This window comes from Paenibacillus rhizolycopersici (assembly GCF_014947195.2).
Lineage (GTDB): Bacteria > Bacillota > Bacilli > Paenibacillales > Paenibacillaceae > Fontibacillus > Fontibacillus rhizolycopersici.
On sequence record NZ_JADCNN020000024.1, the window covers coordinates 1 to 55,965 of the forward strand.

Below are 55,965 nucleotides of genomic sequence, written 5' to 3' on the forward strand. Positions count from 1 at the left end.
CTTTCGTTCATCGCTGCGTTTCAGCGGCGACTTTTATAATATATCACAGTCGGCAAGCTTTTTGCAAGAGGTTCTACCAAACTTTTTTCTTACCAATGTCTTCCTGCCTTCTGCAGCTTGTCCCCCAAAACTGGGACGAATGCTAATTTACCATAAGGACGGTCCCGCCGTCAACCCCAAACTTGGCCTATTCTCTAGCTTGCGGGAAACGAGCGCGGCGGGCGTATTTCGATAATTCCTTGGAGGGTGCAAATCGGGCATACATACGGAAGATCGTTTTGTACCGATTGGCGATGGCATGCCGGATATCCTGATCCAGCCGGGTATCGCTCATATCCAATAGCATCTCATCTAGCTCTTTTCGCAGCACATAGTCGAGTTCTTTGCATTCTTTGTCGCTAAACAACATTCCCAGCACGCGCAACACTCCTTATTCAGCCATTGTTATAAGGTATAGGTCCTTCTAAAGACGCTTTAATGTTATGCTCACTTTTTGGGAAAATTATGAATGTTGGGCCAAATAAAAGGTTAACGTACTCTCAATGACCGCGGCGATCAGCAGCATTCCAACGATCCAGATCGCTCCCCGGCCGGCAGAGATCAAAAAGCCCCTCCAGTCGACTGTACATTCAGAAGCGTCTCTGGAGCCGATCTCCCCCAAGCTTTTAAGAATCAGATATCCGAATTGCATCCCGAAGCCGGCTGCGATCAGAATGGCGGGGATTTCGATGACGCCATGAGGAAGCAATCCCCGTACGATCAGATTCAAAACATTTCCTCCATCAGCCCCAGCTGCCGTCACCACAAACCCCAGTACCAAGCCGTTCATCAGCAGGAAGAAAGCCGGCAATATCCCGAAAATGGCCCCCAGCAAAATGACCATAATACTTTTTACCGCATTATTGAAGAAAATAAACAGAAAAAAGTTCAGTTCAGGATGATCGGACTGCGCCAAACTCCGGCTAATCTCGCCAAGCCGCTCGATGTCAGGCATAACCCAACGGGTGATCAGATCCACATTTCCTGCTCCCAGCGCCACTCCTGCTGCAAAAATGAGAATCGAAAGAAGCATTGCCCTCTTATATTTGCGTAAATCACTTCCAAATCCACGGATCGAAAACATCGCATCAGGTCTCCTTCAAATATGTAATCGACGTAAAGCGTCATAAAGCTTTGGAACAAGCATACATTGGTACAAGCGGATCAGTTCAAGATCATTCATTCTGATGACGAGAGGGGCTTACTGTTCATGAACAACTTCTTCTATGTCCTTAACGGGAAGAAAATCAAACGCTTTTTCTTTGTTTTCGCCGCGGCCCTCTTTGCTGCCGGCGTCATTTACGTGGAACAAGGGCAGGTTACGGTGTTTTCCGAGGAAAGCGCCCCGTCGGCCATTTATAGCGTGTCCACGAACAAAAAAGTCATAGCCCTCACCTTCGATATCAGTTGGGGCGATACGCGGGCCGAGCCGATTCTCAAAGTGTTAAAGGAGAAGAACGTGCAAAAAGCGACCTTCTTCCTATCTTCCCCCTGGAGCAAGACCCATCCGGAAATCGTTAAGGCGATTCAGCAGCAAGGCTTTGAAATCGGAAGCCACGGGCATAAACACACGAATTACAGCAGCCTGAGCGATGAGGAAATATCCCGGCAAATTTCCACAGCCCACACGATTCTGACCGAAGTGACCGGCCAAGCTCCCAAGCTGCTGCGGCTTCCCAACGGCGACTTCGACAAGCGCGTGCTAAAGATCGCCGCAAATCAAGGCTATAAGGTCATTCAGTGGGATACCGACTCCCAGGATTGGATGAATAAAGGCGTGCAGACCATCGTCGATCGCGTCGTAAAAAAAGCTCATCCGGGAGACATCGTTCTCCTGCATGCCAGCGATTCGGTCAAGCAGACGCAGGAGGCGCTGCCGATTATCATTGACGAGCTGCGCAAGCAAGGCTATGAATTCGTAACCGTAACGGATCTGCTACAGGAAGCCAGCGTGCAGGGCAATGAAGTTCGCGACCAAGCCTGGCTTCAGGAGCAATTGGAATACGCCGCCGGGTGGTAATTGGCAGCAAAAAAGCCCAGTCTAGGCTGGGCTTTTTTGGGTTTTCGAATTTCCCGAACTCAGAACTCGCTGTAAAATCAAAATTTGATAAGCATTGCAAGCGATTAAAGGCGCAACAATCCAAGCAGTCGCGGAATTAACGCCAATTTTCAATACGCCAACGGTCTCAACAATCGTTACGGCAATCATGAAGAACAGTGTGGGAATCCAGGCGGTTGCATTCGTCAACTTCGCCTTATAAAAGGCGGTACCGGCAGCCACAATAAGAAGAATGATGCCTAATACGAGGTCGAATACCCCCTCTTGTTCGCCGCCTACAAAAATCCGGAAGAACATCAGCTCCAGCAGCGCCAAGGCGGTCAAAACCAACTGTATGTATTGCCACGTTCTTTTGGAAAAAACGCCATTCCCCATATAATTGATCATTAAATATGCGAAAAAGCCCATCTGGGAATATACGCTTACCATGACGCCGACGCCCAACAAGATCCCGACATTCACCAAAATATCAGTTAGGCCCTTGTATTGCAGCGTATCCGTCCATTGCAACAGCAAACCGACGATTAGCGATCCCGCCGCCCCAACGGCCAAGGTGGTCCCAAATAAATAAAGCCATTTTTTTAAGTTCAAGCCCCTTACACCTCCACTAACGAAATATTTTACCAACGATCCCGGTAAAAAACCATTGTTTTTAAGCTTTTCGTTGGGATATTTCCGTTTTTAAGCCGCATACTAACTTCAGCAATGATGATAAGGAGGAAGGGAACCATGAAATGGCGGGGTACCCGTTGGATTTTATGCTTCTTATGCACATTTACTCTTCCGCTAGCCGCTTGCGGTTCTGAACAAAGCTCCTCCTCCTCTTCCCAAGGTGGAGGATATAAGGAAACGAAATCCATGGTCATCGATATCCTTAAGACAGATGAAGGTAAAAAGGCCATTTATGAGGCGCTAAGCACTCCCCCAAGCAGCAGTGAAAGCGGCAGCAGCGGCGGTGAGAGTGGCGGCGGCTCCGAATCGGGCTCCGATTCCGGGTCCGGCTCGGGCGGTTCCGGTGGAAGCGGTGGAAGCGGCGGCGGAACGTTTGGGGTAAAAATGATTCTTCCGTCCCAAACTTCCAACGAAGTCCGCATGGCGGTCAAGGAAACCATCACCTCACCGGAATATAAGAAGGAAATCGAGAAGATCATGACCGATCCGCAGTTTGCCGGAGACTTTGCTAAAGCGGTTAACTCGCAAAGCAAGGAGCTCCATATGCAATTGATCAAGGATCCGACGTATCAAAAATCCGTCAGCGATATTCTGAAATCGCCGGAAGTCATGAAGATGTTCCTTGATTTAACCAAAACGCCGGATTATCGCAAGCAATCGATGACCGTGATGCAGGAAGCAATGCAAAGTCCCTTGTTCAAGATGGAAGTCCTTGAGCTGTTAAAGACCGTCGTTCAAGAGCAACTGCAACCGAAGGTAGAAAAAGAGCCGAAACAAAATGAAGGTGGCGGTTCTAGCGATGACGGCGGAGAAGGCGGCCAAAGTAAAGATGGCGGCAATAGTGGTGGCGGCGGAGGTTCCTAACCTGAAGCCCATCACAAAAAAAGACTGGCCCGTAATGGGTCAGTCTTTTTCGCATATAAGGGTAATGCGCTGAGCCAGTTCATCGTACAGCCGGCCGACGGAGGAGTCTGATTTATACACGGATGGAGAAAAATCCGGTTCCGACGGATGGTTGTCCGGCGCTCCGAGTGGAATTTGCGCCAGCAGTTCCGTATGCAGAGACTCCGCCAATCGAGCGCCCCCGCCGCGGCCGAAGATATAATCCTTATCGCCGCATTTGGAGCATTCGTAGTAGGCCATATTTTCGACGACGCCCAGCACTTCATGCTCGGTACGCAGGGCCATCGTCCCTGCCCGAGCGGCGACGAATGCTGCCGTAGCATGCGGCGTCGTTACGATGATCTCCCGGCTCTGCGGAATCATCTGGTGTACATCCAGGGCAATGTCGCCCGTGCCCGGCGGGAAATCAAGCAGCAAATAATCCAGCTCACCCCACCGGACGTCGCTGAAGAATTGCCGGAGCATCTTGCCAAGCATCGGTCCGCGCCATATCACGGGGTTATTGTCCTGGATAAAGAAGCCCATCGACATCACTTTGACCCCAAACCGTTCGACCGGTACAATTTCACCATCCTCGATAAGCGGCGCTTCCTCAATCCCCATCATGTCAGGGACGCTAAAGCCGTAAATGTCGGCGTCTATCAATCCGACCTTCTTGCCTTGCCGCGCCAGAGCCACTGCCAAATTGACCGTGACCGTCGATTTGCCAACCCCGCCCTTGCCGCTGGCTATGGCTATAAATTGAACGCCGGACCTCGGATCAAGAATCGGCAGCTGTTCCAATCCGGCCCCATGACCTTTTAGTTCTTCCCGCTCGCTTTGAGCCGGTTCAGATGGATGGCGGGCCGAGCTGAATGCGGCCTCCCTCTCCTGTTCCGATGCTTCACGGAAACGGAGATGAACCTCCCCCACGCCTGCTTCGGATAAGCGAAAGCGGATGTCTCTTTCTGCTTCGGCCTGCGCTTCGCTGCCTTTCTCAAAGCCGACAACCGTTAACGATACGCGGCCTTCCTTGATCATGATGTCGCGAATCCACTGCAATTCCACCAGGCTGAGACCCGTGGTTGGTTCGGCTACAGGGCGCAATGCCGCCTGAAGCTGCTCCTTCGTTATCACTGACAGCACCTCGACTTCATCAGATAATTAACTTAGCTGGTCCATTATGAGGTATATTATATCATTACCTGACATCGTCTGCCGGGGTTTGTACTTTTTCGCCGGAATAATATCGCAGGATCCCCTGATAAATTGAGGCGGCTACTTTTCGCTGGTACGTTTCGCTGCCGAGCAATTCCGCTTCCCCCGGATTGGACAAGAAACCAACCTCCACCAGCACGGAAGGAATATGTACCGCTTCAAGCAGATACACCTTCTTGTCCGAACGATTGGCGACCCGATCGGTGTTTTCAAGATTCCGCCTTAACTCTTCTTGTACGAGGGCGGCCAAATTAGCGCTATCTTCGTGATTGGGGTAGTAGAAAGTTTGCGCGCCCCTCCAGCGCGGCGAAGGGATGCTGTTCATGTGGATGCTCACAAGCAGATCGGCCTGCCGCTCCTCGATGAAGCGGACGCGGGTTTTCAAATCCTCTGTCTTCCGTTTGCTGTAGCCCTTCGTGTCCCCTCCCGCCAGGTCTTTGTCCTCCTCGCGCGTCATAACGACAACCGCACCGGCCTGCTGCAAATAGTCGCGCAGGTATAAGGAGACCGCTAAATTGATATCTTTCTCAATCAGCCCCTGTTTGCTGCTGGCTCCGCCGTCCGGCCCGCCGTGGCCCGCATCCAGAGCGATAATCTGACCCGCCAACGGCAGACTCCAGTAATTCCATGCTTTCTGCGACGGCACGTGGTAGAAAGCCATCCCGAGGATCATGGCAGCAAGGCCGACGCCGATCAGCGCTATTTTGATGTGGTTCAGGGAAATCCATAACGTCACCTTATCTCGATCGCGCATAAAAAAAGCCACCTTTCTCCTTCATGACATTACTCATGATATGGGACAAGGTGGACAAATATGACTCTTGGAGGCCCTTTAGGCGGTTTGAACTTGCACTTAAAGCCAGATGCGCGTTTAGTTGTGGACCTGCTGCTTCATCCCGTCAATCAGGACCTCGGCAACCTCGGGCCGGGTAAATTCAGGCGGCGGGCAGATCCCATCACGCAGCAATCCGCGAACCTTCGTACCGGATAAGGTCAAATGATCTTCTTTCGGATGCGGGCAAGTTTTGCTGGAAGCCATATTCCCGCACTTCGTGCAGAAGAAGCTATGTTCAAAGAATAGGGGAGAGATCCCCAACTCCTCGGGAGTGAAATTCGAGAAAATTTCCTGTGCCTCATACGTGCCATAGTAATCGCCAACACCCGCATGATCTCGGCCAACGATAAAATGGGTGCACCCGTAGTTTTTGCGTACCATTGCATGAAAAATCGCTTCACGCGGTCCGGCATAGCGCATTGCTGCAGGGAAAACGCCCAGAAACGTACGGTCTGCGGGGTAATAGTTATCTAGTAGGGTCAAATAGCTCTTCATCCGGACATCCGCAGGTACGTCATCCGATTTGGTTTCACCCACTAGCGGATTAAGAAATAAGGCATCCACGATTTCCATTGCACTTTTCTGGATATATTCGTGAGCCCGATGAACCGGATTCCGAGTCTGAAAACCAACGACGGTCTTCCACCCCTTCTCGGCAAAAATACGACGCGTCTCGGCTGGATCGAAATAAAACTCCTTGAAGCGTACCGGTTCTGGACGATTTAACACCTGAACAGAGCCACCGACATAGTATGGGGAGCGCTCAAGCAGTTTCTTAACCCCAGGATGCTCGGAATCATCGGTTTTGAATACTTTCCGCGCTTCCTCCGCCTGATCAACATGATATACGCTGCCAATTTCCAAAAGACCGTAGATGACCCCGTCCTGTTCCCCAACCAAGGCAACCTGCTCTCCGATCTCTAGGCCTTCCGCCTGCTCACGGGCGACGGAGAGGGTGATCGGGATGCTCCAGACCGTTCCGTTCGCTAGCCGCATGCGGTCGACAACGGATCGATAATCTTCTTCGTTCATAAATCCAGTTAATGGCGAAAAAGCACCTACCCCAATGAGGTCGAGGTCGGATATGGCCCAGTTACTGATCGGAATAGCCGGAAGTCCCTTAGCTGTCTCCAAGAGATGATCCCGTTGCTCTCCAGTAACCAGTCGATGTACTAAGCTTCCGCCATGTGGTAATATTGTCGTCACCCGTATCTCCTCCACTTTTGAAATCTTCCGAATCCGTCCGTTTTATTTATGCAGGCCACATTCCGTCTTCTCCGTACCGGACCAGCGTCCCGCACGAGGGTCTTCGCCAGGCATTACCTGACGCGTACAATATTCACAGCCAATGCTGGGATAATTGCGGTCATGCAAAGGATTATAAATGAGCTCATGTTCACGAATATAATTCCATACGTCATCGGATGTCCAATGCGCGATTGGATTAAACTTGACCAGTCCGAACTTGGCATCGTATTCGATTTTCTTCGCATTCGCTCGAGTTGGGGCCTGATCGCGGCGAATCCCTGTAATCCAGGCCTCATAGCGCCCCAAAACCCGTGTCAGCGGTTCAACCTTACGTACATTACAGCAGGCGTTTGGATCCGACTTCCACAGTTCCTCCCCATACTGGGCCGCCTGTTCCTCCGGCGTCAGTCTCGGCGATACCCGAACGAATTCCAGCCCGTATTTGGCAGCAATCGCATCCCTTGTCTCATAAGTTTCTTTAAAATGAAAGTCCGTGTCCAAGTAAAAAATGTCGGTGGATGGGCTGATTTGTTGCAGCATATCCACCAGAACGACATCCTCAGCGCCAAAGCTGCAGGCAAAGGTGATATTCGGAAACGTTTCAACCGCCCAGGCGATGATTTCTTGGGGTGTGGATGACTCGAACTCGTCGGCCTTGGCCGCAATCAACTGCTCTTTTTCCAATAGATTCACTTTCCTCAGACCTCCCGCATTAAGCTAAACATGGTAAATCAAAACATTATTCCAACTAATCTGATTAGAATTATATTTTTAAGTATATGTCATTCGTCTTATAAGTCAATACTAAAAAAACCAAAATGAAAAAAAGACCTAACCTCTCCATAGAGAAGCCAGGTCACTAGTTATCCTATTAGTCGTCCTATCCAATTATTCTTCGATTTTGATCGCTTTTAACTCCGTGTCGCCGACTTCGGCCATGTCGTCCAATGCGTATTCTACAAGCGCAGAAAAGTTATTGGAGGATGTAGTTGCTCCAGCAATGGCGTCAACGTCGCCGATCAATTGCTTCTCGACAAGTTGTTTCTCAAGCTCTTCGGTGTATTTCGCTGGATAGGTTCCCGATTTAGGTTCCATAGCGGCTTTATAATCTGCGTCTTCGGTTTTCAGCTTGCCTTCCTCATTCACGTAGTCAAAAGCAACGGAATCGACCTTGTGGTCCTTGATGGTCAGCTCTAGCTGCGGTTTCCAGCCATGGTCGTCAAACGCATCGGCCTCAACCTTGTAGGTGCCATCTTCGTACAGATTAACGATCGCATCACTGGTATCACCCGTCTTGGCATGTTCCAAAGCGGCAGCAGCCAGCTCGTTGAAGTTTCTGGAAGAGTGCGTAGCACCCGTCACGGCATCTACCTTCGCTGCATCTTGAACCTCAATCAGTTTGCCTCCGAGTTGATCGAAGGCTTCCCGCGGTGTCATTTTATTAGCTGCTTTAAATGCACTCGTGTAGTTCTCGTCGTTGGTGCGCAAATCGCCGTTTTCATTCGTATAATCGTAGTAAGCCTTCTCGATCTTGCCGTCCTTCACGGTAACCTCGACATACGCCGTCCAATTCCGGACGTCCTTGCGGTCATAGATCCCTTTGTACGTACCATCTTGATACGTACCGGTGGCCGCCGAGTTATTCGTTGTCGCAGCGGCGTTATTCGAGCCATTGTTGCTTGTCGTTGCATTATTAGCGGCTTCTTTGCTATTTCCTCCGCACGCCGTTAATGCCAGGGCAAGAATAAGGACGGTCCCAACGATTTTCATGCTTTTCTTCAAAATAATTACCCCCACTATCTTGTTGTCATTTCCAAGAAGATGGTAACATGGTTGACAGGTAATGTATGTGAATTATTGCACATTGTTACATCGAGCGCTGATAGCATAAAAAAGCCCTTCTCCGCGTAACGGAAAAGGGCTTTTCGAATGCAAAGTAAAGATTAACGTTTCGAGAACTGAGGAGCACGGCGAGCTGCTTTGAGGCCGTATTTCTTACGTTCTTTCATCCGTGGGTCACGAGTCAGGAATCCTGCTTTCTTCAATGCAGGACGGAATTCCGGATCTGCCTTAAGCAGAGCGCGGGAAATCCCGTGGCGGATTGCGCCGGCTTGACCGGAGATCCCGCCACCATGAGCGATGACGATTACGTCGTAGTTACCGAGCGTTTCCGTCAAAGTCAACGGTTGTTTTACGATCAGCTTCAGCGTTTCCAGACCAAAATATTCGTTGATGTCGCGTTTATTGATGACAATGCGTCCTTCACCCGGTACAAGGCGAACACGTGCTACCGAATGTTTACGACGACCTGTCCCATAGTATTGTACTTGTGCCATGAAACTGTCCTCCCTTTTAATTATCCGCGAAGTTCGTAAACTTCAGGTTTTTGTGCCGCATGTGGATGCTCTGTGCCAGCGTAAGCTTTCAGTCTCAGCTTCATTTTCTCGCCTTGGCGAGTTTTAGGCAGCATGCCGTGAACGGCGGACTCGATTACACGTTCAGGTTTCGTTCTCAGCATATCTTTGGCAACGGTCACTTTCAAACCGCCCGGATGCAGGGAATGACGATAGTACTTTTTGTTATCCATCTTTTTGCCAGTCAAGGCAATTTTCTCCGCGTTAATGACGATAACAAAGTCACCGCCGTCAACATGTGGAGTGAATTGTGGTTTGTGTTTACCGCGGATAAGAGCAGCAGCTTCGCTAGCCAAGCGGCCCAGCGTTTTGCCTTCGGCATCGATAATGTGCCATTTGCGCTCTACTTCGGCTGGCTTCGCCATATAAGTGGTACGCATGTAAAGATCCTCCTTCAAGTTCGTCCGAAATGGTTCATCCTGCTGAAAACGATCTTGCTCTTCGGGTCGCTTGACCTCTCCAGCAGATTTATCTTCGATCGTTTCGTTCATGTTTAGCAAGCTTAAAATCTGATTTGAGCGGTTTTCTCGATTGGGGGCTGTGGGATAGCCATCAAGAAAACACAACTTTTATTTTACAGGAAGCGCAATTAATACGCAAGTCTTTTTTCAGAATATCCCCCAATAATCCGGGAACCTGATCAATCGAACAAATCTCCAAAGATATCCAGCGCCGACTTCTTCTTCTTGGGCTTATAGTGTCCCTGCTGAGGGTATCCTGAAGACGACTTGGGCTTCTCATAATGTCCCGAGTTGCGGTGATCCTCGTATCGATCCTCCCGGTGCTCGTACCACTCGTTAAAAGCCGGTCGGATATCCCGAATTTCGCTCATCAGCTTCTCTAGCTCTCCACGGTCAAGCCATACGCCTTTGCAATCCGGACATACATCGATCAGAACGCCGTCTTTCTCCACTTCTCTCATACGCACATCGTTACATACTGGACATTTCAAGGTAAAACCCTCCTTAGATTCATCGAACTATCTTACTTTTTAAATAAGTTACGGATAGCCGTCTCTAAGGTTTCAGTCTTCACACCTTCACCCCGATATTTCGTCATATTCGACACTCCAGAGCATAAGTCCCTTGCTTTCGGCCGTTGGGCCTGCGGCTTTCCGGTCCTTCGCCTCTAGAATCGTCTTCATGGATACCGGCGTGCGTTTGCCTTCGCCTATTTCAAGTAACGTCCCTACGATGATTCTTACCATATGCTGCAGGAACCCGTTGCCGGTTACGTATAAATGGAGGATTCCCTGGCCCGTTGTGCCTGCTACATTCGCTGATGAATCCACTATCATCCGGGCATCATAAATGGTACGAACATGACTGGCCTTCGTGGAGTGACGCGAAGCAAACGAGGTGTAATCATGGGTTCCAAGCAAGAAAGGCAGACTCTGCTGCATCGCCTCGATGTTCAACTTGCCTGGATGGTGAAACTGATAATTCCGTTGAAATACATCCGTGATTCGGTTGGCATTGATGGTATAGCGGTAGGTCTTACGTTTGGCCGAGCGCCGGGAATGAAAATCCAACGGGACTTCCCGAGCTGTTAATACGCGTATATCGGAAGGGAGCCGCCCGTTTAGCGCCAAACACCAGCGTTCCACAGGAATTTGCGAAGCGGTGTGAAAATGGAACGGTTGTTGCCGGGCATGTACCCCAGCATCCGTTCGCCCGGAACCATGGATCTTCAATTGTTCTCCCGTCAACTGACGGATGGCTTCCTCGATATGATCCTGAACCGTGTTTCCACCCGGCTGGGTTTGAAAACCGAAATAGTTCGTTCCGTCATAGCTGACGGTCATCAGCAAGTTGCGCATCGGTCCCTTCCTTTCTTGTTTGAATCCCAATAAAAAAACTCTCCGAAAGCTTAGCCATAAGGCGAGCCGACAGAGAGTTTTACACGCTAGTTAGGGGATCCCCTGAATTATGCGCGGTCTACCAGTTCCAGGTAAACCATAGGTGCAGCGTCGCCGCGGCGAGGTCCCAGCTTCAGGATACGAGTGTATCCGCCTGGACGGCTGGAATAACGTGTTGCCAGTTCGTTGAACAGCTTTTGGATTGCATCCTGCTCGCCATCGATCGATTCGCGGCGAACATAAGCTGCCACTTGACGACGGGCGTGCAGGTCACCACGTTTTGCTTTGGTGATCAGTTTCTCAGCGATCGAACGAACTTCTTTCGCTTTCGCCTCCGTCGTTTGGATGCGTTCGTATAAGAACAGGTCGGTTACCAGGTCACGGAACAATGCTTTACGCGCGCTGGAATCGCGGCCCAACTTTTGGTATGCCATGAGTTTTCCCTCCTTCGCTAGAACGATTTAAGCTAACTTATTCTTCAGTACGCAATCCCAAACCAAGCTCTTCAAGCTTCTCTTGAACTTCCTCCAAAGATTTACGACCCAGGTTACGCACCTTCATCATATCTTCTTCGGTTTTCGTCGTCAGCTCTTGTACCGTATTAATGCCGGCACGTTTGAGGCAGTTATAGGAACGAACGGAGAGATCAAGCTCTTCAATCGTCATTTCAAGCACTTTTTCTTTCTTGTCTTCTTCCTTTTCGACCATGATTTCCGCGTCTTTCGCTTCGTCCGTTAAACCAACGAACAAGAAGAGATGCTCGGTCAAAATTTTGGCGCCGAGGCTAACCGCTTCTTCAGGTCTGATACTGCCATCGGTCCATACTTCAAGCGTAAGCTTGTCGTAGTTGGTCACTTGGCCAACCCGGGTGTTCTCCACCACGTAATTGACCCGTGTAATCGGGGTATAGATCGAATCGACGGGAATGACACCGATCGGTTGATCATCTCGTTTATTTCGATCTGCCTGAACGTAACCACGACCACGGCCTGCGTAAACGCGCATGTGGAGTCTCGAACCCGGTTCAAGCGTAGCAATATGCAAGTCCGGATTCAAAATTTCCACGTCGCTGTCCGCACGGATATCTCCTGCCGTTACGACTCCTTCGCCTTCTGCATCGATTTCGAGGATTTTTTCCTCATCCGAATGAATTTTCAGCGAGAGAGCCTTCAGGTTCAGAATGATCTCCGTAACGTCTTCCATAACGCCCGGTACGGTCGCGAATTCATGCAGAACTCCATCGATTTGGACCGAGGTTACCGCAGCACCCGGCAGAGAAGAGAGCAAAATCCGGCGAAGCGAGTTGCCCAGTGTGGTGCCATACCCACGTTCAAGTGGTTCTACTACAAATTTCCCATAGGTGCCTTCATCGTTAACTTCTACGGTCTCGATTTTTGGCTTTTCGATTTCTATCACGAAAGTACCCCTCCTTCAAAACGTCGTTCCTTTGAATCTGCCTATTTTGCTGAAGTTTGAAACGTAGTATGCCTAAACAACCATTGTTCCCAATTGACGCTGTTGTTATACCACGGCTTCAGCGCGGCTTCATTAAACGCGGCGGCGTTTTGGAGGACGGCAGCCGTTATGAGGAATTGGAGTAACGTCTTTGATCATGTTGACTTCAAGGCCTGCCGCTTGCAAGGAGCGGATAGCGGCCTCACGGCCAGCACCAGGGCCTTTAACCATAACCTCAACACTCTTCATGCCATGTTCCATCGCAGCTTTGGCAGCAGATTCAGCAGCCATTTGCGCGGCAAACGGAGTCGACTTACGGGAACCTTTAAATCCGAGGCCGCCGGAGCTGGCCCAGGAAATCGCATTACCATGCGGATCCGTAATGGTTACAATCGTATTATTGAAGGTGGAGCGAATATGAGCCACACCAGATTCAATATTTTTCCGGTCACGACGTTTTGTACGTACGACTTTTTTTGGTTTAGCCATTGTCTGTTATCCCCCCTTCTTATTTCTTCTTGTTCGCTACAGTACGACGAGGACCCTTACGAGTACGGGCATTCGTTTTCGTACGTTGTCCACGAACCGGCAAGCCGCGACGATGACGCACTCCGCGGTAGCAGCCAATCTCGATCAAACGTTTAATATTTAAGGAAATTTCACGACGCAGGTCGCCTTCAACCTTGACCGTTTTGTCGATCGTTTCGCGTAGTTTGCTAACCTCATCTTCCGTCAAATCACGAACACGAGTGTCCGGATTGATGCCTGTTGTGCTCAGGATTTTCTGGGAAGTCGTTTTACCGATTCCGAAAATGTAAGTTAAGGCGATCTCAACGCGTTTATCACGTGGCAAATCCACACCAGCTATACGTGCCATTTTACGCTACACCCCCTTCAATTAACCTTGTTTTTGTTTGTGTTTCGGATTTTCGCAAATCACCATGACATTGCCTTTGCGACGAATGACTTTGCATTTTTCGCAAATCGGCTTTACAGAAGGTCTTACCTTCATGCTGATTACCTCCTAAAAGTTTTACAGAAGTAAAACTGGGATCGAAAGCATACGCTTTGTTTTGCGAAGCAAAACTCGAATCGCAGGCATTCTAATCATAAACTACTCTCTGAAACAACTCAACCTGAATATTGTACCACAACTTTACCGTAATTGGTATAGTCTATTTGCGGTAAGTGATCCGGCCTTTCGACAAATCATAAGGCGAAAGCTGAACGACCACTTTGTCCCCCGTCAAAATGCGGATAAAGTGCATCCGCAGCTTACCGGAAACGTGGGCGAGAATTTGATGCCCATTCTCCAGCTCCACTTTGAATGTAGCATTCGGCAATGGTTCAATGACCACGCCTTCGACTTCAATGACATCTTCTTTAGCCACAGTCAGTCTCCTTTCTCTTCAGCCATAGAATCGGCGGAGTTCTGATAAACAAGAACTGCATGCCGCAGTTTCCCGTTTGTCACCCGTCCGCTTTCCTGCAAACTATGAACAACCTCGCTGCTAACTATGGGCAGTAGCTCAAGATGCTGGGCGTTTTTACGTTTGGGTTCATCAAACTTGCGTTTGTTTCCATCCGCGATCCAGACGAATCTGTTGTCTAGAATCCCGACAATCACATAAATCGCCCCGGCATCTCTGCCTTTGAGAACTTTCACCAACTGACCGACCTGCGGCTCCGAGCGTTCTTTCACGTTCATCACCTACGCATTCAGCTTCGTGAAAATTTCCATTCCGTCCGGCGTTACAGCTACCGTGTGCTCAAAATGAGCGCAGAGGGAACCGTCGACCGTGACCACTGTCCAGTTGTCTTCCAGCGTTTTTACATATCGCTTCCCCATGTTAACCATCGGTTCGATCGCCAGGACCATCCCGGGCTTAAGCCGGGGACCCCGGTCAGGCAAACCATAATTCGGAATTTGCGGTTCTTCGTGCAAGCTCGCGCCAATGCCGTGACCGACATATTCCCGAACGACGGAAAAACCGGCAGCTTCGATAAATTGCTGAATCGCATGCGAGATCGTGAACAATCGAACATCCGGTTTAACGAGCTCAAGGCCCGCATACAGAGATCCTTCGGTAACTTCCAAGAGCTTCTTGGCTTCCTCCGAAATTTCGCCCACCGGATAAGTCCACGCCGAGTCCCCATGGAAACCACGATACTCCGCGCCGATATCTAAAGTGATGATATCGCCTTCGTTCAATTTGCGTTTGCCGGGAAATCCGTGTACCAATTCTTCGTTGACCGAAGCGCAAATGCTGTAAGGAAAACCGTTGTAACCTTTAAAGGACGGCACGGCGCCCTGACTGCGAATGTATTTATCGGCGAGTTGATCGAGTTCCCCCGTCGTAATTCCAGGCTCAATCGATTCCGCCATGAGCCTGTGCGTTTCCGCTACGATCCGCCCAGCTTCTCGCATAAAGCCTAGTTCCGTTTCGGATTTACAAATGATCATTACACCTAACCTCGCAGTAGTGACACGATTTCTTTCGAAACCGCATCGATTTCCTGTTCACCATCTACCTGACGCAACAGGCCTTTATCTTCGTAGAACTTCAGAAGCGGTGCGGTTTTGTTGATATATTCGTCCAAACGAGTGCCTACGCTCTCCTCGTTATCATCCGAGCGTTGGAACAACTCGCCGCCGCATTTATCACAAACACCCTCCTGCCCCGGAGGATTAAAGATCACATGATAAGTAGCACCGCAGGATTTGCAAATCCGGCGTCCGGTCAACCGCGCCAGCAGCTTGTTCCGGTCCACTTTCAGGTTGATGACGTGGTCCAGCTTGCGACCCAGGCCTTCAAGCAGCTCTTCCAGCGATTCCGCTTGCGAAAGGGTTCTTGGAAAACCATCCAATAAAAAACCTTTTTCGCAATCGGGCTGCTGCAAGCGTTCGCGAACAATCCCCACTGTCACATCATCAGGTACCAGAAGTCCCTGATCCATATATTCCTTCGCTTTCATCCCCACAGGTGTTCCCTGTTTGATTGCCAGGCGAAATGCGTCGCCAGTAGAGATATGAGGAATACCGAATTCGTTAACAATGACCTCGGCTTGTGTTCCTTTTCCTGCTCCGGGAGGCCCCATGAATAGTAGGTTCATGTTTCTCACTCCCTCCAAGACTTCTCTACAACAAGAAATAGCGCAGTTAGGTGCCAGGCAAGGGCGTTTGCACGTCCCTGTTCCTGGTACCTACCGACTATTTATTGATGAAACCTTTATAGTGACGTTTGATCAATTGGCCTTCGATGGTCTTCATCGTATCCAGCGCAACGCCGATAACGATTAGAATCGAAGTACCGCCAATCAGAACCGTACGCGGCAGTCCTGCCAAAGCCCCCAAAGCCATAGGAAGGATGGAGATTGCGGCTAGGAAAATAGCGCCGGTCATCGTCAGACGGGTCAATACCCGAGTAAGATAGGTTTCCGTCGTTTTACCCGGACGGATCCCTGGAATATATCCACCGTTTTTCTTCATGTTCTCAGCCATCTGCTGCGGATTCATCTGTACGAACGTATAGAAGAACGTGAAGCCGACGATCATGACCACATAAAGCACCATCCCGAGCGGACGGTTGGTAGACAAGTTGTTGCTGATCCATTGCGCCCAAGTGTGCGTCGACCAGAAGCTGGCGATAACCACTGGGAATTGCAGCAAGGAAACGGCGAAAATGACCGGAATCACGCCGGCAGCATTGATTTTGAGCGGAATATGGGTATTCTGCCCGCCATACATTTTATTGCCGACTACGCGTTTAGCGTATTGTACCGGAATTTTCCGAATCGCTTGTTGGATGTAAATGACGCCGATCACGATCAATACGCAGACGAGGATAATCGCAATGGACTTCACCACGTTGATAAACGCTTGACCTTCAACAATAAACTCGGATTGAGCAATTGTCGTGATATGCGATGGGATCGTTGCGACAATCCCGGCGAAGATGATGAGCGAAATCCCGTTGCCGATCCCTCTTTCGGTAATCTGCTCACCTAACCACATCAGGAACGATGTACCTGCCGTTAACACGATTGCAATGACCAGATAGTCACCAAACGTTGCGTTTGGCACCATTTCCGTACCATACAACCGGTTAAAGCCAATCGATGTGGCGAAAGCCTGAATCACGGCCAAAATGACAGTACCGTAACGAGTCACTTGAGCCATTTTTTTCTTGCCGTGTTCCCCTTGTTTGGCCCATTCCGCAAATTTCGGAATGACGTCCATCGACAAGAGTTGCACGATGATGGAAGCCGTGATATAAGGCATAATCCCGAGGGCGAAAATAGAGAAGTTCTTCAGGGCGCCGCCCGAGAAGGTGTTCAAGAACCCTAACAAGTCGCTGCCTGCCGTGTTCGTCGCCTCGAAGACGTCTTTATTAACGCCCGGAACCGGAACGAAAGAACCGATCCGGTAAATGAGGAAAATAAACAACGTAAACAAAATGCGGTTGCGAAGGTCTTGAACATGCCATATGTTCTTAATGGTTTTAAACATTAGATCACCTCGGTTTTACCGCCGGCAGCCTCGATTTTCTCTACCGCAGATTGGGAGAACTTATTCGCTTTAACTGTCAACTTGACAGTAACTTCACCGTTGCCGAGAATCTTGATGCCGCTTTTCGCGTCTTTCACGATTCCTTGTTCAAACAACAGTTCAGGAGTCACTTCCGTATCCGCCGCAAAGTTGTTCAAATCTTCGATGTTAACAATCGCATACTCTTTCCGCGTCGGATTGATGAACCCGCGTTTTGGCAAGCGACGATACAGCGGGTTTTGACCGCCTTCGAAGCCTGGACGCACACCACCGCCAGAACGAGCGTTTTGACCTTTGTGACCGCGAGTAGATGTTTTACCCATGCCGCTACCTGTACCGCGGCCGACGCGTTTGCGTTCTTGGCGGGAGCCAGGAGCTGGGGAAAGCTCATGTAACTTCATCGTTCGTTGCACCTCCTTATTTATTGTTGGCACTTAAAAACTTACGATATCCTTAGGCTTCGATTTCTTTAACCGATACCAGATGGCTCACTTGATTAACCATGCCACGAATGGCTGGGTTATCGTTGTGAACAACGGATTGGTTGATTTTGCGAAGACCCAATGTTTTCACGGTAGTACGTTGGTTCTCCGGACGACCGATCAAACTACGCACGAGGGTAATTTGCAGTTTAGCCATGAGATTCCCTCCTTAACCGAGAAGTTCTTCGACGGTTTTACCGCGCAATTTCGCAACATCCTCAGCGCGTTTCAGACGGGACAAGCCCTCCAAAGTCGCGTTGACCATGTTGATGGAATTCGAAGAACCCAAGGATTTAGTTAAAATGTCGCCTACGCCTGCCAGCTCGAGAACCGCACGAACCGGACCGCCAGCGATAACCCCGGTACCTTCGGACGCCGGTTTCAGAAGAACGCGGCCAGCTCCGAAATGCCCGATTACTTGGTGAGGGATCGTTGTGCCTACGAGCGGAACATGCACAAGGTTTTTCTTCGCATCTTCGATGCCTTTGCGGATCGCGTCAGGCACTTCGCCTGCTTTACCGATCCCGGCGCCAACCCAACCTTTGCCGTCGCCGACAACCACGAGCGCGCTGAAGCTAAAACGGCGTCCGCCTTTAACTACTTTAGCTACGCGGTTAATGTTTACAACTCTTTCTGTCAGTTCTAAAGTGTTCGGATCTACACGCAAGTCGTTAACCTCCTTTTAGTGATTATTTTTAGAATTCCAGGCCTGCTTCGCGGGCTGCGTCAGCCAGTGCCTGAATCCGTCCATGGTACAAGTATCCTCCGCGGTCAAACACAATGTTTTTGACCCCTTTTTCTTGAGCGCGTTTAGCGATCAATTCGCCAACTTTGCGAGCGGACTCCACGTTGCCTCCGTTGCCGATCGAACTGCTCAGCTCTTTATCAACCGTCGATGCGCTAGCCAGCGTTACGCCTGCTACGTCGTCGATCAATTGTACGTAGATATGTTTGGAAGAACGGTATACGTTCAGTCTTGGACGAGCTGCCGTTCCTTGGACTTTTCTACGCACACGCAGATGTCTTTTCAGACGTGCTTTATTCTTATCACCTTTTGTAATCATGACTTCCATTTCACTCCCTTCGGTTTACCACTATCGGACATTTCATTTCAAGACGCCAGAAGGACAGGCGCGTTAAGAAGAAACTTATTTCTTCTTACCGGCTTTACCTTCCTTACGAATGATGCGTTCACCTTCATACTTGATCCCTTTGCCTTTGTATGGCTCAGGTGCGCGGACGGAACGAATTTTAGCAGCGTATTCGCCTACGCGCTCTTTATTGATCCCTTTAACGATGATCTTCGTATTCGAAGGTACTTCAAATTCGATGCCCGCTTCCGGGGTGATTTCCACCGGGTGGGAGTAGCCTACGTTCAAAACCAGTTTGTTGCCGGACAAGCTTGCGCGATAACCGACACCAACCAGCTCGAGCGTTTTGGAGAAGCCTTCCGTTACCCCGTTGACCATGTTGCTCACGACGGAGCGAGTCGTGCCATGCAGAGAACGATGCAGCTTATTATCAGAAGGACGTTCAACGGTAATCACGTTGCTGTCAACCGATACCTTGATGTCCTTATGAAGCTCACGAGTCAAAGTGCCTTTTGGCCCTTTTACCGTAATGACGCTATTATCAAGTGTGATATCCACACCACTTGGTACTGTAATTGGTTTGCGACCAATACGAGACATTTATTGCACCTCCTTGTTATAAGACGTTAATTACCAAACGTAGCAGACAACTTCGCCGCCGGCTTTGGACTGGCGAGCTTCCTTGTCAGTCATGACACCTTTGGAAGTGGAGATAATCGCGATACCCAAGCCGCCGAGGACACGAGGAACTTCGTTACTTTTCGTGTACACGCGAAGGCCTGGTTTACTGATTCTCTTAAGTCCAGAGATGACGCGTTCGTTGTTCGGGCCGTATTTCAGGAAAATACGGATGATCCCTTGTTTGTTATCATCGATATATTCAGCGTCACGGATGAAACCTTCACGCTTCAGGATTTCAGCGATTTGTTTCTTGATCGTGGACGCAGGCAGTTCAACCGTCTCGTGACGCACCGTATTGGCGTTACGAATACGAGTAAGCATATCTGCAATTGGATCTGACATAGTCATACGTGTAAACCTCCTTCCCGTTGTTGATTAATTACCAGCTTGCTTTTTTCACGCCAGGAATCTGGCCTTTATAAGCTAATTCACGGAAGCAAATTCTGCAAATCTTGTACTTTTGCAATACCGAATGTGGGCGACCACAACGTTCACAACGGGTATAAGCCCGAACTTTGAATTTAGGTGTACGTTGTTGTTTAACTTTCATCGAAGTTTTAGCCACTTAGCCTGACACCTCCTAAATAGTTTCGGAGAAAATGGACTTTTACTTAGCAAACGGCATGCCGAGTTGCGTCAAGAGCTCGCGGGATTCTTCGTCGGTTTTCGCCGTCGTTACGATGACGATATCCATACCACGCACTTTATCCACTTGATCGTATTCGATCTCTGGGAAAATCAGTTGCTCTTTCAGGCCCAGCGTATAGTTGCCGCGACCGTCGAATGCTTTCGTCGATACGCCGTGGAAGTCACGGACACGCGGAAGCGTTACATTAAACAGTTTGTCGAGGAAATGGTACATGCGGTCACCGCGAAGGGTTACTTTCACGCCGATCGGCATGTTCTCACGCAGTTTGAAACCGGCGATGGATTTCTTCGCACGGGTGATAACCGGCTTTTGACCAGCGATCAACTGCATATCGTTTACTGCGGAATCAAGCACTTTGGAGTTCGCTACAGCGTCACCAACACCCATGTTGATAACGACTTTCTCGATCTTCGGTACTTGCATTACCGTTGTATAGTTGAATTTTTGAACCAAAGCAGGTGTTACTTCGTTCAAAAAGCGTTCTTTCATTCTTGCTGCCATGAATCATGGACCTCCTTTCTTAACGTTACTGGATTAGTCGATTACTTCTCCGGATCTCTTCGCTACGCGAACCTTCTTGCCGTTGTCCAATACTTTGTAACCGATACGGGTTACCTTTCCGCTCTTCGGATCAACATGCATTACGTTCGAAACGTGAATCGGAGCTTCTTTCTCGATAATGCCGCCTTGTGGATTCAGTTGATTTGGTTTTTGATGTTTCTTAACCATGTTCACGCCTTCCACAAGAACGCGGTTTTCGCGAGGATAAGCGGCGATGACGCGGCCTTTTTTGCCTTTGTCTTTACCGGAAATCACGATGACCGTGTCGTCCTTTTTGACGTGCAGCTTATTGTTATGAGATTCAAGAATCTTCTTCAGTCTAGGCACTTGGTTTACACCTCCTGTTAAATCGGGCTCCCCGTTTGTTTATGGGGTGATCTTAGATAACTTCCGGAGCCAAGGAAACGATCTTCATAAAGTCTTTGTCGCGAAGTTCGCGAGCGACAGGTCCGAAGATACGCGTTCCGCGTGGGCTCTTATCTTCTTTAACAACAACCGCTGCGTTCTCATCGAATGCAATGTAGGAACCGTCTTTACGACGAACCGAACGTTTCGTACGAACGACAACCGCTCTGACTACATCACCTTTTTTGACAACGCCGCCTGGTGTTGCTTGTTTGACGGAACAAACGATCAGATCTCCGATTTGTGCTGTACGACGACCCGTACCACCCAAAACGCGGATACACATCAGTTCCTTCGCGCCGGAGTTGTCAGCAACCTGCAAACGTGTAAATGGTTGAATCATGGATATTTCCTCCTTTCGGTCTAAGCTACCGTGCTATTAAATGATAACCGCTTCTTCAACGACTTCAACGAGTCTCCAGCGTTTGTCTTTGGACAACGGACGAGTTTCGGCGATTTTGACGGTATCTCCGATTTTCGCGGTGTTGTTCTCGTCATGCGCTTTAAACTTCTTCGTATATTTAATACGTTTGTGGTACAAATCATGCTTTTTGTAGGTTTCTACAGCAACAACGATCGTTTTGTCCATCTTGTCGCTGACGACTTTACCAATTTGCACTTTACGGCTGTTACGTTCGCTCATGGTTAGCCTCCTTCCTGGACTTAGGCGCTTCGCTTACGCATTTAGCGCTTCTTAACTGATAATCCCAAGTTCTCTTTCACGGATAACGGTTTTAGCACGAGCTATTTCCTTACGCACATCGCGGATCCGAGTCGGGTTATCGAGTTGGCCGGTAGCCAACTGAAAACGGAGGTTAAAGAGTTCTTCTTTAAAACCTGCGATTTTTTGTTCGATTTCAGCAGTGGTTAAGTTGCGAAGTTCATTAGCTTTCATTTGCTTCACCACCCAATTCTTCACGTTTCACAAACTTCGTTTTGATCGGCAGTTTGTGGGCGGCAAGACGCATCGCTTCGCGTGCAATTTCCTCCGATACACCGGCAAGCTCAAACATGATTTTGCCCGGTTTCACAACTGCGACCCATTTTTCTACGTTACCTTTACCGCTACCCATCCGGACTTCAAGAGGCTTTTGAGTAATCGGCTTGTCAGGGAAAATCTTAATCCATACTTTACCGCCACGTTTGATGTAACGAGTCATCGCGATACGCGCTGCTTCGATCTGACGGTTCGTGATCCAAGTCGGCTCCAAAGCTTGCAGGCCGTATTCGCCGAAGTTAAGTTCGGTGCCGCCTTTTGCTTGGCCTCTCATATTACCGCGTTGTTGTTTGCGGTGTTTTACGCGTTTAGGTACCAACATGATTAGTTGCCTCCTTCCTGAGCAGCTTGTTGTTTCTTAGCCGTAGGAAGAACCTCTCCACGATAAATCCATACTTTTACGCCGATGCGGCCATAAGTTGTATGCGCTTCTGCCGTACCGTAATCGATGTCGGCGCGGAGCGTATGAAGTGGAACAGTTCCTTCACTGTAGCCTTCCGTACGAGCAATTTCAGCACCGCCGAGACGACCGCTGACTGCCGTTTTAATCCCTTTAGCTCCTGAACGCATCGTTCTTTGAATCGCTTGTTTCAGCGCACGACGGAAAGAAACGCGACGTTCCAATTGTTGTGCGATGCTTTCAGCAACCAAGATTGCGTCAAGATCGGGGTGTTTGATTTCGGAAATGTTAATGTGAACTTTTTTACCGCCTGCGATTTTCGTAATTGCTCCGCGCAGGTTTTCTACTTCCGAACCGCCTTTACCGATAACCATACCCGGCTTGGCTGTGTGAATCGTAACGTTCACACGATTTGCCGCTCTCTCGATCTCAATCCGAGATACCGCGGAGTCTTTCAGTTTATTTTTCAGGTGCTCACGAATTTTTACGTCTTCCAGCAAGAGATCACCAAAATCTTTGCCTGCGTACCATTTGGATTCCCAATCACGGATAATCCCTACTCGTAATCCGACCGGATTTACCTTTTGGCCCACACGTTTTCCCTCCTTATTTTTCGGATACCACCAAAGTAATGTGGCTGGTGCGTTTGTTGATCCGGCTAGCACGTCCCATTGCCCGTGGACGGAAACGTTTCATCGTCGGACCTTGGTTTACGTAAGCTTGCGTAATCACCAATTTATTTACATCCATAGAATAGTTATGTTCAGCATTGGCAATCGCCGAGTTCAAAAGCTTCTCAACGATCGGGGACGCCGCCTTTGGCGTATGGCGGAGAATCGCGATCGCGTCGCCAACTTGCTTACCGCGGATCAGGTCGATAACGAGCTGAGCTTTGCGGGGAGCAATACGAATCGATCTTGCATGTGCTTTAGCTTCCATGTAGTATTACCTCCTCTCAAACGAAGAACTTATCGTTATTAACGTCTCGTTTTCTTATCGTCATCCGTATGACCTTTGTAGGTCCGGGTTGGAGCAAATTCGCCCAGTTTATGTCCGACCATATCCTCGGTCACATACACCGGTACGTGCTTGCGGCCATCATAAACACCAAACGTTTGACCAATGAATTGCGGATAGATCGTGGAGCGACGGGACCAAGTTTTGATCACGACCTTCTTGCTCGAAGCGCTCGCTTCCTCGACTTTCTTAAGCAGGTAACCGTCGATAAAAGGTCCCTTTTTCAGACTGCGACTCATTCATTTATCCTCCCTTCACAATGCGCTGCATGTTACGCTCGTTCAAGCCGCGAAGTGATCCGCGATATGCGGATTACTTCGTGCGACCACGAACAATATATTTATCAGATGCTTTGCCTTTTTTACGAGTTTTGTAACCCAGGGTCGGTTTGCCCCAAGGAGACAACGGAGATTTACGGCCGATTGGAGCGCGACCTTCACCACCACCGTGAGGGTGATCGTTCGGGTTCATGACGACACCGCGCACTTCCGGACGTTGTCCGAGCCAGCGGTTGCGTCCTGCTTTACCGATTTTCACGAGCTCATGGTCACCGTTACCCACGGAACCGATCGTTGCACGGCAAACTTTCAAGACTTTACGTACTTCGCCAGAAGACAGGCGGATCGTAACGTATTTCTCTTCTTTACCGAGCAATTGAGCTTCTGTACCAGCAGCACGAACGAGTTGTCCGCCTTTGCCTGGTTTCAGCTCGATGTTGTGGATTACAGTACCTACCGGGATGTTCTCCAGCGGCATAGCGTTACCGATTTTGATGTCGGAGCCTACGCCAGATTCGATCACGTCGCCCACTTTCAAACCTTTAGGAGCGATGATGTAGCGTTTTTCGCCATCGGCATAATGGATCAAAGCGATGTTCGAAGTCCGGTTTGGATCGTATTCGATCGTAGCAACGCGGCCTGGAATTCCATCTTTGTTCCGTTTGAAGTCGATGATGCGGTATTTACGTTTATGCCCGCCGCCGTGGTGACGAACAGTAATTTTACCTTGGTTGTTGCGGCCAGCCGTTTTGCTCAGCGGCGCAAGCAAAGATTTCTCCGGTTGATCCGTCGTAATTTCTTCGAAGGTCGACACGCTCATGGCGCGTCTTGCCGGGGATGTCGGTTTGTACTTTTTGATTGGCACTAGATTTCCCTCCTTACTTTAAACGATTTTATACCGATTCAAAGAATTGAAGCGGCTTGCTGTCCGCAGTCAATGTAACAAAAGCTTTCTTCCACTCAGGAGTGTATCCGGAGTAGCGTCCGTAACGTTTCAACTTCCCGGGAACACGCAGGGTGTTAACGTTCTTAACCTTCACACCGAAAATCGACTCAATTGCTTGTTTGACTTCGGTTTTGTTGGCACGCAGATCTACTTCGAAGACATATTTCAAGTCGTTCATGTATTCCGTAGAACGTTCCGTAATCACCGGGCGTTTGATAATATCGCGAGGATCTTTCATTACGCGAGCACCTCCTCTACCTTCTGAACTGCTTCCTTCGTAATGATCAGTTTGTCGTGCGTCAGCACGTCAAGAACATTAATGCCGTCTGCCGCTACGAATTTAACACCTGGGATATTGCGTGCGGAAAGCGCCAGATTGTCGTCATAGCTAGGCGCTACGATCAAAGCTTTGCGTTCCACTTTCAGGTTGTTCAAAATCGCCGCGAATTCTTTCGTTTTAGGAGCGTTCATCGCAAGTGTATCCAATACGATGATGTCCTGATCGATCACTTTCGACGAGAGCGCCGATTTGATCGCCAAACGACGAACTTTCTTAGGCAGTTTGTAGGAATAGCTGCGCGGAGTTGGTCCGAATACCACGCCGCCGCCTTTCCATTGAGGAGCGCGAATGGAGCCTTGACGAGCCCGCCCTGTACCTTTTTGTTTCCAAGGTTTACGACCGCCGCCACGAACTTCGGAGCGTCCTTTAACTTTATGCGTACCAAAACGCAGAGAAGCGCGCTGCATGACTACAGCTTCATGAAGGACATGCGCGTTCGGTTCAATTCCGAATACGGCGTCATTCAATTCCACTTCGCCTACTTGGCTACCGCTAATATTGAAAAGTGCTACTTTTGGCATTTGTTGTTCCTCCTTTCTTGAGGGCTAATTATTTCTTAATGGTTTGTTTGATTTTAACGAAGCTGTTTTTAGGACCTGGAATCGAGCCTTTAACAAGCAGTACGTTGCGTTCTGCATCCACGCGCACGATTTCGAGGTTTTGGATCGTTACGGTTTCGCTGCCCATATGTCCTGGAAGGTGTTTGCCTTTAGGAACACGGTTCGCTTGGATGGAACCCATCGAACCTGGTCTGCGATGGTAACGGGAACCGTGAGCCATCGGGCCGCGGCTTTGTCCCCAGCGTTTGATTACGCCTTGGAACCCTTTACCTTTCGAAATACCTGTTACGTCAACAAATTCGCCTTCAGCAAAAATATCGACTTTGACCTCTTGGCCAACCTCGTATCCTGCCAAATCAACACCGCGAATCTCGCGAACGTAGCGCTTAGGCGTTGCGCCTGCTTTCTTCGCATGCCCAACTTCCGGTTTGTTCGCTCTCGCTTCCTTCTTATCGGCATAACCGATTTGGATCGCTTCATAGCCGTCATTCTCCAGATCTTTCTTCTGCAGAACCACGTTAGAACTCGCCTCAATAACCGTTACAGGAACTACGTTCCCTTCCGGAGTAAACACTTGAGTCATTCCAAGTTTTTTCCCTAAGATACCTTTCATGTTGACACCTCTTTTCCTTTCCTGGTTACCTTACATATAGTAGGTATTACAATTTGATTTCGATATCTACACCGGACGGCAGGTCCAAGCGCATCAAGGCATCCACAGTTTGTGGAGTCGGGTTCACAATGTCGATCAGACGTTTGTGCGTCCGTTGTTCGAATTGTTCCCGGGAATCCTTGTACTTGTGTACCGCACGGAGAATAGTAATCACTTGTTTCTCAGTTGGCAGCGGAATCGGCCCGGATACGCCAGCACCCGAACGTTTTGCCGTTTCAACGATTTTCTCTGCGGATTGATCAAGAATTCTGTGGTCGTAAGCTTTCAAACGAATACGAATTTTTTGCTTTGCCATTTTAGTCCCTCCTTCTATCGCCCAATTTAGTATCGGACATACTCCGTGAAAATTTTCTGGCACCCCTCCCATGGCAAAGGGGCCGGGTGTGTCAGTAACCTCTCACATCATCGCAACGTCACAGAACAACATTCACTATTATATAGAAAAGATAGGCGAAATGCAAGCATAATATCTGAAGTTTTTGTTTTCCATAAAATAAAAGGAGCTGCTCTCCGAAACCGGAGTGCAGCTCCTTCTTTCAGGCTGATTAAGCCTTATTATTTGCTGATGTTAACAACGGCACCGGATCCAACTGTACGGCCGCCTTCACGAATGGAGAAGCGAGTTCCTTCTTCGATCGCGATTGGGGAGATCAGTTGAACGGTAACTTCGATGTTATCGCCAGGCATAACCATTTCAGTACCTTCTGGCAGGTTGATGATGCCAGTTACGTCCGTAGTACGGAAGTAGAACTGAGGACGGTAGCCGGAGAAGAACGGCTTATGGCGTCCGCCTTCTTCTTTAGTCAATACGTATACTTGAGCGCTGAACTCAGTATGCGGATTAACGGAAGCTGGTTTAGCCAATACTTGACCGCGTTCGATTTGGTTACGGTCAACACCGCGGAGCAATGCGCCGATGTTGTCGCCCGCTTGAGCGGAATCGAGCAATTTACGGAACATTTCAACGCCAGTAACGACGGATTTTTTCGTTTCTTCGTGGATACCCACGATTTCGATTTCGTCGCCGACTTTAACCGTACCGCGTTCAACACGACCCGTAGCAACTGTACCACGGCCAGTGATCGAAAATACGTCCTCGACAGGCATCAGGAACGGTTTGTCAACTGGACGTTCTGGCAACGGAATGTACTCGTCGATGATTTCGAACATTTCAACGATTTTCTTAGCCCAATCGCCTTCTGGGTTTTGCAGAGCTTCACGAGCGGAACCACGGATGATTGGAGTGTCGTCGCCTGGGAACTCATATTCGTTCAACAGGTCACGAACTTCCATCTCAACCAATTCGAGCAACTCTTCGTCTTCAACCATGTCGCATTTGTTCAGGAACACGACGATGTAAGGAACGCCTACGTTACGGGACAACAGGATGTGCTCGCGAGTTTGCGGCATTGGGCCGTCAGCTGCGGATACAACCAAGATTGCGCCGTCCATTTGAGCTGCGCCGGTGATCATGTTTTTAACATAGTCGGCGTGTCCTGGGCAGTCAACGTGTGCGTAGTGACGGTTGTTGGTTTCATACTCAACGTGTGCCGTCGAGATTGTGATACCGCGTTCGCGCTCTTCTGGAGCTTTGTCGATTTGGTCGAATGCTACAGCAGCACCGCCATATGTTTTGGACAATACAGTCGTGATGGCTGCAGTCAGAGTTGTTTTACCATGGTCGACGTGACCAATCGTACCGATATTAACGTGCGGTTTTGTACGTTCGTATTTAGCCTTTGCCATTTTAAACAGTTCCTCCTTAAAATATGGATTGTTATGTGTGACCGATCGGAAGAACGGGTCTCCCGACCAGCAAATACATTAAATTACTCTCCGCCTTTGTTCTTGGATACGATTTCTTCGGAGATACTTCTTGGAACTTCTTCATAGTGAGAAAGTTCCATCGAGAATACGCCGCGTCCTTGCGTACCGGAACGAAGAGTTGTCGAGTAACCGAACATTTCGGAGAGAGGCACTTTCGCACGGATAATTTGCGCTCCACCGCGAGAGTCCATACCTTCGATACGGCCACGGCGAGAGTTCAGCATACCCATAACGTCACCCATGTACTCCTCAGGTACCGTTACTTCGACTTTCATGATCGGTTCAAGCAGAACCGGTTGACACTTCTCTTTAGCCGCTTTCAGGGCCATAGAGCCGGCGATTTTAAACGCCATTTCACTGGAGTCGACATCATGGTAAGAACCGTCTACGATCGTGGCTTTAACGTCTACAAGCGGGAAGCCTGCGAGTACGCCATTCTTCATAGCTTCTTCAATACCTTGTTGTGCCGGAGCGATATACTCTCTAGGAACGGAACCACCGACGATCTTACTCTCGAATTGGTTACCAGTACCTGGTTCCAGCGGTTCGAATTCAACCCATACGTGACCGTATTGACCGCGGCCACCGGACTGACGAACGAATTTACCTTCGACGCGTGCAGGAGCTTTGAACGTTTCACGATAAGCAACTTGTGGTTTACCTACGTTCGTCTCAACTTTGAATTCGCGGCGCATCCGGTCGATGATGATATCAAGGTGAAGCTCACCCATACCAGCAAGGATCGTTTGTCCCGTTTCTTCATCCGTATGAGCACGAAGCGTTGGGTCTTCCTCCGTCAGTTTACCGAGAGCAACGCCCATTTTATCCTGGTCAGCTTTCGTCTTAGGTTCAACGGCGATTTCGATAACCGGATCAGGGAAGTTCATCGATTCAAGAATAACCGGTGCCTTCTCATCACACAGTGTATCACCTGTCCCCGTATCTTTCAAACCAACAGCTGCCGCGATATCACCGGAGTAAACTTCGGAGATCTCTTGACGGCTATTGGCGTGCATTTGCAGGATACGTCCGATCCGTTCGCGTTTGCCTTTCGTTGCATTCAACACATAGGAACCGGATTGCAAAATACCGGAGTATACGCGGAAGAACGTCAGCTTACCCACATAAGGGTCGGTCATGATTTTAAATGCAAGCGCCGAGAACGGCTCTTCATCGGAAGAGTGACGTTCCACTTCCGTACCGTCTTCCAAGTGACCTTGGATGCTTGGTACGTCAATTGGAGCTGGCAAGTAATCGATAACGGCATCCAGCATCAGCTGAACCCCTTTGTTACGGTAGGAAGATCCACAGATAACCGGGAAGATTTTCACTTCGACAACACCCTTACGGAGCGCTGCTTTCAGTTCTTCAACGGTGATTTCCTCACCTTCGAGGTATTTCATCGTCAAGTCTTCGTCCAGCTCAGCAACCTTCTCAACTAGTTCCGCACGAAGCTCTTCAACTTGTGCTACGAATTCAGAAGGAATTTCTGTTTCTTCGATATCCTGACCCAAATCATCTTTATACATAAACGCTTTTTGCGCAACGATATCGATAATCCCGACAAAGTCGTTTTCCGCACCGATCGGCAGTTGGATTGCAACTGCATTCGCTTGCAGACGCTCGCGCATATCTTTGACAACGTTCAGGTAATCAGCACCGATGATATCCATTTTGTTGACGTAAGCGATCCGCGGAACACCATAACGGTCAGCTTGTCTCCAAACGGTTTCAGACTGCGGTTCAACGCCTTCTTTAGCACTGAACACACCTACAGCCCCGTCCAATACACGCAGGGAACGTTCGACTTCAACGGTGAAGTCGACGTGTCCCGGGGTATCGATGATATTTACGCGGTGACCTTTCCATTGAGCGGTCGTCGCAGCGGACGTAATCGTGATTCCGCGCTCTTGTTCTTGTTCCATCCAGTCCATCGTAGCAGCACCCTCGTGAACTTCCCCGATTTTGTGCGTACGGCCTGTGTAGAACAAGATCCGTTCCGTCGTGGTTGTCTTACCGGCGTCAATATGCGCCATAATCCCGATATTACGTGTATTTTTCAAGGAGAACTCTCTTGCCATGAATCTGTCTCCCTTCAAAATATAAATTTTGAAATACGGGCGTTATCCTACCAACGGTAGTGCGCGAACGCTTTGTTCGCTTCCGCCATCTTGTGCGTATCTTCGCGTTTCTTCACGGAAGCGCCTGTGTTGTTGGATGCATCGATAATCTCAGCAGCCAAACGTTCTTCCATCGTTTTCTCACCGCGGTTGCGGGAGTAGTTAACGAGCCAACGTAATCCCAAGGATGTACGTCTCTCTGGTTTAACCTCGATAGGAACCTGGTAGTTCGCACCGCCGACACGACGAGCTTTAACTTCCAGTACAGGCATGATATTTTTGATCGCTGCTTCAAACACTTCCATAGGGTCATTCCCCGTGCGTTCTTGAATGAGGTTGAACGCATTGTACAGAATGCTTTGAGCAACGCCGCGTTTACCGTCAAGCATGATGCGGTTGATCAAGCGAGTAACCAATTTGCTGTTATACACTGGATCTGGCAACACGTCTCTCTTCGTAACTGGACCTTTGCGTGGCATAGTTTGTTATCCCCCTTTCAACAATAATTCAAACCTTTAGTAGTTGTTTAAAAACCGCCTTTTGATCACGAAGTACATCATGATGTAGATTCGACGTCGAATCTTGAATTCAGCCGGGACTTCCGTTGCTCACGTAGATCTATCTATGCTCCGCTACTCAGTCCCTAGCTTCATCCAACCTTCTCGGTGCTGAAAAGCCGGTTTTTGAACTTCCATTTAAATTCCAAGCGATCTTAGGATTTCTTCGCTTTCGGACGTTTCGCGCCGTATTTGGAACGAGCTTGCATCCGATTGTTAACCCCAGCGGTGTCCAAAGCTCCGCGTACGATATGGTAACGTACACCCGGAAGGTCTTTGACCCGGCCGCCACGAATCAGCACTACGCTGTGCTCTTGCAGGTTGTGACCGATCCCTGGAATGTAAGCCGTCACCTCTACACGGTTCGTCAAACGAACACGGGCATATTTACGAAGTGCGGAGTTCGGTTTCTTCGGAGTCATCGTACCCACACGAGTGCAGACACCGCGTTTTTGCGGAGAACTCAAATCCGTAGCCTCACGTTTCAGAGCGTTAAACCCTCTTTGCAACGCTGGCGATTTGGATTTGTACACCTTATCTTGGCGTCCTTTACGTACTAATTGGTTAATTGTTGGCATGTTGTTGCCACCCCCTTCCTCAGAATTCATTTCACTTTACAAACCTCTTGATTAAGCCCACAGACCCAGGCGGTTCATAAAAGAACAAAGGAAATGTTTTTGCCAAGGAGTCACCCTCATTAGCAAAAACATTTTCGATCAACTATGACTTTACAATCGCAGCCATCGCCGCTCCCACTTCAATCCCGCAAGCCTTGCCGAGATTAGCCATCGTATCCACATATGTGACTTTGACGGCGTGTTGGTTGCACAAAGCGACGACCCTTGATGTAAGACGCGGATCTGCATTCTCAGCAACGTAAACTTCCTCGGCCCGTCCAAGCTCAACCATTCGCATGGTTTGCTTGCTGCCGATCTTAACCGGTGCGTCCCGTAGTCCTTTATCATTAGACATCATGACGTCCTCCAAAGCACAGGGTTTATCCTTACTCACGCACTATGATATAGTATCACTCCGCTATAGCCGATGTCAAGAAAATTTCGATCTAATCTTGACACGTGGTACTAAATCACCAGCATTCGCAGCATAGACTCATGCAATTTGAACTCGCAGAATAAGTCTAGTCTCACTTTTTTCTAAAAAATCTATTATAAAAAATAATTCCGATGCAAACGGCACAACCTAAAAGAAGTAATTGTATGAGTACCAATGAAGAAATTATTATGGCATCTTTTATACCCATTAGTCTTTACCTCCTTCCTTTTTTGGTTTATTATACTATTTAAAGGTAGATATATCCATTTAAATTGTATCTACCAAATAAAAATCAGAAGGAGTTGATTTGTAATGAAGAAAGGAAAGCTCTTAATTGCTTCTCTTGTAATCGCAGTAGGGTATTTACTCATGTTTCAAAGTACCTATGCACAGTCCAGTTCTGATACTAAGCAGGTATCACCACAAGAAATCGATGCTTTTGATCAAGATCTCGTTAAGGAAAAACTTCGTGAATTGTTTCCTACGACCGAGGTTACCAAATTTTCCAAGAATGATGGTAGAGTTGTAGTTCCTTTAAATGTTAACGAGCCGCTCGTGTTAAATTTTGACGATGGTAGTTCAATCACGTATCAAGTGAAAACAGTAAAAAAGAACGCTGCATCATATACATTTGATTACGAAGTGAACAAAATCTACGAGTATAGCCCGTTTAATTACGCAGACATTTCCATTAGAACAGAGAACGCGACTTATGATGGTAATAGACACATAACACCAAGTCCTGATCCAAATGATACTTATCAGTGGATAAATAGTACAATATTAGCTGAAGTTGAGGTTGGAAGCACGACTGCCAAAGGAGTAGTATCTGGCGGATCAACCATACTTGAAGCTAAAGGAACAGGGAAAATCAAATGGCAAATCCCTATTATCGGTGGAACAACTCAAACAAGTTATGCATTTGGACTTGGCGTTGATCCACTAATTGGTTTCAGCTTACCTTATTTGATTGAATATTAAGTTGTGACGATTGTTGCCTATAGCAGAAACACTATTATATTCACAAATAACCTTACTCTGGATTTTCCAGAGCAAGGTTATTTTTTTGTTAATTAGAGTAAAATTTCACAGAGTTCCAAGCATCACTAAATCTATTTAAAATGCCAAAGCGGCCCAGCAGGATTGTTAGACTGTTTGGGCCGCTTTGTGCTATTCATCACACCGAACTCAACTACTCTACGGAAACAGGCTCTAGGCTTTCTTCTGCCGTCTCGTCTTGCTCCGGTTCTTCAAATTGAATGCTGCGATAACGATTCATGCCGGTACCGGCCGGAATCAATTTACCGATGATAACATTCTCTTTCAGACCAAGCAACTTATCGACTTTACCTTTGATGGCTGCGTCGGTAAGCACCCGTGTCGTTTCCTGGAAGGAAGCGGCGGATAGGAAGGAGTCGGTTTCCAGCGACGCTTTCGTAATCCCGAGCAGAACCGGTTTGGCAACCGCTGGCTCTTTCCCAGAGAGGATCGCGTCTTTGTTGGCGACTTCGTACTCGTGCAGGTCTACGAAAGAGCCTGGCAAGAGCGGCGTATCGCCGGCATCGACGATCCGGATCTTACGCAGCATTTGGCGAATCATGACCTCAACGTGCTTATCGTTGATTTCTACGCCTTGGTTCCGGTATACGCGTTGTACTTCCTGCAGAATGTAGTTCTGTACGCCGCGTATCCCTTTGATGCGCAAAATTTCTTTCGGGTCGATCGAACCATCCGTCAACTCATCGCCAGCTTCGATTTCATCGCCTTCGCTGACGCGCAAACGAGAACCGTAAGTGACGGAGTAAACCTTCGTTTCTGCTTCGCCTTGAACCTCGATTTCGCGACGGTCCTTGGCTTCGCGGATCTCCTTGATCACGCCGTCGATCTCACTGATCGTTGCTTGACCTTTCGGATTCCGAGCTTCGAACAACTCCTGAATCCGCGGAAGACCTTGGGTAATATCATCACCCGCAACGCCCCCGGTATGGAACGTACGCATGGTGAGCTGTGTCCCTGGTTCGCCGATCGATTGAGCTGCGATGATCCCGACAGCTTCCCCGATTTCCACGTGTTTCCCGGTGGCCAGGTTGCGTCCATAACACTTCTTGCACACGCCATGACGGGCACGGCAGCTGAGTACGGAACGAATTTGCAGCTTAGCAATGCCTGCATTCACGATTTCATGCGCTTTATCGGAGTCGATCAATTCATTGCGATGAATGATGATCTCCCCTGTTTTCGGATGCTTGATCGTCTCGAATGAGTAACGGCCTTCAATCCGGTCGTACAGGTCCTCGATGACTTCTTTACCGTCCTGAATCACGCTGACGGTAAAGCCTTTATCCGTACCGCAATCTTCTTCGCGAACGATAACGTCCTGGGCCACGTCGACAAGCCGGCGTGTCAAATAACCGGAGTCGGCAGTCCGCAGCGCGGTATCGGCCAAACCTTTCCGCGCACCGTGCGTCGACAAGAAATACTCGAGGACGGTCAGGCCTTCGCGGAAATTCGATTTAATTGGGAGCTCGATGATCCGACCGGCCGGGTTGGCCATCAGACCCCGCATACCGCCCAACTGGGTGATCTGCGATTTGTTACCGCGTGCCTTGGAGTCAACCATGAGCATGATGGAATTGTAGCGATCCATCGATTTCATGAGCACTTCGGTAATTTGATCCTTACATTTAGACCAGATATCAATAACGCGGTCATACCGTTCTTCGTTGGTGATCAAACCGCGACGGTATTGGTTCGTTACAACACGGACTTTCTCATCGGAATCACGCAGGATTTCCTGCTTCTCCTGAGGCACGATAACGTCCGCCACCGCGATACTTACACCCGCACGAGTCGAGTAAGTAAAACCGGTTTGCTTGATTCTGTCCAGTATGACGGAGGTTTCCGTCGTATGGTAGATTTCGAAGCAGCGGCCGATAATTTCGCCGAGGTATTCCTTGCCGACACCGCCTGCTAGCGGAGCAGCCATGATACGTTCCAGAACATTGGCGCCTTTATCATGGATAAAGTAATGATCCGGCGTTCCTTGGAACAAGTTCACCCGAGTTGCTTCGTTGATATATGGGAAACTAGCCGGGAAAATCTCATTGAAAATGATTTTACCCACGGTCGTGATCAGCAAAGCATTTTGCTGTGCTTCCGTAAAGCTGGTTTTGCCCAACGCTTTAGTTGGAATCGCTACCCGCGCATGCAGAGAAGCCGTTCCGCGTTGATAAGCCGATACCGCTTCGTTAATCGAAGACAGAATCATGCCGGCGCCTTTGGCTTCCTTGTTATCCATCGTCAGATAGTAGGAGCCGAGGACCATGTCCTGCGAAGGCGTAACGACAGGTTTACCGTCTTTCGGGTTCAAAATGTTGCCCGATGCCAGCATCAAGATACGAGCTTCCGCTTGAGCTTCCGCAGACAACGGCACGTGAACAGCCATTTGGTCACCGTCGAAGTCGGCATTGTACGCCGTACAAACGAGCGGATGCAGACGGATGGCACGGCCCTCAACCAGAATCGGTTCGAACGCCTGGATACCGAGACGGTGAAGCGTAGGTGCACGGTTCAAGAGAACCGGATGCTCCTTAATGACTTCTTCGAGCACGTCCCAAACTTCCGGGCTGACACGTTCAACTTTGCGTTTTGCGCTCTTAATGTTATGGGCTAAACCTTTGTTAACCAGCTCTTTCATTACGAAAGGCTTGAACAACTCCAGCGCCATTTCCTTCGGCAAACCGCATTGGTACATTTTCAGATACGGGCCTACAACGATAACAGAACGACCGGAGTAATCAACCCGTTTCCCGAGCAGGTTCTGCCGGAACCGACCTTGTTTCCCTTTGAGCATATGGCTCAAGGATTTCAACGGACGGTTGCCCGGGCCTGTAACCGGACGTCCGCGGCGACCGTTGTCGATCAGAGCGTCAACGGCTTCCTGCAACATGCGTTTCTCGTTTTGAACAATGATGTCCGGCGCGCCCAGGTCAAGCAGACGTTTCAACCGGTTGTTCCGGTTGATGACGCGGCGATACAAATCGTTCAAGTCGGACGTTGCAAAACGGCCGCCATCGAGCTGAACCATCGGGCGCAGTTCCGGCGGAATCACCGGAAGCACGTCGAGGATCATCCACTCCGGCTCATTGCCGGAGCTTTTGAACGCTTCGATGACTTCCAAACGTTTGATTGCACGGTTACGGCGTTGACCTTGGGCCGTGCGTAATTCTTCCTTCAGGAAATCAAGTTCTTTGTCGATATCGAGATCCTGGAGCAGCTTCTTCACCGCTTCCGCACCCATGCCGGCTTGGAATCCGTAGCCGTATTTTTCGCGGTAGCTGCGGTATTCTTTCTCGGACAATAGTTGCTTTTTCTCCAACGGCGTTTCGCCTGGATCCGTTACGACATAAGATGCAAAATAAATGATCTCTTCCAAGGAACGCGGAGACATGTCGAGCGCAAGGCCCATCCGGCTCGGGATCCCTTTGAAGTACCAAATATGAGACACCGGTGCTGCCAGTTCGATATGCCCCATCCGTTCGCGGCGCACTTTAGCGCGAGTAACCTCAACGCCGCAGCGGTCGCAGACGACGCCTTTGTAGCGAACGCGTTTATATTTACCGCAATGACATTCCCAGTCTTTGGTTGGGCCAAAAATCTTTTCGCAGAACAGCCCTTCCTTCTCTGGTTTCAACGTACGGTAGTTGATCGTTTCCGGTTTCTTCACTTCTCCGCGGGACCAAGAACGAATTTTATCTGGGGAAGCAAGCCCAATTTTCATAAACTCGAAGTTGTTGACGTCCAACAAGGAGCATCCCTCCTTAACCAAGTCCTGATTTGACTGTATAACGCTCTATTCTACGCCGACTTCTGCGCCTTCCAGATTGAGACTAAGCTTGTCGCCCGACGCATCGTCCTCGTCGTCGATCTCTTTCATCTCAATCTCTTCTTCGTTCTCGGTCAGGATCTTGACGTCCATACCTAAGCTTTGCAGCTCCTTGATCAAGACCTTAAACGATTCAGGCACGCCCGGTTCAGGCACGTTTTCTCCTTTGACGATGGATTCGTAGGTTTTCACCCGGCCCACCACGTCGTCCGATTTGACGGTAAGAATCTCTTGCAGCGTATAAGCGGCGCCATAAGCCTCCAGCGCCCACACTTCCATCTCCCCGAAACGCTGACCGCCGAACTGAGCTTTACCACCCAACGGCTGTTGCGTAACGAGCGAGTAAGGACCTGTCGAACGAGCATGGATTTTATCGTCAACCATGTGTGCGAGTTTAATCATGTGCATGACGCCGACGGTAACTTCGCGTTCAAACGGTTCGCCTGTCCGGCCGTCGTATAGGATCGTTTTACCGTTACGTTGCATACCGGCTTCTTCCATCGTGTCAAACACATCTTCTTCGTTCGCTCCGTCAAATACCGGCGTAGCTACGTGAATACCCATTTGCAATGCAGCCATACCCAGGTGGATTTCCAGCACCTGCCCAATGTTCATCCGCGAAGGTACGCCCAGCGGATTCAGGACAACCTGTACCGGTGTTCCATCCGGCATGAACGGCATATCTTCTTCCGGCAAAATACGAGCCACGACCCCTTTGTTACCATGGCGTCCGGCCATTTTATCGCCTTCGGAGATTTTCCGTTTTTGCGCAATGTATACGCGAACGAGTTGATTCACGCCCGGCGGCAATTCATCACCGTTATCGCGGGTGAACACCTTCACATCGACGACAATCCCGTCCGTACCGTGCGGCACTCGCAGAGAAGTATCGCGGACTTCGCGAGCCTTCTCCCCGAAGATCGCGTGCAACAGGCGTTCTTCTGCCGTCAGTTCGGTTACGCCCTTCGGCGTCACTTTCCCGACCAGGATATCGCCAGCGGCAATTTCTGCGCCGACGCGGATAATCCCGCGTTCATCCAGGTTACGCAACGCTTCTTCGCCGACATTCGGAATGTCGCGGGTAATTTCTTCCGGCCCCAGCTTCGTATCGCGGGCTTCGGATTCGTATTCCTCGATGTGGATCGAAGTGTATACATCCTCCTTCACCAACTTCTCACTAAGCAGGATCGCATCCTCGTAGTTGTAGCCTTCCCAAGTCATGAAGGCAACGACTACGTTACGGCCGAGTGCCAATTCACCCATTTCGGTCGAAGGACCATCCGCCAGGATGTCACCTTTCTTGATGACTTCTCCCCGCTTCACAATCGGACGTTGGTTAATACAGGTTCCTTGGTTAGAACGCATAAATTTGTGTAATTTATGTTTAACAAGGTCGCCTTTGACTTCCTTGCCATCCACGACTTCAACGCGGCGCAGCCAAATTTCGTTAGCCGCCGAACGCTCGATGATTCCATCATATTTCGACACAATGCAGACACCAGAGTCTTTGGCCGATTTATGTTCCATCCCGGTTCCGACGAGCGGAGCCTTCGGAATGAGCAACGGTACCGCTTGACGCTGCATGTTCGAACCCATAAGCGCACGGTTCGAGTCGTCATTTTCCAAGAACGGAATCAGCGCCGTCGCGACGGATACGACCTGTTTCGGCGAAATATCCATGTAATCTACACGGCTGCTCGGCATGGTCAAGATGTTATCCGACTGTTTGTTGTAACGAACGATAACCGATTCGTCTTCGAACTTGTTATCTTCGGTCAACTTCGCATTGGCCTGGGCAATGATATAGTTATCTTCCTCATCTGCCGTCAGGTAAGCGACTTGATCGGTAACGACTCCTGTCTTCGGATCAACCCAACGATACGGAGCTTCAATAAAGCCGTACTCGTTAATTCTCGCAAACGTCGACAAGGAGTTAATCAAACCGATGTTCGGACCTTCCGGCGTTTCGATCGGACACATCCGTCCATAGTGGGACGGGTGAACGTCACGGACTTCCATGCCGGCGCGTTCCCGAGTCAAACCACCAGGACCCAGTGCGGACAAACGGCGTTTGTGAGTCAACTCAGCAAGCGGGTTCGTTTGGTCCATGAACTGCGACAATTGCGAGCTGCCGAAGAACTCTTTAATCGATGCGATGACCGGACGAATGTTGATCAAAGCTTGCGGCGTGATCACATTAGCGTCTTGAATCGACATTCTTTCGCGCACGACGCGTTCCATCCGGGACAAGCCAATGCGGAATTGGTTCTGCAGGAGCTCACCGACCGAACGCAAACGGCGGTTGCCAAGATGGTCGATATCGTCCGTGCTGCCGATGCCGTGCAGTAAATTGATAAAATAGCTGATTGAAGAAATAATATCAGCAGGAGTGATATGCTTCACCGATTTATCGATGTTGCGATTCGCGATCACCTTAACCACTTTACCGTCTTCAATCGGCGAGAATACGTCGATGGTTTGCAGAGGTACATCATCTGCATCAAGCACACCGCCGGCAACATGGTAATTCTTGAAACCAACGTTGTTCTCAAGATGCGGCAAAATCTCGTCCAACAGACGACGATCCACCATTTGGCCGGCTTCGGCAATGATTTCACCCGTGTTCGTATCGATCAACGACTCAGCGAGACGTTGGTTGAACAAACGGTTTTTGATATGCAGCTTTTTATTGATTTTGTAACGGCCGACATTGGCCAGATCGTAACGTTTTGGATCGAAGAAGCGGGCCACGAGCAAGCTCTTCGCATTTTCTAGTGTCGGCGGCTCGCCTGGACGCAGACGTTCGTAGATCTCGATCAGCGCTTTCTCCGTCGAATCCGTATTGTCCTTGTCAAGCGTATTGCGGATATATTCGTCGTTGCCGAGCAACTCCAAAATTTCCGCATCGGTTCCGAAACCAAGCGCACGAAGCAACACGGTCACCGGAATCTTACGAGTACGATCGATCCGCACGTAAATAATATCCTTCGCATCCGTCTCCAATTCGAGCCAAGCGCCGCGGTTTGGAATAACGGTTGCGGTATACATTTTCTTACCGTTCTTATCCACTTTCGTGCTGAAATAGACGCTAGGAGAGCGAACCAACTGGCTGACAATAACCCGTTCCGCACCGTTAATAATGAACGTGCCGGTTTCGGTCATCAGCGGGAAATCTCCCATGAATACTTCCTGCTCTTTGACTTCGCCGGTTTCCTTATTAATAAGCCGGACTTTTACCCGAAGCGGCGCCGCATAGGTAACGTCGCGTTCCTTCGCGTCATCCACCGTATACTTCGGTTCGCCCAGGCTGTAATCGATAAACTCCAACACCAGATTCCCGGTGAAATCCTGAATCGGCGAGATATCTTGGAACATTTCCCGAAGGCCTTCTTCCAAGAACCACTCATAGGATTTCTGCTGGATTTCGATCAGGTTCGGTACTTCGAGTATCTCGTTAATTCGCGCATAACTACGCCGAGTGCGTCGACCATATTGAACAAGATGTCCTGCCAACTTAAACTCACCCCTCATGTCTACTCACTTTAAAAATACATTGCGAACCCGTGTTTGTGCCCTTATAATAGGACCATACGGATTCATCCACAAATAAAGAAAAGCCCTTATCGAATGCTTTCGAAAAAAGAGCATCATTTATCCGTGTCTGTTTCTGCTCTGATGTCCCCGTATTTATTAGTTTATCCAAAATGTGCATATTATACGTAAAACAACACATTTTTATGCATTGTTTTCGCAAAGCTATTGACATTTCACTAAACTAAAGCCACCGAGGGCATCCTAATGCTGACATTTTATAATAATAACATATCGATTTTGTCAAGTCAACCTTAATTCCATCTCAGGCTTTGACCGCTTTAAAGATGCGGTACCCCTTCTCCTTCGTCACTTCCTCCACCCGTGCAAAAAGAGTCTCCAACTTCTCCTTCGCCGATGGTGCACCTTGCTTCTTCTGAATAACTACCCATAGGGATCCGCCTGAACGCAAGCGTTCAAAGGCACCTTCAAAGATCGCATGAACCGTGGCTTTGCCGGCGCGAATCGGTGGATTGGTCAGCACAACGTCAAATTGCCGGTTTCCTACGGCCGAGAACAAATCGCTTTCCGTAATTGTCACGTTGTTCACGCCATTGGCAGCCGCATTTTCCTTGGCCAATTCCACGGCACGTGAGTTCACGTCGATCATCATCACATGCCCCCGGTTAGCCAGCTTGGCAGCCGCAAGTCCAATCGGTCCGTAACCACAGCCAACATCAAGCACTTCGGAATCTTCCGGAATGTCCATCGATTCGATCAATGTACGGCTTCCGAAATCAACGCCCCCTTTGGCAAATACGCCCGCATCACTCACAAAGCGAAAGGTTTGTCCCCTCAACTTAGCGTCCCAAGTCTTACGATCATGAGCTGCGGTCGGCTTGTTGGAGTAGTAGTGATCTGACATGATTACGTGTTCCCTCCATTATTTCTTAGGATCAATTCACGGTCCGTCCCCTATTATATCCATTCCTGCTCCCTCAAATAAGAGGGTGATAGGCAACAAACCCCTTGAATCAAGTTCAAGGGGTTTGTTATAGGAGAAGTAGTGATTACTTCACTTCTACAGTTGCGCCTGCTTCTTCCAATTTGGCTTTAACGCCGTCTGCTTCTTCTTTACCCACTTTTTCTTTCAGTGGTTTTGGTGCGTTGTCAACCAAGTCTTTTGCTTCTTTCAAGCCGAGGCCTGTGATTTCACGAACCACTTTGATAACGTTGATTTTGGAAGCACCAGCGTTAGTCAGGATTACGTCGAATTCAGTTTGCTCTTCAGCTGCTGCAGCACCGCCGCCGCCGCCAGCTACAACAACCGGAGCTGCTGCAGTTACGCCGAATTCTTCTTCGATTGCTTTAACGAGATCGTTCAGTTCAAGAACGGTCATACCTTTGATTGCTTCCAAGATTGCTTCTTTACTCATGGTAGAACCTCCATTATATAATAGTTTATTTTTTGCGAATCAGATGACTTGCTTTCGCAAGGCTAACTTACGCGCTTGCTTCTTCTTTCTCGGCAACGGCTTTGACAGCCAGTGCGAAGTTGCGCACCGGTGCTTGAAGCACGCTGAGGAGCATCGAAAGGAGACCTTCGCGGGACGGAAGATCCGCCAGCGCTTTGATTTGGTCGACGCCAACAACACGGCCTTCAACCACGCCACCTTTCACTTTCAGGGCATCGTTCTTCTTGGCGAAATCGCTCAAGATTTTGGCTGGAGCCACTGCATCTTCTGCACTGAACGCGATGGCCGTAGGACCGGTCAACACTTCGTCCAGCTCAGTCAATTCCGCAGCAGCTGTTGCGCGGCGAACGAGCGTGTTCTTAAGCACTTGGAATTCCACGCCAGCTTCACGAAGCTGTTTGCGGAGTTCAGTAACTTGAGCAACATTCAATCCGCGATAGTCCGCAACGACGGTCGTTGCGCTTTCGCGCAATTTAGACGTTACAGCGTCAACGGCTTCTTGTTTTGCTTGAATGACATTTGCGTTTGCCAAACTGCACACCTCCTATTAGATTCATGAGCCTCTTGCTACTTCCGCAAGGCATTGAAAAAAGCCTCCGCAGAATCACGAAGGCTTGATGGATCATCTGCACACAGCAACGCTGTATCCATTGACGTTCTATCACAACACCTCGGTAGGGAATTAAGCCTTGCGGCACCTACTGTCTACGGTAAGCATATTCTTATTTAAGTCTCACATAAAACAACTGCTTCAGTATACCAAGGGCGACACTAGTGTGTCAATCCCCGATCCGCAAAGTGCGGGAGGTATTATCTGTAAACGGCCGTATTCACGCGAGCGCTTGGGCCCATGGTCGAAGAAATCGCGATATTCTTCAAGTAAACGCCCTTAGCAGCAGCCGGTTTAGCCCGGTTCAATGCGTCGATGAGAGCTTTGAGGTTCTCATTCAATTGTTCGGAAGTAAACGATACTTTACCGATCGGCGCATGAATTTGGCCCGCTTTGTCCAGACGGTACTCGATTTTACCCGCTTTGATTTCTTGAACGGCTTTAGCTACGTCAAACGTAACTGTGCCTGCTTTCGGGTTAGGCATAAGGCCTTTACCGCCGAGCAGACGGCCAAGCTTACCAACTTCGCTCATCATGTCCGGTGTAGCCACGCAGACATCGAACTCGAACCAGCCTTGTTGGATTTTGTTGATCATGTCTTGATCGCCGACGAAATCTGCTCCGGCCGCTTCCGCTTCCTTTGCTTTGTCGCCTTTGGCGAACACCAATACGCGTTGGGTTTTGCCCGTGCCATGCGGCAGAACAACGACACCACGAACGGCTTGGTCTTGTTTACGAGGGTCTACGCCCAAGCGAACTGCAGCTTCAACGGTTTCGTCGAATTTAGCAGTCGCTGCCTTTTTCACCAGTTCAACGGCTTCAGAAGGCTCATATGTCGCTTCGCTGTCAATCAACTTAGCGGCTTCCAGGTATTTCTTACCGTGTTTAGCCATGAATTCGTCCTCCTTTGTGGTATTAGCGGAAATTCCTCCCACTTGAGAATGGAGTTTGACCTCCATTCGAGGATCCAAGATTAGTCTTGAATCGTGATGCCCATGCTGCGAGCGGTACCTTCAACCATACGCATAGCCGCTTCAACGGATGCTGCGTTCAGGTCAGGCATTTTTTGCTCCGCGATTTGACGAACGGTGTCGCGTTTCACGGTAGCCACTTTCTTCTTGTTCGGTTCGCCGGAACCCTTCTCGATCTTCGCTGCAACGCGAAGCAGAACGGCTGCCGGAGGAGTTTTGGTGATGAAAGTAAAAGAACGGTCTTCAAACACCGAAATTTCAACCGGAATGATCAAACCTGCTTGATCGGCGGTACGTGCGTTAAACTCCTTACAGAATGCCATGATGTTGACACCTGCTTGACCCAACGCCGGACCTACCGGAGGTGCAGGGTTCGCTTTACCTGCAGGAATTTGCAGTTTTACCACTTTAATAACTTTTTTCGCCATGTAAAACACCTCCTTGCCCTAATTGTGGTAGACGGAACTGATACCAGCCCCTCCCACTTTGAAACCCTAAGAAACCTTATATCTTCTCCACTTGAGTGTAATCCAGTTCAAGTGGGGTTTCTCGTCCAAACATGTTGACGTGAACCTTGACCTTGCTTTTCTCGGTCAGAATCTCTTCCACCGAGCCAACAAAATTGGCAAACGGACCAACCTTGATGCGCACGGATTCTTTGAGCTCGAATTCGATGACCGGCTTCGGCTCCTCCATCCCCATATGCGCCAAGATCTGTTCCACTTCTTCAGGGAGCAGCGGCGTAGGTTTGGAACCAGAACCCGTAGAGCCAACAAACCCGGTGACTCCCGGCGTGTTGCGAACAACATACCAAGAATCGTCGGTTTGGATCATTTCCACCAAGACATACCCGGGGTAAACTTTACGCATGACGGTCTTCTTCTTCCCGTCTTTGTTTACCACTTCTTCTTCCATCGGAACAAGAACGCGGAATATCTTGTCTTCCATGCCCATAGACTCGACGCGTTTTTCTAAATTGGCTTTGACTTTGTTCTCATACCCGGAATAGGTATGAACGACATACCATCTTTTTTCCATATCAAGCCACCTAGGGACCCTTCTTAAATTATCGCTTCGATCACAGCAGAGATGCCGATGTCCAGAACCCAAAAATAAATCGCGACAACGGTAATTGTACCGAGCACAATCAGCGTATAATTAGTCAGCTCTTTACGATTAGGCCAGCGAACCTTTTTAAGCTCAGCCCAGCTCTCAGAGAAAAAAGAAAACAACGACTTAAAACTACGTTTCATGCGCGACTACACCTCCAAAGACTATCTGGTTTCGCGATGAGGAACTTGCTCGTTACAGAACTTGCAAAATTTCTTCATCTCCATGCGGTCGGGGTGGTTACGCTTGTTTTTCGTTGTCGTGTAGTTTCTTTGTTTGCAATTCGTACAAGCCAACGTAATTATTACCCGCATGATGTGCACCTCCCGAAGACATTCTAAATGAGCTGTCTCTATATTGACCTAAATCAAATGTTTGTCACCTAAAAAAGGGAAACACAAAATTAGGCCTACCTAAAACACTTTATCACATGGCACTACCCGTGTCAACGAGACATCAAGCCAACCTCTTCGATTATTTATAGTATAGCTCACGAATTTGGAAGATAAACCCTTGAGAGAGAAATCCGTAGGGGAAACGCTGAAGAGAAGCAAGGGAGAAGAAACGGGATCCGGTCAGTAAATCCGCTTAGTTGCGGCCGTTCTGAATCTTTGGAGTGTCGATATTTTGTGGTAAAAAAAGGGCCTCCTGCAACCAGGCAACCCTTGAGTCTACTTGTTTATGTAAGACCTAATTAAAATGAAAATAAGTTCAAATGCTGCCGTCGCGCACTTCCAGATAACGTTCCAGCTTACGTTTTACGCGCTGCAGGGCATTATCGATCGATTTAACGTGGCGATTCAAATCCACTGCGATTTCCTGATAGGATCTACCGTCCAAATACAGCATCAGCACTTTACGCTCTAGATCACTGAGAATTTCGGACATCTTGTCCTCTAGGCCGGTAAACTCTTCTTGATTAATGATCAACTCTTCCGGATCACTCACCTGAGTGCCGCAAATGACGTCGAGTAACGTCCGATCCGATTCCTCATCGTAGATCGGCTTGTCCAATGAAACGTACGAGTTGAGTGGAATATGCTTCTGCCTCGTTGCCGTCTTAATCGCGGTGATAATTTGGCGCGTGATGCACAACTCCGCGAACGCTTTGAAAGAAGCGAGCTTATCCCCCCGAAAGTCCCGGATCGATTTGTAGAGTCCGATCATACCTTCCTGGATGATGTCTTCGCGATCGGCGCCGATGAGAAAATAAGACCTAGCCTTGGCGCGCACGAAGCTCCGATACTTGTTAATCAAGTACTCCAACGCTTCACTGTCGCCTTCCCGAACCGCCTCGACAATGTCTTCGTCACTTTGGATCTCATAGTCAAACCTTACCCATGTTTCGAGTTTGACACTCACCACAAATCCCTCCGGCCGCAACGCACGGTTCCCCGTCACTCATTCAAGTAATACGAACAGTATATATGAAGGTGCATATTAGCGTCAACCGCAAAAGTACCAAAAGATGTAAAGTCGAACTTTGTCAAGGGCATTTGGTAGCAGAACTTGAGAATGCCCTTTCATTCCCTGCGCCATCGTTCGAACAGCTTACGCTGCTCTGGCGTCAGCTTGGCATCTAGTGTATTGCGGCTAGAATTCGCGCTGCGCTCGGCGATTTTAGCCTGGATTTCCTTCTCGCTTTGCTCCACTTGGATTAAGAGTTCTCGAGCCGATACCCGCAACGCCCCCTGACCAAAAATCACGTGTTGCTCTACCATATCGCTCGTTGCAACATAAATCTGCCGACGACGGTGCTTGAGCTCGCCGACCAGCCGTTCTATACATTCGTCCGCCGTTTCCTTCTCCTTCGTAAAATACATCTCTACCTTGTTTTGGGAATAGGCTTTCCCAAGCCCCGGAACCCGATAAGCATCAAAAACGACGATCACCTTTCTTCCAGAAAAGGCTTGATAATCGGCGAGCCGCTCAAGCAATCTGTCCCTTGCGGCCTGCAGGTCCCGTTTGGACAGTTCGGCCAGTTCAGCCCACCCGCCGATCATGTTGTATCCGTCAACCAATAGCACATCGCGCAAATCGCGCATGGCCTTTATCCTTCAGCGCGTCGTCTGCGCAACACTTCGTACATGATAACCCCGGCGGCGACGGAGGCATTCAGGGAGTTAAGACGACCGTTCATCGGGAGCTTGACCAGAACGTCGCAAGTTTCCCGAACCAGCCGTCCCATGCCTTTGTTCTCATTGCCGATGACGATCGCCACCGGTCCGGTCAGCACGTTGCCGCTGCGATACATCTCTTCTTTTGCACCTACGTCCGTACCGACGATCCATACGCCCGCTTCCTTCAGTTGCTCCATCGTCTGCACCAGATTCGTCACCCGAGCGACGGGGATGTACTCCACGGCCCCTGCCGAGGTTTTGGACACGGTAGCCGTCACGGCTGCCGAGCGGCGTTTAGGGATGATCACCCCATGCACCCCCGTGCATTCGGCCGTCCGCAAAATCGAACCGAGGTTGTGCGGATCCTCGATCTCGTCCAGAATCAGCAAGAACGGGTCTTCGCCGCGTTCCTGCGCGCGGGCCAATAAATCATCCACCTCCGCGTAGGCATACGGGGCAACCTGGGCAACTACGCCCTGATGCTGCAGGCCGGGTGCCATTTGGTCCAGCTTGCGTTTGTCCACGAACTGCACGATGATACCGTGTTTTTTGGCTTCAGCCACGATGGGCTGGGTCAGATGCTTTTGGGCGCCTTCGGCCACCCATATTTTATTGATCGTGCGGCCGGCATGCAGCGCTTCGAGCAGCGAATGTTTGCCGCCGATCCATTCTTGTTCCTCCATCGGAATCCTCCTATGCAATGGTGACGCGTCATTAACCGCGGTCCCGATAATTCTCCAAATCAGCGAATCCTTGGGCGATCAACCTGCGAAGGCGGTCATGCGCTCCAGTGTAATACAGGTACCCCACCAAGCTCTCAAAAGCGGTGGCGAGGCGATAATCCAGCACGTTGGCGTTCTTAGGCACCGTGCCGGACTTGGCGTTGCGCCCTTGGCGGACAACGTCCTTCTCTTCTTCGGTGAGCAGCGGCTCGATCAACTCCAGCAGCCGCGCCTGCGCCTTGGCCGAGACGTACTTCGTCGACTGGCCATGCAGATGGTGGGGCCGCAAATTCGGGCGGGCCATCACATGCTGGCGGACGGCGACCTCATAGACGGCGTCGCCGATGTAGGCGAGGGCCAGCGGCGGCAGCAGCCGGGCGGGCTTGGCGGGCGGGTCGGGGAACCAGAGCGCGGCGGATGTGCCGAGCTCTGAGGCTGCGGCCCCGCCTTCAGGAGCAAGGGGCGGCAGCGCGGCGGCGTTTTGGGACGTTGCGGTCTCTTCGCCGGGAGCCGTCTGCCCTGGCTGCGGCCCGGTCAGCGCCCCTTGCCCTGCGCCTGGCCCGTGCGGCCCGCTCATTTGCGCCGCCATCTCATGCCCTGCGGCGTGTCCTCGAGCACGATGCCCCGGGCGTCCAGCAGGTCGCGGATTTCGTCCGCGCGGGCCCAGTTCTTGGCCTTCCGCGCTTCGGCCCGCTCCGCGATCAGCGCTTCGATCTCTTCGCCGGGCAGTTCAGTCTCCGGCGGCAACGCGATGCGCAGTACGCCGTTCATCTCCTCGAACAGCTTCAGCGCCGCTTCAAGATCCCCACGGCCGGCGACCGGCTGCTGCAGCAGCGTATTGACCTCGCTCACCCATTCGAACACCGCCGTAATTGCGTCCGGCGTGTTGAAGTCATCTTGCATTTTGGCGTGGAACAAAGCGCGGACCGCCTTCAGCTTCTCGGCCCAATCTGGCGTGACCTGCGTATCTCCGCCTTGTGGCGCCGCATTCATCCGATGACGAAGATTGTTTGCGGCATTGCTGATCCGCTCTACACTGCGTTCCGCCTGCTGCATCGTATCTTCCGAGAAGTTCAGTGGGTTGCGATAATGGGTCGACAGCATGAAGTAACGGATGGCTTCCCGCTTGTATAGCGAGCGCAAATCCTTGACAAGTACGCCATTGCCAAGCGATTTGGACATCTTCTCCCCGTCTATGTTGATATATCCGTTATGCATCCAGTAATTCGCCAACGGCTTGCCGGTGGCGGCCTCCGACTGCGCTACCTCGCACTCGTGGTGAGGGAACTGCAGGTCCTGACCCCCGCCGTGAATGTCTAGCGTGTCGCCCAATAGCTGCCGGGACATTGCCGAGCATTCAATATGCCAGCCGGGGCGACCCTCGCCCCATGGACTACTCCAGTGAATTTCGCCGGGCTTGGCCGCTTTCCATAGCACGAAATCCTCCGGATTTTCCTTGCGATCGTCCACGTCAATGCGGATACCGAACTGCAGCTCGCCGATATTTTGTCCGGACAACTTGCCGTATTCCGGGAATTTGTTCGTACGATAGAACACGTCCCCGCCGCTTTCGTAAGCAAATCCCTTTTGCTCCAGGTCGCGGATAAAGTCGATGATCACTTCCATGTTCTCCGTGACCCGCGGGTTGGCCGTGGCGCGCGGAATCCCGAGTCCGTCCAAATCCTCGTAGTAGGCCTTAATGAACATCTCAGCCACTTCGGGTACGGTCAGGTTCATTTCTTCCGCTTTGCGAATCAGTTTATCGTCCACATCTGTAAAGTTTACGACGTAATTTACATCATATTGTTGATTCTCCAGGTAACTGCGCACCACGTCAAAAAAGATCATCGGCCGCGCGTTCCCAATATGAATATAACCGTAGACGGTAGGTCCGCAAACATACATCTTCACTTTTCCGGGCGTCAGGCTGACGAACTCTTCCTTGGCGCGGGTTAAGGTGTTATAAATCTGCAATCCCATACTGCATTTTCCTTCCTTAGTAAGGTAGTTTTCAAATTGGCTTCCCATCACGAAGTATTTCAAGGGAGTGGACTCGGCGTCGAATCTTGAATTCAGTCGGTCGCTCCGCTACTCCCTCGATTCTTGAATTCATTCGGTCGCTGTCGACCGCTAACGGACCTCAGAGACGCTATTCTCCCATTTCCCAGGGATTTCCCGATTTAACGGACTCCATTGACCTTATTTCGCCCAATTCATATGCTAAGTCGCTGATCCAGGGCAAATAACGTCACCTCAGTCCGTTACAATGGAGACCGCTGGTAATCCAACAACATTAACGTCTCTGGAGTCCGTTATACTCGGAAACCACGATCGCATAACCGACTATATCAAGGGACCTCAAGTTCCGCTGTCCCGCCGGTCGTCCAGACTCCTCGCATAAAGATTTTCGCCTAGCAGTAGCTCACAGCTCACTCGGCTGCTTATCGCGAAGCCGCCCCCTGAGCTCGAGGACCTCGCCTCGCAGTTGTTCGATCTCGCGCTGCATCTCGCGCATCGCGTCAACCATCGGATCGGGCAGTTGATGGCTGAGGCGGTCCAGGCGTTTTCCGTCCTGGCGAACCACTTTGCCCGGGATGCCAACCACGGTGCTGCCGGTAGGCACCTCTTTCAGGACAACCGAGTTTGCTCCGATGTTCGCTTGGTCTCCGATCTTAAACGAACCAAGCACCTTTGCCCCCGACCCGATAACGACATTGTTGCCGACGGTCGGGTGGCGCTTGCCCTTTTCCTTACCGCTGCCGCCCAATGTGACTCCCTGATAGATAACCACATCGTCCCCGATTTCGCAAGTTTCCCCAATCACAACGCCCATCCCGTGGTCGATGAACAGCCGATTGCCGATCCGCGCTCCCGGATGGATCTCGATGCCGGTGAAAAACCGGCTGATCTGCGAAATCGTACGTGCAGCGGTATACCAGCGGCGGCGGTAAAAAAAGTGCGCAATCCGGTGACTCCAAATCGCATGCAGACCGGAATAGGTAAAGATCACTTCGAACCAGCTTCGTGCTGCCGGGTCGTTGTCGAACACCGCCTGGATATCGGATCGGATTCTTTTGAACATAGTTTCCCCCCACCTTCTATTCCTATCGCATACGGACAGATCCAATCAAAAAAGGCGCCCCTGCAGCTTTCGCTACAGAGACGCCTAACGACGCGGTTCCACTCTGCCTTGGATGAGCCAGCCTCGATAAAAAAGCCGACTCCTCCCTCTCAAGATCCTTAACGCGGACGAAACGGCGAAAGCTACTTCGCCTCTCTAGGCGAGTTCGCATTCGCGGCTCCCGGGTGCATTTCCGCCAGCGCGTATCCGGATAACTTCCAGCCTGGTAACTTCTTTGCGCGGTCCGCACCGAAGGGTCCCGGTTATCCTCTCTGGACGATACGGCTGATCGCGTACTTCTCCCGATCTATGCCGGTGGCATTAAGGCGGCTAATGGCCGCCAGTCATCTAGTTGTAAGGTATTCCTGCCTATATATTACCTAATGGACGGCCTACTGACAATGGTACCCGAAAAAAATACGTACCTAACACTTATATCAAACGCTATCTGGGCGAAAAGGGCACTTGCTCTGCGCTAACGCTTACCTGCAACCTTATCCCCTTATTTTATCAACGAAAAGGGGAGGAATCGTCCCTATAAGCATACAGACAAGCGTTAGAAATGAAACAAGCCTCTTTTTCCAAAAATAAGCTTCCTGGCAAGCGTTAGCATAAGTACGAGCCTCAGACACTTTATCCCTGCGTCCAGTGACCCCGCCGCCTTACAAAGCAGCGATACGCGACTTCAACCGATCGATGACTTTGTCCTGTCCAAGCAGATAAATCGTCTGGTTCAAGTCGCGGCCATGCATCTGTCCGGTCAACGCCACGCGAATCGGCATGAATAGACCTTTGCCCTTGCTGCCCGTTTCCTTCTGTACCTCTTTGATCGAGGCGCCGATGTTCTCCACGCTGAATTCGGCAAGGCCTTCAATCTTCGCCAAAAACGCGGCAAGCACGGTCGGCACCTGCGGCTCCGCCAACACGGCGGCACCTTCTTCGTCTAACGCCGGCTCGTTGCGGAAGAACATCTCCGACAACTCCACAATATCGGAAGCCGCGGTCATTTGCTCTTGGTACAACGCGACGAGCGCCCCGGCCCATGCCTGCAGCTCCGGCGACAGCTCGACTGGAAGCTTGCCGGCCCGTTGCAAATGCGGGATGGCCAACGACGCAATCCGCTGCGGATCGGCGTTCTTGATATAGTGGTTGTTCAAATGGGCCAGCTTGTTCGTATCGAACACGGCCGGACTACGCGACAAGCGATTTGCGTCAAAGATCGAAATCAATTCATCCTTGCTGAAAATCTCTTCTTCTCCTTCCGGCGACCAGCCGAGCAGGGCGATAAAGTTAAACATCGCTTCCGGCAGATAACCAAGCTGATCATATTGCTCGATAAATTGAATCACCGATTCGTCGCGTTTGCTCAGCTTTTTGTGGTTCTCCCCAACGATCAAAGTCATATGGCCAAATACCGGCGGCTCCCAGCCAAACGCATCGTAGATCATGAGCTGACGCGGCGTATTGGACACATGGTCCTCTCCACGCAATACATGGGTAATGTTCATCAGATGATCGTCCAGTACGACCGCGAAGTTGTAGGTGGGGATTCCGTCTTTTTTCACGATAACAAAATCACCGCTAACCTCGGACTCGAACGAGATCGGTCCTTTGACCAGATCGTCAAATGTAAACGTACGGCCTTCCGGAACGCGGAAGCGAATGCTGTACTGACGGCCTTCAGCGTCAAACGCAGCTAGCTGCTTAGGCGTCAAGTGACGGCACTTCCCGGAATACCGAGGGGTTTCGCCGCGAGCCATTTGCTCTTCCCGCTCCTTCTCCAGCTCCTCTTCCGTACAATAGCAACGATACGCCAGACCCCGGTCCAACAAGTCCTGTACCAGTGGACGGTACAAATCTAGACGCTCCGTCTGCCGGTACGGCCCGTAGTTCCCGCCGACGTCCACGCTTTCGTCCCAATCCATGCCTAACCACTTGAGGTAGGTCAGTTGGTTTTCCTCGCCACCGGCCACGTTGCGCTTCACGTCCGTATCCTCGATGCGGATAATGAATTTCCCCCCGTGATGTCTAGCAAATAAATAATTGAACAACGCCGTTCTGGCGTTCCCGATATGTAAATGACCCGTCGGACTTGGCGCATAACGCACGCGGACTTCAGCCATTTCAATCCCTCCCTAAATTGCAATTCTTCATGGTATGAAAAAAAGCTCGATGCAAGTTACGATGATAGCACATTCTGCACAAGACACACAATGCATTGTGCCGCAATCCCTTCGCCGCGTCCGGTAAACCCGAGCTGTTCCGTGGTGGTGGCTTTCACATTGACGAGCTCCGGCTCCGTCCCCAGGGTACGAGCAATGACCTCAACCATTTGCGGAATGTATGGGGCCATCTTCGGCTTTTGCGCGATAATCGTTGCGTCCAGGTTGCCGAGACGGTAACCTTTCTCAACCGCCATGTCCCACACCCGCTGCAACAGAACTACGCTATCCGCATCTTTGAACGCCGGATCGGTGTCCGGGAAATGACGCCCGATATCTCCGAGACCTATCGCACCCAAAATCGCGTCACTGATCGTATGCAGCAACACGTCGGCATCGGAGTGTCCCAGCAATCCTTTCTCATAAGGTATATGCACCCCGCCGATGATACACGGCCTGCCCTCCACGAGCTGATGCACGTCGAAGCCTTGTCCTACTCTAAACATCCTTCCCATCCTCTCCCAGTCATCTTTTATTCACGAAGTAACTCGAGGAAGTCTTTCGACGTCGAATCTTGAATTCAGTCGATCGCTCCGTTGCTCACGTAGGACTACCTACGCTCCGCTACTCCCTCTTCACCCGGATAAACTCCGCATAACCCAGATCCTCGGGTGTCGTGATCTTAATATTGTCGTAAGCCCCTTCCACCAGCTTAACGGAGATGCTCAACCGTTCGACCAACATCGCGTCGTCGGTGCCGACGAATTCATCCTCCGCAGCCCGCTCATGGGCTGCCAGCAGGTCAGCGCGACGAAAAGCCTGCGGCGTCTGAATCGCCCACAGACTCCGCCGGTCCAGTGTTGCCGCGACCCATCCCTGTTCGTCCGCCAGTTTGATCGTATCCTTCACGGGTACGGCGAGCACGGCGGCTCCATACGTTCTGGCCGCTTCACAACAAGCCGTAATCTGTTCTCTCGTGACAAAAGGGCGGACACCGTCATGCACCAGTACCCAAGGTGTGCTGAGAGACAGCAATCCTTGGCGCACCGAGTGTTGACGTTCAGCCCCGCCCGGAATAACTTGTATTTGCTCGGCCATGCCATACTCGGCAATCCATGACCGGCACCGGTCCACATCCTGTTCCCCGGTGACAAGCACGATTTGCGAAATCGACGGATGACGGTGAAAAACCTCCAGTGTATGGATAAAGATCGGCTTGCCGTCCAGCATAAGATACTGCTTGCTTTCCACCGTTCCCATACGCGTACCGCGGCCTGCCGCCACCACGATGACTCCCGTATCGCCGCTTGCTTGTAAACCCATCATGTTCTGCCTCACCTTTGTCCGGAATTCACCCGCGCCGCGGCCAGCGCAGCGTAGTTAATCCCATCATACCGAATTACTGCGCTTTTTCCAACAGTTTTGGCTTGGCAAAAATCATTCGTCCCGCCGAAGTCTGCAGCACGCTCGTGACCAGCACCTCCGTAATGGTGCCGATGTAATCGCGTCCGCCTTCCACGACGATCATCGTTCCGTCATCCAAATAAGCGACACCTTGTCCATGCTCCTTGCCGTCCTTGATCACCTGGACCATAATTTCCTCGCCAGGCAGCACGACCGGCTTGACCGCATTGGCCAAATCGTTGATGTTCAGCACGGATACGCCCTGCAGCTCGCACACCTTGTTCAGGTTGAAGTCGTTGGTCACCACTTTCCCCTGCAGGACTTTCGCCAGCTTGACCAGTTTGCTGTCGACCTCGGAGATTTCCTCGAAATCCCCTTCATAGATCATGACTTTGACGTCCAGCTCTTTCTGGATCTTGTTCAAAATATCCAGTCCCCGCCGCCCACGGTTCCGCTTGAGCAGATCCGAGGAATCGGCGATATGCTGCAACTCCTCCAGCACGAATTCCGGAATAACGATCGTCCCTTCAATGAAGCCGGTTTTGCAGATGTCAGCGATCCGCCCGTCGATAATGACGCTGGTATCCAAAATTTTGTGTTCCTCCGCCCAACGCTCCTCTTCCGGAACGGACGCTCCCCATTTGCCGGATTTCCAAAGTGAGGACAGCTCTTCCTTCTTGGCCAGTCCGACGTATAGCCCAATGTAGCCAAACAACGCCGATACTGCGAATTGAGCCATGCTCTCCAGCGTACCGAGCCAGGACAGCAGGGGATAGACCGTTAAGGAAAGAAGAAGTCCCGCAGTCAAACCGGCCGCACCGGCAGCCATTTCATTCATCGGAATCCGCGTCAAAGCGGAAATCCACGATTTCACTCTGGAAGAAACGACGTCTGCAGCCAAGGAGAACAGGAACAAGAACAGTAGCGCGCCGGCTGCGGCCCAGATCAAATTTGCCGCGATCGGGTTCATTTCACGAAACCAGTCACTGGCGGCACCCGGTAGCACACCGGACACACCGCCGGTCGTGTAACCGAACCAAGCCCCGCATAAACCGGCTAGAATCATTAAGTATTTTTTCAGCACGTCTCTCTTCACCTCCTAGTTAAGTATCTTCTTTAGCCAGTATGAACCAATTTGGAGGCGCATAATCCGTGGATGATAACTTTTTTACCAAAAAATAACCAATCCATATTCAAACACAGCCCTTGGCTATGGGATTTCAGGTTGATCTTGGAGGAAAAGGTGGAATATAATGAATTCAATTCATAATATTGAGGTGGATGGAAAATGAGCGCACCAAGCCTTCAGTCTTTTCAAGAACAAGTTTCTGAATTGTTGCTCCGTCACCGCAGCCTGTTGGACGTCATGTCGAAGATGGGACAAACCAACGCCGCTGCTGTCCGTTCCGTGACCAAATCGGTAACCGAATGCGGTTGCATCGAGCTGCATGCCACCAAACAAGACTTCGAGCCTGGCATGGATTTGCAACACGCCAAAGAAACGATCGCCAAGCATGTTCATGGCGAACTGTGCGAAAATTGCCGGGATGCGATTACGAATGAGCTTGGACGTAACCTTTTCTATATGTCCGCCCTTTGCAATCTGCTGGGGATCAATATGGAGGAAATCGTGGAGCGCGAGTCGCAGAAATGCGCTACGCTGGGGTTATTCAACTTATCGTAAACGTAAATGTTAATGTGTATATCAAAAAGGCATCGATCCATTCCGCCCGCGGGAGATCCATGCCTTTTTCGTATAGTTATAGGGTTATTCGTTCTTAACGCTTCGGACGAAACATTTCCTGGGCATCGGCATCCTCGTCCTGATGTTTACGGCGAAGCAACCGATTGATGTTCTGACGTAAACCGTAAACTGCGTAAATGACCAAGGGGATAAAAATAAGCTTCGCCATCTGATCCGGAAATACGACGGCGATAACCACTGCAAAGATCACGACAAGCGGCGTATACGCGATCGTCTTTTTCGG

73 protein-coding genes and 1 other annotated feature (1 of these 74 only partly in view) are annotated in these 55,965 nt (G+C 50.1%); of the genes, 4 read left to right on the forward strand and 69 right to left on the reverse strand.

The genetic code is table 11. The features are described 5' to 3' along the window. Positions 1-187: 187 nt before the first annotated feature. Complete coding sequence (locus tag IM700_RS19460; RefSeq protein ID WP_059040349.1) at positions 188-418, reverse strand: hypothetical protein; 231 nt, start codon at positions 416-418, stop codon at positions 188-190. An 84-nt stretch (positions 419-502) separates the two neighbouring features. Next, on the reverse strand, positions 503-1,123 hold the full coding sequence (locus IM700_RS19465; protein WP_193418704.1) for a stage II sporulation protein M: 621 nt from the start codon (positions 1,121-1,123) through the stop codon (positions 503-505). Positions 1,124-1,249: 126 nt separating this feature from the next. On the opposite strand from IM700_RS19465, the gene pdaB reads away from it, so the two are divergent. Further along, positions 1,250-2,059: a polysaccharide deacetylase family sporulation protein PdaB gene (gene pdaB, locus IM700_RS19470; protein WP_193418702.1), complete on the forward strand. Its 810-nt coding sequence runs from the start codon at positions 1,250-1,252 to the stop codon at positions 2,057-2,059. A gap of 21 nt (positions 2,060-2,080) precedes the next feature. Here the strand turns inward: pdaB and IM700_RS19475 are convergent, their stop codons facing one another. Beyond that, positions 2,081-2,689, reverse strand: a complete 609-nt coding sequence (locus tag IM700_RS19475; RefSeq protein WP_193418700.1) for a KinB-signaling pathway activation protein — start codon at positions 2,687-2,689, stop codon at positions 2,081-2,083. Between the two features lie 138 nt (positions 2,690-2,827). Between IM700_RS19475 and gerD the strand changes: the two genes are divergently transcribed. Then, a complete protein-coding gene (gene gerD, locus IM700_RS19480; RefSeq protein ID WP_155608400.1) occupies positions 2,828-3,634 on the forward strand; it encodes a spore germination lipoprotein GerD in 807 nt (268 codons plus the stop codon). A gap of 39 nt (positions 3,635-3,673) precedes the next feature. Here gerD and IM700_RS19485 read toward each other — a convergent pair whose 3' ends face one another. From IM700_RS19485 to IM700_RS19705, 45 genes are all read right to left on the reverse strand, one after another. Continuing rightward, complete coding sequence (locus IM700_RS19485) at positions 3,674-4,789, reverse strand: Mrp/NBP35 family ATP-binding protein (RefSeq protein ID WP_193418698.1); 1,116 nt, start codon at positions 4,787-4,789, stop codon at positions 3,674-3,676. Between the two features lie 64 nt (positions 4,790-4,853). Beyond that, positions 4,854-5,624: an N-acetylmuramoyl-L-alanine amidase CwlD gene (gene cwlD / locus IM700_RS19490; protein ID WP_193418696.1), complete on the reverse strand. Its 771-nt coding sequence runs from the start codon at positions 5,622-5,624 to the stop codon at positions 4,854-4,856. Positions 5,625-5,741: 117 nt separating this feature from the next. Continuing rightward, positions 5,742-6,911, reverse strand: a complete 1,170-nt coding sequence (sat, locus tag IM700_RS19495) for a sulfate adenylyltransferase (RefSeq protein ID WP_193418694.1) — start codon at positions 6,909-6,911, stop codon at positions 5,742-5,744. A gap of 42 nt (positions 6,912-6,953) precedes the next feature. Continuing rightward, a complete protein-coding gene (locus IM700_RS19500) occupies positions 6,954-7,646 on the reverse strand; it encodes a phosphoadenylyl-sulfate reductase (RefSeq protein WP_193418692.1) in 693 nt (230 codons plus the stop codon). Positions 7,647-7,841: 195 nt separating this feature from the next. After that, entirely contained in the window at positions 7,842-8,735 is an 894-nt protein-coding gene (locus IM700_RS19505; protein WP_193418690.1) for an FMN-binding protein, read from the reverse strand. A 161-nt stretch (positions 8,736-8,896) separates the two neighbouring features. Then, positions 8,897-9,289, reverse strand: coding sequence for a 30S ribosomal protein S9 (rpsI, locus tag IM700_RS19510; RefSeq protein ID WP_068783673.1), 393 nt, complete (start codon positions 9,287-9,289; stop codon positions 8,897-8,899). A 20-nt stretch (positions 9,290-9,309) separates the two neighbouring features. Next, positions 9,310-9,747, reverse strand: a complete 438-nt coding sequence (rplM, locus tag IM700_RS19515; protein WP_155608393.1) for a 50S ribosomal protein L13 — start codon at positions 9,745-9,747, stop codon at positions 9,310-9,312. A gap of 260 nt (positions 9,748-10,007) precedes the next feature. Beyond that, on the reverse strand, positions 10,008-10,319 hold the full coding sequence (locus tag IM700_RS19520) for a TFIIB-type zinc ribbon-containing protein (RefSeq protein WP_155608392.1): 312 nt from the start codon (positions 10,317-10,319) through the stop codon (positions 10,008-10,010). 87 nt (positions 10,320-10,406) lie between these two features. Then, a complete protein-coding gene (truA, locus tag IM700_RS19525; RefSeq protein WP_193418688.1) occupies positions 10,407-11,186 on the reverse strand; it encodes a tRNA pseudouridine(38-40) synthase TruA in 780 nt (259 codons plus the stop codon). 107 nt (positions 11,187-11,293) lie between these two features. Continuing rightward, positions 11,294-11,659, reverse strand: a complete 366-nt coding sequence (gene rplQ / locus IM700_RS19530) for a 50S ribosomal protein L17 (RefSeq protein WP_059040338.1) — start codon at positions 11,657-11,659, stop codon at positions 11,294-11,296. A gap of 37 nt (positions 11,660-11,696) precedes the next feature. Then, positions 11,697-12,641 (reverse strand): DNA-directed RNA polymerase subunit alpha, encoded by a 945-nt coding sequence (locus tag IM700_RS19535; protein ID WP_059040337.1) that lies wholly within the window; start codon positions 12,639-12,641, stop codon positions 11,697-11,699. Positions 12,642-12,773: 132 nt separating this feature from the next. Beyond that, a complete protein-coding gene (rpsK, locus tag IM700_RS19540; RefSeq protein ID WP_018753969.1) occupies positions 12,774-13,169 on the reverse strand; it encodes a 30S ribosomal protein S11 in 396 nt (131 codons plus the stop codon). A gap of 19 nt (positions 13,170-13,188) precedes the next feature. Continuing rightward, positions 13,189-13,557 (reverse strand): 30S ribosomal protein S13, encoded by a 369-nt coding sequence (gene rpsM / locus IM700_RS19545; RefSeq protein WP_036712625.1) that lies wholly within the window; start codon positions 13,555-13,557, stop codon positions 13,189-13,191. Positions 13,558-13,578: 21 nt separating this feature from the next. Then, positions 13,579-13,692, reverse strand: a complete 114-nt coding sequence (gene rpmJ / locus IM700_RS19550) for a 50S ribosomal protein L36 (RefSeq protein WP_003333770.1) — start codon at positions 13,690-13,692, stop codon at positions 13,579-13,581. 163 nt (positions 13,693-13,855) lie between these two features. After that, positions 13,856-14,071: a translation initiation factor IF-1 gene (gene infA, locus IM700_RS19555; protein WP_193418686.1), complete on the reverse strand. Its 216-nt coding sequence runs from the start codon at positions 14,069-14,071 to the stop codon at positions 13,856-13,858. Between the two features lie 2 nt (positions 14,072-14,073). Then, positions 14,074-14,388 (reverse strand): KOW domain-containing RNA-binding protein, encoded by a 315-nt coding sequence (locus tag IM700_RS19560; RefSeq protein ID WP_155608389.1) that lies wholly within the window; start codon positions 14,386-14,388, stop codon positions 14,074-14,076. A 3-nt stretch (positions 14,389-14,391) separates the two neighbouring features. Next, positions 14,392-15,144 carry a type I methionyl aminopeptidase gene (gene map / locus IM700_RS19565; protein ID WP_059040334.1) on the reverse strand — a complete coding sequence of 251 codons (753 nt, stop codon included), beginning with the start codon at positions 15,142-15,144 and terminating at the stop codon, positions 14,392-14,394. 5 nt (positions 15,145-15,149) lie between these two features. Continuing rightward, entirely contained in the window at positions 15,150-15,794 is a 645-nt protein-coding gene (locus IM700_RS19570; RefSeq protein ID WP_193418685.1) for an adenylate kinase, read from the reverse strand. Between the two features lie 97 nt (positions 15,795-15,891). Further along, positions 15,892-17,190, reverse strand: a complete 1,299-nt coding sequence (gene secY, locus IM700_RS19575) for a preprotein translocase subunit SecY (RefSeq protein ID WP_155608387.1) — start codon at positions 17,188-17,190, stop codon at positions 15,892-15,894. Beyond that, on the reverse strand, positions 17,190-17,630 hold the full coding sequence (gene rplO / locus IM700_RS19580) for a 50S ribosomal protein L15 (protein ID WP_059040331.1): 441 nt from the start codon (positions 17,628-17,630) through the stop codon (positions 17,190-17,192). Before rplO ends, secY begins: the two co-directional genes overlap by 1 nt. Positions 17,631-17,682: 52 nt before the next feature. Beyond that, positions 17,683-17,868: a 50S ribosomal protein L30 gene (gene rpmD, locus IM700_RS19585; protein ID WP_155608386.1), complete on the reverse strand. Its 186-nt coding sequence runs from the start codon at positions 17,866-17,868 to the stop codon at positions 17,683-17,685. 12 nt (positions 17,869-17,880) lie between these two features. Then, entirely contained in the window at positions 17,881-18,378 is a 498-nt protein-coding gene (gene rpsE / locus IM700_RS19590; protein ID WP_009226655.1) for a 30S ribosomal protein S5, read from the reverse strand. 28 nt (positions 18,379-18,406) lie between these two features. Beyond that, positions 18,407-18,775, reverse strand: coding sequence for a 50S ribosomal protein L18 (gene rplR / locus IM700_RS19595; RefSeq protein WP_155608385.1), 369 nt, complete (start codon positions 18,773-18,775; stop codon positions 18,407-18,409). An 84-nt stretch (positions 18,776-18,859) separates the two neighbouring features. Continuing rightward, positions 18,860-19,402 carry a 50S ribosomal protein L6 gene (gene rplF / locus IM700_RS19600; RefSeq protein WP_155608384.1) on the reverse strand — a complete coding sequence of 181 codons (543 nt, stop codon included), beginning with the start codon at positions 19,400-19,402 and terminating at the stop codon, positions 18,860-18,862. Between the two features lie 30 nt (positions 19,403-19,432). Continuing rightward, a complete protein-coding gene (gene rpsH / locus IM700_RS19605) occupies positions 19,433-19,831 on the reverse strand; it encodes a 30S ribosomal protein S8 (RefSeq protein ID WP_128630038.1) in 399 nt (132 codons plus the stop codon). A 31-nt stretch (positions 19,832-19,862) separates the two neighbouring features. Further along, positions 19,863-20,048, reverse strand: coding sequence for a type Z 30S ribosomal protein S14 (locus IM700_RS19610; RefSeq protein WP_009226651.1), 186 nt, complete (start codon positions 20,046-20,048; stop codon positions 19,863-19,865). Between the two features lie 42 nt (positions 20,049-20,090). Further along, the gene (rplE, locus tag IM700_RS19615; protein ID WP_155608383.1) at positions 20,091-20,633 is read right to left on the reverse strand and encodes a 50S ribosomal protein L5; all 543 of its coding nucleotides are present in this window, start codon (positions 20,631-20,633) and stop codon (positions 20,091-20,093) included. A gap of 33 nt (positions 20,634-20,666) precedes the next feature. Then, on the reverse strand, positions 20,667-21,020 hold the full coding sequence (gene rplX / locus IM700_RS19620) for a 50S ribosomal protein L24 (RefSeq protein WP_009226649.1): 354 nt from the start codon (positions 21,018-21,020) through the stop codon (positions 20,667-20,669). Between the two features lie 52 nt (positions 21,021-21,072). Further along, complete coding sequence (gene rplN / locus IM700_RS19625) at positions 21,073-21,441, reverse strand: 50S ribosomal protein L14 (RefSeq protein ID WP_009226648.1); 369 nt, start codon at positions 21,439-21,441, stop codon at positions 21,073-21,075. Positions 21,442-21,477: 36 nt separating this feature from the next. Next, complete coding sequence (gene rpsQ, locus IM700_RS19630; protein ID WP_036619522.1) at positions 21,478-21,741, reverse strand: 30S ribosomal protein S17; 264 nt, start codon at positions 21,739-21,741, stop codon at positions 21,478-21,480. Positions 21,742-21,792: 51 nt separating this feature from the next. After that, on the reverse strand, positions 21,793-21,993 hold the full coding sequence (rpmC, locus tag IM700_RS19635; RefSeq protein WP_018753986.1) for a 50S ribosomal protein L29: 201 nt from the start codon (positions 21,991-21,993) through the stop codon (positions 21,793-21,795). Further along, positions 21,983-22,417: a 50S ribosomal protein L16 gene (gene rplP / locus IM700_RS19640; RefSeq protein ID WP_059040326.1), complete on the reverse strand. Its 435-nt coding sequence runs from the start codon at positions 22,415-22,417 to the stop codon at positions 21,983-21,985. The genes rpmC and rplP overlap by 11 nt, the downstream gene beginning before the upstream one ends. Before the next feature lie 2 nt (positions 22,418-22,419). Further along, entirely contained in the window at positions 22,420-23,088 is a 669-nt protein-coding gene (gene rpsC / locus IM700_RS19645; RefSeq protein ID WP_193418684.1) for a 30S ribosomal protein S3, read from the reverse strand. Between the two features lie 13 nt (positions 23,089-23,101). Then, positions 23,102-23,434: a 50S ribosomal protein L22 gene (gene rplV, locus IM700_RS19650; RefSeq protein ID WP_059040325.1), complete on the reverse strand. Its 333-nt coding sequence runs from the start codon at positions 23,432-23,434 to the stop codon at positions 23,102-23,104. A 38-nt stretch (positions 23,435-23,472) separates the two neighbouring features. Then, on the reverse strand, positions 23,473-23,751 hold the full coding sequence (gene rpsS / locus IM700_RS19655; protein ID WP_059048886.1) for a 30S ribosomal protein S19: 279 nt from the start codon (positions 23,749-23,751) through the stop codon (positions 23,473-23,475). Positions 23,752-23,824: 73 nt separating this feature from the next. After that, positions 23,825-24,655: a 50S ribosomal protein L2 gene (gene rplB / locus IM700_RS19660; RefSeq protein WP_193418682.1), complete on the reverse strand. Its 831-nt coding sequence runs from the start codon at positions 24,653-24,655 to the stop codon at positions 23,825-23,827. A gap of 28 nt (positions 24,656-24,683) precedes the next feature. After that, positions 24,684-24,974: a 50S ribosomal protein L23 gene (rplW, locus tag IM700_RS19665; RefSeq protein ID WP_155608382.1), complete on the reverse strand. Its 291-nt coding sequence runs from the start codon at positions 24,972-24,974 to the stop codon at positions 24,684-24,686. Continuing rightward, positions 24,974-25,597 (reverse strand): 50S ribosomal protein L4, encoded by a 624-nt coding sequence (gene rplD, locus IM700_RS19670; protein ID WP_155608381.1) that lies wholly within the window; start codon positions 25,595-25,597, stop codon positions 24,974-24,976. Before rplD ends, rplW begins: the two co-directional genes overlap by 1 nt. A 28-nt stretch (positions 25,598-25,625) precedes the next feature. Continuing rightward, positions 25,626-26,249, reverse strand: a complete 624-nt coding sequence (rplC, locus tag IM700_RS19675) for a 50S ribosomal protein L3 (protein WP_155608380.1) — start codon at positions 26,247-26,249, stop codon at positions 25,626-25,628. Between the two features lie 46 nt (positions 26,250-26,295). Further along, positions 26,296-26,604: a 30S ribosomal protein S10 gene (rpsJ, locus tag IM700_RS19680; protein WP_009226637.1), complete on the reverse strand. Its 309-nt coding sequence runs from the start codon at positions 26,602-26,604 to the stop codon at positions 26,296-26,298. A gap of 260 nt (positions 26,605-26,864) precedes the next feature. Further along, the gene (tuf, locus tag IM700_RS19685) at positions 26,865-28,055 is read right to left on the reverse strand and encodes an elongation factor Tu (protein ID WP_155608379.1); all 1,191 of its coding nucleotides are present in this window, start codon (positions 28,053-28,055) and stop codon (positions 26,865-26,867) included. A gap of 83 nt (positions 28,056-28,138) precedes the next feature. Then, positions 28,139-30,217, reverse strand: coding sequence for an elongation factor G (gene fusA / locus IM700_RS19690; RefSeq protein WP_193418680.1), 2,079 nt, complete (start codon positions 30,215-30,217; stop codon positions 28,139-28,141). 47 nt (positions 30,218-30,264) lie between these two features. Beyond that, a complete protein-coding gene (gene rpsG, locus IM700_RS19695; protein ID WP_091234482.1) occupies positions 30,265-30,735 on the reverse strand; it encodes a 30S ribosomal protein S7 in 471 nt (156 codons plus the stop codon). Positions 30,736-30,968: 233 nt separating this feature from the next. Beyond that, entirely contained in the window at positions 30,969-31,391 is a 423-nt protein-coding gene (gene rpsL / locus IM700_RS19700; RefSeq protein WP_018753998.1) for a 30S ribosomal protein S12, read from the reverse strand. A gap of 142 nt (positions 31,392-31,533) precedes the next feature. Further along, positions 31,534-31,785, reverse strand: coding sequence for a ribosomal L7Ae/L30e/S12e/Gadd45 family protein (locus IM700_RS19705; protein ID WP_193418678.1), 252 nt, complete (start codon positions 31,783-31,785; stop codon positions 31,534-31,536). 393 nt (positions 31,786-32,178) lie between these two features. On the opposite strand from IM700_RS19705, the gene IM700_RS19710 reads away from it, so the two are divergent. Further along, complete coding sequence (locus tag IM700_RS19710; RefSeq protein WP_193418676.1) at positions 32,179-32,847, forward strand: hypothetical protein; 669 nt, start codon at positions 32,179-32,181, stop codon at positions 32,845-32,847. 211 nt (positions 32,848-33,058) lie between these two features. On the opposite strand, the gene rpoC is transcribed toward IM700_RS19710, so the two are convergent. The 20 genes from rpoC to IM700_RS19810 all read right to left on the reverse strand — a co-directional run bounded on the left by rpoC (position 33,059) and on the right by IM700_RS19810 (position 55,061). Next, complete coding sequence (gene rpoC / locus IM700_RS19715) at positions 33,059-36,673, reverse strand: DNA-directed RNA polymerase subunit beta' (RefSeq protein WP_193418674.1); 3,615 nt, start codon at positions 36,671-36,673, stop codon at positions 33,059-33,061. Positions 36,674-36,718: 45 nt separating this feature from the next. Beyond that, complete coding sequence (gene rpoB, locus IM700_RS19720) at positions 36,719-40,264, reverse strand: DNA-directed RNA polymerase subunit beta (RefSeq protein ID WP_155608375.1); 3,546 nt, start codon at positions 40,262-40,264, stop codon at positions 36,719-36,721. Positions 40,265-40,607: 343 nt separating this feature from the next. Next, a complete protein-coding gene (locus IM700_RS19725) occupies positions 40,608-41,207 on the reverse strand; it encodes a class I SAM-dependent methyltransferase (RefSeq protein ID WP_193418672.1) in 600 nt (199 codons plus the stop codon). Positions 41,208-41,352: 145 nt separating this feature from the next. Continuing rightward, positions 41,353-41,718, reverse strand: a complete 366-nt coding sequence (rplL, locus tag IM700_RS19730; protein ID WP_155608373.1) for a 50S ribosomal protein L7/L12 — start codon at positions 41,716-41,718, stop codon at positions 41,353-41,355. A 67-nt stretch (positions 41,719-41,785) separates the two neighbouring features. Beyond that, positions 41,786-42,289 carry a 50S ribosomal protein L10 gene (rplJ, locus tag IM700_RS19735; RefSeq protein ID WP_193418670.1) on the reverse strand — a complete coding sequence of 168 codons (504 nt, stop codon included), beginning with the start codon at positions 42,287-42,289 and terminating at the stop codon, positions 41,786-41,788. Between the two features lie 44 nt (positions 42,290-42,333). Then, positions 42,334-42,486 (reverse strand) — a sequence feature (ribosomal protein L10 leader region). 81 nt (positions 42,487-42,567) lie between these two features. Next, positions 42,568-43,260 carry a 50S ribosomal protein L1 gene (gene rplA / locus IM700_RS19740; protein ID WP_155608371.1) on the reverse strand — a complete coding sequence of 231 codons (693 nt, stop codon included), beginning with the start codon at positions 43,258-43,260 and terminating at the stop codon, positions 42,568-42,570. Positions 43,261-43,340: 80 nt separating this feature from the next. Beyond that, entirely contained in the window at positions 43,341-43,766 is a 426-nt protein-coding gene (gene rplK, locus IM700_RS19745) for a 50S ribosomal protein L11 (RefSeq protein ID WP_016310704.1), read from the reverse strand. A gap of 76 nt (positions 43,767-43,842) precedes the next feature. Next, entirely contained in the window at positions 43,843-44,376 is a 534-nt protein-coding gene (gene nusG, locus IM700_RS19750) for a transcription termination/antitermination protein NusG (RefSeq protein WP_193418668.1), read from the reverse strand. Between the two features lie 23 nt (positions 44,377-44,399). Continuing rightward, the gene (secE, locus tag IM700_RS19755) at positions 44,400-44,591 is read right to left on the reverse strand and encodes a preprotein translocase subunit SecE (RefSeq protein ID WP_009226623.1); all 192 of its coding nucleotides are present in this window, start codon (positions 44,589-44,591) and stop codon (positions 44,400-44,402) included. 21 nt (positions 44,592-44,612) lie between these two features. Further along, the gene (gene rpmG, locus IM700_RS19760) at positions 44,613-44,762 is read right to left on the reverse strand and encodes a 50S ribosomal protein L33 (protein WP_071784256.1); all 150 of its coding nucleotides are present in this window, start codon (positions 44,760-44,762) and stop codon (positions 44,613-44,615) included. 397 nt (positions 44,763-45,159) lie between these two features. Beyond that, the gene (sigH, locus tag IM700_RS19765; RefSeq protein ID WP_372491028.1) at positions 45,160-45,813 is read right to left on the reverse strand and encodes an RNA polymerase sporulation sigma factor SigH; all 654 of its coding nucleotides are present in this window, start codon (positions 45,811-45,813) and stop codon (positions 45,160-45,162) included. Between the two features lie 158 nt (positions 45,814-45,971). Next, positions 45,972-46,493 (reverse strand): NYN domain-containing protein, encoded by a 522-nt coding sequence (locus tag IM700_RS19770; RefSeq protein WP_155608368.1) that lies wholly within the window; start codon positions 46,491-46,493, stop codon positions 45,972-45,974. 5 nt (positions 46,494-46,498) lie between these two features. Further along, a complete protein-coding gene (gene rlmB / locus IM700_RS19775; protein ID WP_193418664.1) occupies positions 46,499-47,251 on the reverse strand; it encodes a 23S rRNA (guanosine(2251)-2'-O)-methyltransferase RlmB in 753 nt (250 codons plus the stop codon). A gap of 31 nt (positions 47,252-47,282) precedes the next feature. Next, a complete protein-coding gene (locus IM700_RS19780; protein ID WP_418888797.1) occupies positions 47,283-47,663 on the reverse strand; it encodes a Mini-ribonuclease 3 in 381 nt (126 codons plus the stop codon). 200 nt (positions 47,664-47,863) lie between these two features. Beyond that, positions 47,864-49,270 carry a cysteine--tRNA ligase gene (cysS, locus tag IM700_RS19785; RefSeq protein WP_193418662.1) on the reverse strand — a complete coding sequence of 469 codons (1,407 nt, stop codon included), beginning with the start codon at positions 49,268-49,270 and terminating at the stop codon, positions 47,864-47,866. 442 nt (positions 49,271-49,712) lie between these two features. Further along, positions 49,713-50,372 (reverse strand): serine O-acetyltransferase, encoded by a 660-nt coding sequence (cysE, locus tag IM700_RS19790; protein ID WP_193418660.1) that lies wholly within the window; start codon positions 50,370-50,372, stop codon positions 49,713-49,715. 701 nt (positions 50,373-51,073) lie between these two features. Beyond that, a complete protein-coding gene (gltX, locus tag IM700_RS19795; RefSeq protein ID WP_193418658.1) occupies positions 51,074-52,534 on the reverse strand; it encodes a glutamate--tRNA ligase in 1,461 nt (486 codons plus the stop codon). Between the two features lie 56 nt (positions 52,535-52,590). Further along, positions 52,591-53,079: a 2-C-methyl-D-erythritol 2,4-cyclodiphosphate synthase gene (gene ispF, locus IM700_RS19800; protein WP_155608363.1), complete on the reverse strand. Its 489-nt coding sequence runs from the start codon at positions 53,077-53,079 to the stop codon at positions 52,591-52,593. 118 nt (positions 53,080-53,197) lie between these two features. Next, on the reverse strand, positions 53,198-53,896 hold the full coding sequence (ispD, locus tag IM700_RS19805) for a 2-C-methyl-D-erythritol 4-phosphate cytidylyltransferase (RefSeq protein ID WP_193418706.1): 699 nt from the start codon (positions 53,894-53,896) through the stop codon (positions 53,198-53,200). 76 nt (positions 53,897-53,972) lie between these two features. Then, positions 53,973-55,061, reverse strand: coding sequence for a PIN/TRAM domain-containing protein (locus IM700_RS19810; protein WP_193418656.1), 1,089 nt, complete (start codon positions 55,059-55,061; stop codon positions 53,973-53,975). A 204-nt stretch (positions 55,062-55,265) separates the two neighbouring features. Between IM700_RS19810 and IM700_RS19815 the strand changes: the two genes are divergently transcribed. Continuing rightward, positions 55,266-55,661 carry a nucleoside triphosphate pyrophosphohydrolase family protein gene (locus IM700_RS19815; protein WP_155608362.1) on the forward strand — a complete coding sequence of 132 codons (396 nt, stop codon included), beginning with the start codon at positions 55,266-55,268 and terminating at the stop codon, positions 55,659-55,661. Between the two features lie 94 nt (positions 55,662-55,755). On the opposite strand, the gene pssA is transcribed toward IM700_RS19815, so the two are convergent. Continuing rightward, positions 55,756-55,965, reverse strand: partial view of a CDP-diacylglycerol--serine O-phosphatidyltransferase gene (gene pssA, locus IM700_RS19820; RefSeq protein WP_193418654.1) — the final stretch only. It continues 522 nt past the right edge of the window; the window shows 210 of its 732 coding nt (coding positions 523-732); the start codon falls outside the window, past its right edge; it ends in the stop codon at positions 55,756-55,758.

Coding starts and splice junctions, on each gene's coding strand:
- ispF (WP_155608363.1), bottom strand. CDS start 53,079: ATGTTTAGAGTAGGACAAGGCTTCGACGTGCATCAGCTCGTGGAGGGC.
- IM700_RS19560 (WP_155608389.1), bottom strand. CDS start 14,388: ATGAACGTGAAAGAACGCTCGGAGCCGCAGGTCGGTCAGTTGGTGAAA.
- IM700_RS19815 (WP_155608362.1), top strand. CDS start 55,266: ATGAGCGCACCAAGCCTTCAGTCTTTTCAAGAACAAGTTTCTGAATTG.
- rplR (WP_155608385.1), bottom strand. CDS start 18,775: ATGATTACAAAAGGTGATAAGAATAAAGCACGTCTGAAAAGACATCTG.
- cysE (WP_193418660.1), bottom strand. CDS start 50,372: ATGTTCAAAAGAATCCGATCCGATATCCAGGCGGTGTTCGACAACGAC.
- gltX (WP_193418658.1), bottom strand. CDS start 52,534: ATGGCTGAAGTCCGCGTGCGTTATGCGCCAAGTCCGACGGGTCATTTA.
- rplD (WP_155608381.1), bottom strand. CDS start 25,597: ATGCCAAAAGTAGCACTTTTCAATATTAGCGGTAGCCAAGTAGGCGAA.
- rpmG (WP_071784256.1), bottom strand. CDS start 44,762: ATGCGGGTAATAATTACGTTGGCTTGTACGAATTGCAAACAAAGAAAC.
- IM700_RS19710 (WP_193418676.1), top strand. CDS start 32,179: ATGAAGAAAGGAAAGCTCTTAATTGCTTCTCTTGTAATCGCAGTAGGG.
- cysS (WP_193418662.1), bottom strand. CDS start 49,270: ATGGGATTGCAGATTTATAACACCTTAACCCGCGCCAAGGAAGAGTTC.
- IM700_RS19570 (WP_193418685.1), bottom strand. CDS start 15,794: ATGAACCTACTATTCATGGGGCCTCCCGGAGCAGGAAAAGGAACACAA.
- rpsG (WP_091234482.1), bottom strand. CDS start 30,735: ATGCCACGCAAAGGTCCAGTTACGAAGAGAGACGTGTTGCCAGATCCA.
- IM700_RS19725 (WP_193418672.1), bottom strand. CDS start 41,207: ATGTCAGATCACTACTACTCCAACAAGCCGACCGCAGCTCATGATCGT.
- rplP (WP_059040326.1), bottom strand. CDS start 22,417: ATGTTGGTACCTAAACGCGTAAAACACCGCAAACAACAACGCGGTAAT.
- rpsH (WP_128630038.1), bottom strand. CDS start 19,831: ATGACTATGTCAGATCCAATTGCAGATATGCTTACTCGTATTCGTAAC.
- rplV (WP_059040325.1), bottom strand. CDS start 23,434: ATGGAAGCTAAAGCACATGCAAGATCGATTCGTATTGCTCCCCGCAAA.
- rplM (WP_155608393.1), bottom strand. CDS start 9,747: ATGCGTACCACTTATATGGCGAAGCCAGCCGAAGTAGAGCGCAAATGG.
- rplA (WP_155608371.1), bottom strand. CDS start 43,260: ATGGCTAAACACGGTAAGAAATACCTGGAAGCCGCTAAGTTGATTGAC.
- rplK (WP_016310704.1), bottom strand. CDS start 43,766: ATGGCGAAAAAAGTTATTAAAGTGGTAAAACTGCAAATTCCTGCAGGT.
- rpsL (WP_018753998.1), bottom strand. CDS start 31,391: ATGCCAACAATTAACCAATTAGTACGTAAAGGACGCCAAGATAAGGTG.
- rpsJ (WP_009226637.1), bottom strand. CDS start 26,604: ATGGCAAAGCAAAAAATTCGTATTCGTTTGAAAGCTTACGACCACAGA.
- rplN (WP_009226648.1), bottom strand. CDS start 21,441: ATGATTCAACCATTTACACGTTTGCAGGTTGCTGACAACTCCGGCGCG.
- rpsK (WP_018753969.1), bottom strand. CDS start 13,169: ATGGCTAAACCAAAAAAAGTCGTACGTACAAAACGTCGTGACCGGAAA.
- rpmJ (WP_003333770.1), bottom strand. CDS start 13,692: ATGAAGGTAAGACCTTCTGTAAAGCCGATTTGCGAAAAATGCAAAGTC.
- rplO (WP_059040331.1), bottom strand. CDS start 17,630: ATGAAGTTACATGAGCTTTCCCCAGCTCCTGGCTCCCGCCAAGAACGC.
- gerD (WP_155608400.1), top strand. CDS start 2,828: ATGAAATGGCGGGGTACCCGTTGGATTTTATGCTTCTTATGCACATTT.
- nusG (WP_193418668.1), bottom strand. CDS start 44,376: ATGGAAAAAAGATGGTATGTCGTTCATACCTATTCCGGGTATGAGAAC.
- rplE (WP_155608383.1), bottom strand. CDS start 20,633: ATGGCAGCAAGAATGAAAGAACGCTTTTTGAACGAAGTAACACCTGCT.
- fusA (WP_193418680.1), bottom strand. CDS start 30,217: ATGGCAAGAGAGTTCTCCTTGAAAAATACACGTAATATCGGGATTATG.
- rlmB (WP_193418664.1), bottom strand. CDS start 47,251: ATGGAGGAACAAGAATGGATCGGCGGCAAACATTCGCTGCTCGAAGCG.
- cwlD (WP_193418696.1), bottom strand. CDS start 5,624: ATGCGCGATCGAGATAAGGTGACGTTATGGATTTCCCTGAACCACATC.
- ispD (WP_193418706.1), bottom strand. CDS start 53,896: ATGGGTTTACAAGCAAGCGGCGATACGGGAGTCATCGTGGTGGCGGCA.
- pdaB (WP_193418702.1), top strand. CDS start 1,250: ATGAACAACTTCTTCTATGTCCTTAACGGGAAGAAAATCAAACGCTTT.
- tuf (WP_155608379.1), bottom strand. CDS start 28,055: ATGGCAAAGGCTAAATACGAACGTACAAAACCGCACGTTAATATCGGT.
- secY (WP_155608387.1), bottom strand. CDS start 17,190: ATGTTTAAAACCATTAAGAACATATGGCATGTTCAAGACCTTCGCAAC.
- rplQ (WP_059040338.1), bottom strand. CDS start 11,659: ATGGCATACCAAAAGTTGGGCCGCGATTCCAGCGCGCGTAAAGCATTG.
- rpmC (WP_018753986.1), bottom strand. CDS start 21,993: ATGAAAGCTAATGAACTTCGCAACTTAACCACTGCTGAAATCGAACAA.
- IM700_RS19770 (WP_155608368.1), bottom strand. CDS start 46,493: ATGCGCGATTTGCGCGATGTGCTATTGGTTGACGGATACAACATGATC.
- truA (WP_193418688.1), bottom strand. CDS start 11,186: ATGCGCAACTTGCTGATGACCGTCAGCTATGACGGAACGAACTATTTC.
- rplW (WP_155608382.1), bottom strand. CDS start 24,974: ATGAAAGATCCTCGCGATATTATCAAACGCCCGGTGATTACGGAACGT.
- IM700_RS19705 (WP_193418678.1), bottom strand. CDS start 31,785: ATGTCTAATGATAAAGGACTACGGGACGCACCGGTTAAGATCGGCAGC.
- rpsQ (WP_036619522.1), bottom strand. CDS start 21,741: ATGAGCGAACGTAACAGCCGTAAAGTGCAAATTGGTAAAGTCGTCAGC.
- rpsS (WP_059048886.1), bottom strand. CDS start 23,751: ATGAGTCGCAGTCTGAAAAAGGGACCTTTTATCGACGGTTACCTGCTT.
- rpsI (WP_068783673.1), bottom strand. CDS start 9,289: ATGGCACAAGTACAATACTATGGGACAGGTCGTCGTAAACATTCGGTA.
- rplF (WP_155608384.1), bottom strand. CDS start 19,402: ATGTCTCGTATTGGTCGCAAACCAATTACAGTACCAAGTGGTGTGGAT.
- rplC (WP_155608380.1), bottom strand. CDS start 26,249: ATGAAAGGTATCTTAGGGAAAAAACTTGGAATGACTCAAGTGTTTACT.
- secE (WP_009226623.1), bottom strand. CDS start 44,591: ATGAAACGTAGTTTTAAGTCGTTGTTTTCTTTTTTCTCTGAGAGCTGG.
- map (WP_059040334.1), bottom strand. CDS start 15,144: ATGATCATTTGTAAATCCGAAACGGAACTAGGCTTTATGCGAGAAGCT.
- rpmD (WP_155608386.1), bottom strand. CDS start 17,868: ATGGCTAAACTGCAAATTACCCTCGTGCGTAGTTTGATCGGTCGTCCG.
- IM700_RS19465 (WP_193418704.1), bottom strand. CDS start 1,123: ATGTTTTCGATCCGTGGATTTGGAAGTGATTTACGCAAATATAAGAGG.
- rpsM (WP_036712625.1), bottom strand. CDS start 13,557: ATGGCACGTATAGCTGGTGTGGATTTGCCACGTGATAAACGCGTTGAG.
- rplL (WP_155608373.1), bottom strand. CDS start 41,718: ATGAGTAAAGAAGCAATCTTGGAAGCAATCAAAGGTATGACCGTTCTT.